Here is a 57,671-nt window from a genome sequence, read left to right on the forward strand (position 1 = left end):
AGAGGTAACTCAAGTTGCTATAATTTCTGGTGGAGACTGGCCACAATTTGAAAAACAAGTTATAAACCAATTACCAAAAGACACCATATTTACAAAACTCTCGATTCTGCCCACTTGCGGAACAAAATATTATCAATACAAAAAGAATTGGGTTAAATTGTATGAGGAAAAATTCACAGATGAAGAAAGAAAGCAAATCCTTTTTAACCTAAACATTGCAATAAAGAATTCAGATATTGAAATTAAAAAAACTTGGGGAAATCAAATTGAAGATCGCGGTAGTCAAATCACCTTTTCTGCTTTGGGACAAGAAGCGCCACTTGAAGAAAAAAAAACATGGGATAATGATTTTGCTAAACGAAAAAAAATTGTTACTCCGCTTCAGAAATCTTTAAAAGAATTTTCGATAGGAATGGGCGGAACAACATCTATAGATATTACTAAACCAGGAATCGATAAAGCATACGGAATTTTAAAACTCAAAGAAATTTTAAAAATTGGCATTGATGAAATGTTATTTATTGGCGATGCACTATTTGAAGGAGGAAACGATTTTCCAGCTAGAAGCACTGGTGCCAAGTGTATTCAAGTGAGAGATCCGGAAGAAACTAAAAGAATAATAGAAACTATTATTGCTTGTGAAACTAACAATATTTAAAAAATAAAAATACAATGATTCCATTTAAACTTAACCGCATTTGTACCATCATGGAACCCGAAGCAGGAAATGAATACGAAGTAGAAGGCGTTTTAAATCCCGCTGTAACTAGAGGACCTGACGGAGAATTATACATTTTTCCTAGATTGGTAGCAAAGGATAATTACTCAAGAATTGGAATTGGAAAGGTTAAATTTAATGCTGACGGAGATCCATTTGAAGTAGAACGTTTAGGAATTGCTTTAGAACCGGAGATGGACTATGAAAAACGTCCTGATGGCGGCGGCGGATGTGAAGATCCAAGGATTTCTTATGTCAAATCTGTAGAAAATTATATAATGACTTATACGGCTTACGGACCAGATGGACCGCGAATTGCAATGGCTAAGTCGAAAGATCTTTTAAGTTGGGAACGCTTGGGATTGGTTTGTTTCTCGTTATACAAACCTCTTGATTTTAACAATGTAGATGATAAAGATGCTAGTTTTTTCCCGACGGATCTTCCTAGTCCACACAATCATACTTCGATTGCTATGCTACACCGACCGTTATTTCCCGAATCTATTCCAGAGAAAACGGTTAAACTTGATGATAATCGCTCAATAGATCAACATAGAGAAAGTATATGGATTTCTTATTTTAATCTAAAAGAAGGTCAGGAAACTTGTCTAGAACACGCTCAATTTACTTCGCATTATCGTTTGGCACAACCCGTTTACCCTTGGGAAAAATTAAAAATTGGTGCAGGTGCGCCACCCATTTTAACCAAACATGGTTGGTTGATGATTTACCACGGTGTTAGAAAACATAATGATTGCACAGAAGATCAGCCACGATATACTTATTCTGCTGGAGTTATGGTTTTGTCTGAGAATTCACCTCAAGAAATAATTTATCGATCTCCTGAGCCTATATTGGTTCCAGAATTAGAAGATGAAACGATTGGAATAGTTGGTAATGTAGTTTTTCCTACAGGAACAGATCGAAGGGACGATATTGGTCAGCCGGAACGAATTGATGTTTATTACGGAATGGCAGACAATCGAATAGGTGTCGCAAAAATGACAATACCAGATGTATTGCCAAAATATTGGAAGAGTTTGTAAGTAGAATATAATTTTACGTTAGCAAACCTTTTTAAAATAAGTAATACCTAAAAGTTCAATCGATTAAAAAATTTAAATAAATGGTGTGATTTTTATTTGTAAATTAGATCTGTTAAAACTTAAAAATCAATTACTTATGAAAAATAAAAGAAAAATATTTTCGCTATTAATGAGTCTAAGTTTTGTGTTCTTAATCACGCTCCTTTATGCTTTTAAATCAAAGACTATAGAAGATAATAGCTACCAGCCACAACCAAAGTGGAAAAATCTTAAAGTCCTTCCTCAAAACATTTCTAAAGATAGCTTAGACTATTTAATGGACGGTTATACCAATGCCTTAAGCGTAAAATGTAACTATTGTCATGCTTCGCAAAAAGACAATTCCAGTAAATTAGATTTTGCAAGTGATGATAAAATTGAAAAAGAGATCGCTCGCGGCATGATTAAAATGACCAATGATTTGAATAAAATTTATTTTCAACCTCATTTTCCGGACCCAAAGCCAGCTCAGGTACAGGTTGTAAATTGCGTTATGTGCCATCGTGGAGCTCCAAATCCGGAGAAATATCTAGCAAAAATGAGCACAATGTACAAAACATACAATCCTGATAGAGATAACAGAAAAGAGAAAATGCTAAAAGAAATGGGAAAACATTGATAAAATAAATATAATTTAAATACTCTGTTTTTTTATCGATAGTATTAAAAAAGGATTTTAAATAACTACTGTTGTAATAATCTAAAATCCTTTTTTCATTGTTATTTGATATAGATTTTGCCTCTTAATCAATCTATTAAATCAATATATTACCTCCACTTTTTATAAGCATTAATTAATCCATTTGTAGAAGCATCGTGCGAATTTATTTCATCCTCATTACTAAGTTCTGGAAGCACTTTTGATGCTAATTGTTTGCCCAGCTCAACTCCCCATTGATCAAAACTTAATATATTCCAGATAATTCCCTGTACAAATATTTTATGTTCGTAAAGTGCTATCAGTTTGCCTAAAGAAAATGGTGTCATTTCTTTAACTAAAAACGAGTTGGTTGGTTTATTTCCTGCAAATACTTTAAACGGAATTAATTCGTCAATTTGAGCTTTACTCATCTTCGAATCTTTTAATTCATTCGCTACTTCCTCAGCTGTTTTTCCATTCATCAGCGCTTCCGTTTGTGCGAAAAAATTAGATAATAAAATAGGATGATGCTTTCCAACGGGATTATGACTTACAGCAGGAGCAATAAAATCACATGGAATTAGGTGTGTACCTTGGTGTATTAATTGATAAAATGCATGTTGCCCATTAGTTCCTGGTTCACCCCAAACTACGGGTCCAGTACTGTAGGTCACTTTTTTTCCATTTCTATCTACGTGCTTACCGTTGCTTTCCATATTTCCTTGTTGAAAATAAGCTGGAAAACGATGCATATATTGATCGTATGGTAAAATAGCTTCTGTTTCTGCACCAAAAAAATTAGTGTACCAAATACCAACTAAGCCCATAATTACGGGAATATTAGTTTTAAAATCTTCATTTTGAAAATGATGATCTGCAGCTTCAGCACCTTTCAATAACTTCTCAAAATTATCATACCCAATTGTAAGTGCAATCGAAAGTCCAATGCTACTCCAAATACTATAACGACCTCCTACCCAATCCCAAAAAACAAACCTATTTTCAAGATCGATTCCGAAATCCTTCACTCCTTTTTCGTTTGTCGAAAGCGCTATAAAATGTTTAGCAACAAACTTTTCATCAAGTGCTGATTTTAAAAACCAATCACGCGCTGTATGAGCATTGGTCATGGTTTCCTGAGTAGTAAACGTTTTTGATGCAATGGTAAAAAGTGTTTCCTCTGGATCTAAATTTTTTAATGTTTCAACAATTTGAGTTCCATCCACATTAGATACAAAATATGCTTGTATGCCTTCAATCCAATACGGTTTTAATGCTTCGGTAACCATTACTGGACCAAGATCACTTCCACCAATACCAATATTAACGATATTTTTAATTTTTTTTCCAGTATATCCTTTCCATTCTCCACTGTGAATTTTTTTACAGAAGGATTTCATTTTTTCACGAGCTTCTCGAACTTCTAGCATTATGTCGTTACCATCTAAAGTAATAGTTTCCGAAGAAAAATTTCGCAAAGCTGTATGCAAAACAGCGCGATTTTCACTTAAATTTATTTTTTCTCCACTAAACATAGCTTCTCTCGCTACTTTCACTTGAGATTCGTCTGCTAATTGAAATAATAGTTCCAATGTCTTTTCGTTAATAATATTTTTTGAATAATCAAAAAGGATATCATCCAATTCAACTGACATTTTATCAAAACGTTTTGGATCATTTTTAAAAAGTTCTTTCATCTGAACCTGATTCATTTCAGATTGATGTTTATATAATTCTTTCCAAGCGGTGGTTTCTGTAGGATTAATTTTTGGTAACATATTCAATTATTTTATTATTTATTTTCTGAAATAGTTTAAAGCAGTAGTACTAACTTTTTTTATGATTATAATTTTGATGCAGACTCACTATCAATATACCAATGCGTTTTATGTTTGTCACTACTAATTAATCGCGCAGGATATTCATTTATTGTCCCTTTTGAATCATTTAAAACATGATAAATTGCAGCCGCTTTGTCTTTCCCATAAACTAAAAAAGCAATATTTCTAGCTTGATTAATAAGTGGAGCAGTCATAGTTATGCGGTACATATTCACTTCATTTACATAAACAGCCTTAATTGTTGCATCAGTTTCTTCTAATACGGTAGTATTAGGAAAAAGTGACGCCGTGTGTGCGTTATCACCGAGGCCTAAAAGAACAAAATCAAATTCGACTGTTTTTTCTTTAAAATGGTATCGTATAGATTTATCATAACGCAATGCTGCTGTTTCAGGACTTTCTGAAGTATCAACATTAAACACATTAGAATTTTTAATTTTTAAAGGTACAAATAAAGCCTTTTTTACCATTAAATAATTTCTTTGTGGATCATTTTCCGGAACAAAACGCTCATCACCAAAGAAAAAATAGGTTTTATCCCAATCGATCTTATTGCTAAACTTTTCAGAAGCAAGTAATTCGTATAATTTCTTTGGAGAATTTCCGCCTGCTAAAACAAAATTAAATTGTCCTCTTTCCCTAATGGCCGCTTGTGCAGTACTACAGATGTTCTCTGCCAAAGCATTTAATAGTTCATTAATATCCGTGTAAACATTTATTGCACTTATCATTCCTACTTATTTTTTTCTGGAAGGTTAAACCAATGATAACCATCTTGTGCAATGAGCGCTTCTGCATTTTCTGGCCCCCAAGAATCAGCTGGATAATTTGGAAAATCAGCTGTTTTACTGTTTTCCCAAAAATTAAGCACAGGCATAATCAATTGCCAAGCTTCCTCTACTTGATCTGCACGCATAAAGAGCGTTTGATCACCAGATATAATATCTAATAGCAAGGTTTCATAAGCTTCTGGAGATTCTGATTTTGGAATACCCGAATAATCAAAAATCATATTCATTGAATTAAGATTCATTTCGAGACCTGGACTTTTGCTTTGCAACTGAAATTGAATGGCCATATCTGGCTGAATACTAATAATTAATCGATTTTTTTTAGGGCTGTTACCTTCATCAGAATGGAAAATATTATGAGGAATTTCTTTGAACTGAATTGTAATTTGAGAAGCCGATTTAAAGAGTCTTTTACCTGTTCTTAAATAAAAAGGTACACCTTGCCAGCGCCAATTATCAACATAAAGTTTAAGTGCGGCAAAAGTTTCTGTGTTTGAATGTGGATCTACATTTTCCTCTTCACGATACCCAATCACTTTTATACCTTCTATCCATCCCGGACCATATTGACCTCTAGCCGACATAGAATCAATTTCGCTAGGTATAATTTTACGCATTGATTTTAGAATATCAACTTTGCGATTGCGAACCTCATCAGCATCAAAACTTATTGGCGGTTCCATTGCAATGATACAAAGGAGTTGTAATAGGTGATTCTGGATCATATCTCTCAAAATCCCCGCTTGCTCGAAATACTTTCCTCGCGTGCCAATACCTATTTGTTCCGTTACCGAAATCTGAACATTTTCGATATGATTTCTGTTCCAAAGTGGCTCCATAATCGAATTGGCAAAGCGGAAAGCCATTATATTTTGAACTACTTCTTTACCTAAATAATGATCAATTCTATATATCTGATTCTCCTGAAATAAAGTTAGCAGTTTTGCATTAAGTGCCTTTGCCGATTCTAGGTCAGTGCCAAATGGTTTTTCGATAACAATTCGAGCTGTTTCAGGGTTGTTATCTAATTTTGCAATTGAAATATTATGAGCAATGGTACAAAAAAAGTGTGGAGCTACCGCGCAATAATATACTATTGAAGGCTTTTGCTCTTCCCAATCTTTTTTGAATTTCTCAATATAATCACCAAAAGGTTTAAACGTTGAGGCATCAGTAATGTCAGCGGCTTGATGAAATATATTGGAGGCAAATTTTGACCACTCTTCTTTTTTTGATTTTCCTTTTCTTGAAAATTCATCTACCGAAGCAAGTAATTCGCCTTTGTATTTTTCATCCGTCATTTTGGTTGACGATGTCCCAATGATAGCAAATTTCTCGGGCAACCAACCGTCTAAAAAAAGATTATAAAGCGCGGGCATAATTTTTCGTTTGGTCAAATCACCAGTACCACCGAATATGATAAAAATAGTAGAATTTGCTTTTTTATTAGCCGTTTTTCCCATAATTTAAATGTATTGAAAACTTATATTTTAAAAGAATAAATCTCTTTATTCTACTTTATTTTCTATTTCCCAGATCGTATGAAAAACACCTTGTTTTCCTATCAACTCATAAGTATGTGCTCCAAAATAATCCCGTTGTGCTTGAATAAGATTTGTTGGCATACTGGCACATCTAAAATTATCAAAGTAACTTAAAGAGGTTGAAAAAGCGGGTATAGCAATTCCATGCAAAACAGCATCGGAAACAATAGTGCGAATTCCGGCAATGCTTTTTGTTAGGTTATTGTGAATAGAATCATCTAAAAATAAATGTTCTAATTTAGCCTCTTTTTGATAAGCTGTAAAAATATCTTCTAGAAAAGCAGATCGTATGATACAACCTCCACGCCATATTTTTGCAATTAAATCTAAATTTAAATCATATTTAAATTCTTCATTGGCTTTAAACAACAAATGCATTCCTTGCGCATAAGCAGAAACCATAGAAAAGTAGAAAGCTTGCTCTAACACATCAACATAGTCCTCCCCTTTAGCATCATAGTGCAAGTTGTTATTTGGATACATCTTTGAAGCTTTAACTCTCAACTCTTTATAATGAGAAAGATCTCGCATAGAAACTGAAATATCTATGGTAGGAATGGGACAATTTAAATCCATTGCAGCTTGAGAAGTCCATTTTCCTGTTCCTTTGGCTTTAGCTTGATCGCTAATATCGTTCACCAAAGCATCAGTTTTTCCTTCTTGTTTATAGGCAAAAATATCACGTGTTATATCTAATAAATAGGATTGTAATCGGCCTTCATTCCATTTTTTGAATACATCATGAATTTCTACATCACTGTATTTCAATCCGTTTTTTAAAATTTCATACGTCTCAGAAATCAATTGCATCAATGCATATTCAATTCCGTTATGAACCATTTTTACAAAATGTCCGGCAGAACGCTCGCCCATGTAAGCAACTGTAGCATCTCCATTTACATGAGCAGCGATTTTCTTAAGAATTGGCACTACTATTTCATAGGCTTTTTTATCACCTCCTGGCATCATACTCGGCCCTTTACGAGCTCCTTCTTCACCTCCAGAAACACCCATTCCGATGAAATGATACCCTTTTTCCTTTAATGATAAATTTCTACGCTCGGTGTCTGTAAAATGAGAGTTTCCACCATCAATTATAATATCGCCTAGGTCTAGAACTTGAAGCAACTCATCTATAACATCATCTACAATATTTCCCGCAGGTACTAACATCATTACTATTCTTGGACTTTTTAAACTCCTTGCGAAAGCTTTTAAATCTGAAAAACCTTGAATTGTATCTCTCTTTAAATTATTTAGACTCTCAACTTTATCGGTGCTATTATCATAACCAGCACAATGGTATCCGTTGTCTGCAATGTTCTGCAATAGATTAGAACCCATTGTACCGAGACCGATCATTCCAAATGCATTTTCGTTATCTAATTTCATATTAGTTTTATGTTTGTATAAAATTTTCAAGAATCTTTTTAGTTGTTTCAAAATCTTGATGAAGAATCGTATTCATTCCAAGTTTTTTAGCCGCATTTACTAGCATTGGTCGGTCATCAAAATAAAGACATTCATTAGGGGCAACTTGAGCAATTTCCATGGCTCTAATAAAAATTCGTGGATCTGGTTTTCTCATTTTTAAGTAACAAGAGGAAAAAAATCCATCAAAAAGTTCCCTTAAATGAAAAGTCTCAATACGAAAATCATTTAGTTCCCTACTTTCATTACTCAGAGCAAATACGGGCAATACCGTGTGTTGTTTCCAAATTTTCAACCATTCTAAAAGCTGCGGCAACTCTTGTGATTGGGCATACATAAATGCTATAAATTCATCTTTTAAGAAATCCCTATCGGTATGAAATAAAACTGTGTCTAAATACTCATCAAGAGAAATACTGCCAATTTCAAAAACATTATAGATAAAATTATGCAGAATTTCCATTTCTTGATAATCAAAATCAAAAACTTGTGCTGCTTTTTGGCGTGATTCATGTCCCCAACCATTAGTTAGTAATACGCCACCAATATCCATAAAGATCACTTTTATTTTCTTGGGATCAAAATCGCTCATAGATTTATTTAATTTTACGTTTTTGATTATCGATACTTTTGATCAATTTTTCATAAGCTTGATTGAATTTCTCAATACCTTCCGCTTCTAGTTTTTCCGTAATTGTATCGATATTGATGCCTTTATTTTTCAACTCTTCCATAATTGCGTCCGCTTCTTCAATATTTTGAATCAAAGTTTCCGCTGCCTTTCCGTGATCTCTAAAAGCATCAATAGTCTCCATAGGAAGCGTGTTTATAGTATCTTTTCCAATCAAATTTTCTACATATAAAACATCGCTAAAAGCAGGATCCTTCGTGCTAGTACTTGCAAAAAGAATGCGTTGACTAGCTGCTCCTTTTGCTTGCAAAGCTTTAAATCGATCACTCGAAATCATATTAAGATATAGTTGATAAGCTTTTTTGGCGGAGGCAATTGCTACTTTTCCTTTCCGTTTTTCTAATCCTTTTTCCTCTAGTAAAGGATCTACCATCACATCAATTCGACTCAAAAAGAAACTCGCAACCGAAGTAATTCCTTCAATCGAATTCCCTTCTTTAAGTCGATCTTCTAATCCGCCCATAAAGGCTTCAGTAATTTCTATATAACGAGGAATACCAAAAAGCAACGTCACATTAATATTAATTCCTTCGCGCAAACATTCCCGTATTGCAGGCAATCCTTGTTTTGTTCCTGGTATTTTTATCATTACATTTTTACGATTAACTTTTTTCCAAAGTTCACGCGCTTGCGCAATCGTACCATCCGTATCTAAAGCCAAATAAGGCGATACTTCTAGACTTACATAACCATCTTTGCCTGCCGTTTTATCATAAACAGGTTTAAAAAGATCTGCTGCCCTTTGAATATCTGCAATTGCCATATCAAAGAATATAACCGAATTGTCATTTTCCCTTTTTGAAATTTCAGTAATATCTTCATCGTAATCCGAACTCCCACTAATAGCTTTTTCAAAAATAGAGGGATTGGAGGTAAGTCCGCGTAAATCGTCAGTGTCAATTAGGCTTTTTAGTTTGCCTGAGTTCATAATTTCACGATCAAGTAAATCCAGCCAGATGCTCTGATCAAGATTTCGTATTTCATTTAATGGATTCATTTTTTTATTTTTTAAATTATATTTTAAAAATAGAATGCAATCTATAGTGGTTCTACTAGCTATTAGAAGCTATTTCCCGCTATCCGCTACAATCTTTAACTACCGTTGCAAAAGCAACTTTAGTGAAAGGATTTTCACTACTATCGGGGCTAAAAAAATAGGATTTCTTCAACATGATTTTGTATCATGGTCCAGCTATTTGGCTAATTATCTTTCTAGTTTGTCAATTTCATGCAGTCGCCTTAAGTGCCGTTCTGCGCCAATAAATTTTGCCTGCAAAAAAGCTAGAATCAATTCTTTTGCAATTTCATATCCAGTAACACGACCACCTAGACAAATCAAATTCATATCGTCATCTTCTACCCCTTGATGCGCTGAAAAATAATCTCCAATTAAGGCAGCTCTTACACCAGAAACTTTGTTCGTAGCAATACATGCACCAACTCCGCTTCCACAAATTGCAATACCTCTAAAAACGGCTCCATTGGCAACAGCTTTTGCAAGCGGAATAACATAATCGGGATAATCATCGGACGTATTTAATTGTTTCGCCCCAAAATCTTTCACTTCAAATTGTTGCTCGTTTAAAAAAGATACAATCTTTTGTTTGAGTTCAAATCCACCATGATCTGATGCTATTCCGATTTTATATTTTTGTGAAGTCATTTTTCTGGGCGCTTTTATTGTCTTTTATTTATTTGAGATCAACTAATTTTAAAAACAATCATCAAATCTCTATTTTGAAGTCATTAAAAATTTATTTTAGTTTTTTTTTTTAAATCATTACGTTTCATTTTTTTTAGGATTTTCTAAAGGCTGAGGATCCATCCGAAGGTTCTCACTTCTTTGTTCTTCATATTCCTGCGGAAAGTTATCATTGCCACTTTCCTTTTCTACTGGTTGATTTTTTTTATCTTTTTTGTCATTAGGATTACTTTCCATGTTCTGATGTTTAAATAATTATACCCTTTATTATTCCTTATATTTAATAAATTATAATAGCAATGCTTTTGCTTGTTTTACTACATTTTCTATTGTAAAACCGTACTCTTTCATTACTTGTTCCCCAGGTGCACTTTCGCCAAATTTGTCAATACCAATTACTGCACCATCATCAGTTGTATATTTCATCCATCCAATAGAGGAACCTGCTTCTACTGCTAATCTTTTTCTAATTTCTTTTGGCAAAACTGTTTCGCGATAAGCAGCCTCTTGTTTATCAAACAGATTCCAACTTGGCATACTTACCACACGAGCTTGAATATTATTTTTCTCTAATTCTTTTTGTGCTGCTATGATCAATTGAACTTCAGATCCACTGGCAATTAAAATTATATCCGGCTTACCCTTACAATCTGACAGTATGTAGGCACCTTTCTCCAAATTTTTGGCACTCGCATATTTTTTCTGATCGATAATTGGAATGCCTTGACGGGTGAGCACAATTGCAATTGGTCCGTCTTTGTGTTCAATCGCCACACGCCATGCTTGCGCAGTTTCATTAGCGTCTGCAGGACGAATTACAGTCATATTCGGAACGGTTCGTAAACCTATCAATTGCTCAACAGGCTGGTGCGTAGTTCCATCTTCTCCCAATGCAATACTGTCGTGGGTAAAAACTAGGATAGATCGAATTTTCATAATGGCTGCTAATCGAAGTGGAGGTCGCATATAATCAGAAAAAATTAAAAAGGTAGCGCCATACGGAATTAGATAATTACTAAGTGCCATTCCGTTGAGAATTGATCCCATAGCATGCTCACGGATTCCAAAATGGAAATTTCGACCATCGCGATGTTCTACTGAAAAGGATTTAAATGAATCAAGATTCGTATCAGTTGAAGGAGAAAGATCGGCAGATCCACCAATTAATTGAGGAAAAAATGCAGCGATAGCATTTAATGTTTTACCAGAAGCTTTTCGTGTAGCCAATTCTTTGCCAGCTTCAAAAACGGGAAGATTTTTCTCCCAACCCTCAGGCAATTTCCCAGAACTAATAGCTTCATATTCCTTAGCTAAATCGGGATGACGTTGTTTATATATTTTATATAATTCATTCCAATCGTCTTCATTCTTAGATGATTTTTTCCCAGCTTTTCGATAAAATTCTAAAATGTCTTCTGGAATTACGAAATTTTTGTCGGGGTCAAAACCGAAGTTTTCTTTTACTAAACGAACTTCATCTTCCCCTAAAGGAGAGCCATGTGCGGCAGCCGTATTTTGTTTATTGGGACTTCCATAACCAATATAACTGCGGATTTTTATTAATGAAGGGCGATTAGTTTCGTTTTGGGCATTTTTAATTGCCTCGGAAACAGCTTTTAAATCATTAATGTCTGGGAGGTTTTGAACATGCCAACCATAGGCTTCAAATCTTTTGGAGACATCCTCATCAAAAGCCAAATCAGTATTTCCTTCTATTGTAATGTGATTGCTATCATAGAAATAAATTACATTTCCCAATCCGAGATGCCCTGCTATAGAAGCTGCTTCTGCAGTAACACCTTCCATTAAATCGCCATCGCTACAAATCGCATAAATTTTGTAATCAAAAATGTTAAAGTCTGGTTGATTGTATCGAACTGCCATATATTTTTCGGCAATCGCCATTCCAATACCATTTGCAAAACCCTGACCTAATGGTCCAGTTGTCACTTCTATTCCTGGAGTCAAACCATATTCTGGATGACCAGCGGTTATACTGTGAAGCTGTCTGAAATTTTTAATATCATTCAACGTTATTTCATATCCTGTTAGATGCAAATAACTGTATTGCAACATACAAGCATGTCCGCATGAAAGCACAAAACGATCTCTATTGACCCAATTCGGATTTTTAGGATTGTATCGCATCACTTCAGACCATAAAATATGACCTAATGGAGAAAGCGCCATTGGAGTTCCTGGATGACCTGAATTTGCTTTTTGTACCGCATCTGCTGCTAAAACTCTTACGGTGTCAATACATTTCTGATTTAAATTATCTGATTCCATATTTTATAATTCTTCTAACTTTTATAATTGAACTATTCTTGGAGCAATTACCCATACTAATTACTTTTTTCTATTTCCGGTTTATAAGTTCCAAGATGTGCTGCGGATGCAATTTTGGCGCGGCGATAGAGTAATTTTTGAGCTTCGGCTACATTATCTTCATTCCCTTTCCAAGCTTCTAATGCTGGTTGTTGAATGGCTCTTGCAAAAGAAAAAGAGATTTTCCAAGGAAGATGATTCTTAAAATTTTTATTAATTGCATTGAGATGCGCAGCGGCTTTTTCAGGAGATTGACCACCAGATAAAAATGCAATGGCTGGAACCGAAGCTGGAACTGCAGAAAGAAAACATTTTACTGTTGCTTGGGCGACTTCATCTACTGTGTTTTGATGCTTGTTCTCTGTTCCAGCTACGATCATATTGGGCTTTAAAATAATACCTTCTAAGTTGACTTTAAAGAGATAAAGATGATGAAAAAGTGATTTTAAAACCTTTTCTGTAACCTCATAACATTTTTGAATAGAATGATTCCCATCCATCAAAACCTCTGGTTCTACAATAGGTACAATTCCTTCTTGCTGGCATATTGCAGCATAGCGTGCTAAATCTTGCACATTAGCATAGATACAAGCATCTGTTGGAATTCCGTCACCTATTGTTATTATGGCGCGCCATTTTGCAAAACGAATACCCATTCCTTTATAGGATATTAAACGTTGTTGTAAACCGTCTAACCCTTCGGTAATTTTTTCATTTTCAAATCCTGCTAAAAGTTTTGTTCCTTGATCTACTTTTACTCCAGCTATAATCCCTGATTTTAATAGTGCCGTTGCCATCGGTTCACCATCATCCGTTTGTTGCTGCAGGGTTTCTTCATACAAAATAGCACCACCAATACTGTCGCTTAGTCCTTCAGTTTTAATAATAAGCTGGCGGTATTTACGTCGCATTTCTGGTGTTTGTGGAATTCCGTTCGCCTCAAAACGTTTGTCGCAGGTTGGTGTGCTTTCGTCCATGGCAAGAATACCTTTGCCATTACTAAAAAGTTCTTCAATTGTATCTTTTAAGAGTTGTATTTCCATATGTTCTCTATTTTAAAAAAGTAATTCGGAAAATGAAATCAGTATTTTGTAAATAATTGATAAGTAAACTAATTGTTGTTTCGAAATAAAAATTCGCTTTGTTGATGAACGCGTGTTGATGACACATAAAAAAATAGTGTCGAGATACTTCCTGATTGAGAAAGTAGCAAAAGTGTATTTAAAGTAGGAACTTCAAATTATTTTTTAAAACAAAGCTTTCATTTTTTCCATTTTTGTTTTTAGATTTTAATATAAATCGTAAAAACAAAAACCCAAATATTAGGTTGTAGTAAGGTACTCATATTCAATGAGGTAAAATTATAAAAATATCATAAAATTATATTTTTATGAGAAAGAACAAATCTAGAAACTAAAAAATTAGTATATTGAATGAACTATTTATTATAAAAAAAAGAGGATTTATAAAGTTATAATCACTTAAAATTTAAATTTATCTATAGTTTATTTGTGATTTTCTGATTTAAAGATACTACTTCAAGCTAATGAGATTTTTGACATTCTGTAGGTTTACACCATACTCAATTTCTATCTGAACTTTAGAACCACATTTGTCAATTATATTACAAACTGCTTCTATTCAATTATAAGTATATTTTCTGAGATTCAAAACCGCGATCTAATAACATGACAATCCCTTGTTCAATTTTCTCAATAATAAATTCGGGCTTATATCAGATTAATCGCTCTTATTATTAAGAAAATAAGATTGAAATTTGAACCAAAAACAAGCTTTTTTTATGTAGATTTCATTCTTTAATTTAAGAAGCAAATATAATAATGCTAAAAAATTGAGTTTATTAAAGTATTTATAAAGAGGTTGCATTAGTGCTAAAATTGTATTTGTTTTGGCACAAATTAGTAGCCTGCGATCTGCCTAAAGTTGTTTATGTTCCCTTTTTGAAAAAATTGAATTATTAAAATAATACCTATTTTATGACTTTATCTCCTTTCCAGTAAAAACAAAGAGTTTAAAAAGGCAAAAAAAATCTATAGCAAAATTAGGATTCACAATTGATTAAGAGATTTAAAGACAGAATGAAAATCTTATAAATTTTATTTATCGCTGAACCGAATTTATTTGATTGAACTTTTTTAATTTCCAATTATATACGAACCACAAACAAGATCAAAAGCAGCGGTTTTGTTATTAATAGCTTTTGAAGTTTTAATATTGAAAGTGAATTCATATTTTAATCAATGCTTCTATAAAACACAATATATCAATATGGTTGAATTCAATAAAATAAAAAAATTACAAAATTTAGTGCTATAAAATTCTAACAATCACAAATTAATCTCTAACAAGAAAAAAAATGAAAAACAGAGCGATTTTAATTTTAATACTATTTATTACCATAATGACAAACGCACAAGAAAAATTAATTCAAGAACCAATACTTACTGGAGAAATGGCATTTAAAATAGTGCAAAAATCTATAACACAAGCAGAAAAAGACGGCCTGTATGTTACGATAACCGTCGTTGATAAATCAGGACAAACTTTAGCCGTTTCAAGACATCAGAATGCTGGAGTGCATACCATACGTGCTAGTTATAAGAAAGCATATACCGCTTGCTCTCAAAAAAGAGAAACGGCTGTAATTTCGAAAGGAATAAAAGACGGAACTATTCCAGAAGATATCCGTTTTCTAGATGAGAATATATTAATTATGGATGGCGGAATTCCTATTTATATTAATGGTAAAGTGGTAGGTGGTATAGGTGTTGGCGGAGCTCATGGTAGCGAAGATGTACGTATTGCAAAAGCAGGTATGTTATAGCCTTAGAAAAAAAATTTAGAGTTTTAAACTTAGTCACTACTTAAGGAAATATTTGCATAATTTGTTACTTTAGTTTTTTCCTACAATATTAAAATAATTTAAATTAAATATTTTGTTTAATATTTTGTTAAAAAGATGAAACAAAATAATTAAAACACTATATTTGAACATCTTAATTTATTATAATTTAAATATAACAACTATGAAATTAGTAAAAACAATTAGTGCATTATTATTAGTAGGAGTAGTAACTACTTCATGTGGCGAGAAAAAAACAGCAGATTCGACTGAAATGGCAGATACAACTGCAGTAGCAATGGATACAACTGTGGTAGCAGAAGTACCTACTATTGTGGGAGTGGCATCAGAAAACCCAGATTTTTCTACACTTGTAACAGCTGTCAAAGCAGCAGGTTTAGCCGAAACATTAAGCGGACAAGGTCCTTTTACTGTATTTGCACCCAATAATGCTGCATTTGCAAAACTTCCTGCTGGGACTGTAGATGGTTTATTAAAACCCGAAAATTTAGAAAAATTAAAATCAATCTTGACGTACCATGTAGTTGCAGGAAAATTTGATGCAGCAACTGTAACTGATGCGATTAACAAAAACAAAGGGAAATACACTGTGACCACAGTTCAAGGTGACAAAATTGTTTTAAGTTTAAAAGATGGAAAAGTAATGTTGGAAGACACAAATGGAGGAATGGCAACAGTTATTTTAGCGGATGTAGCTGCTTCAAACGGAGTAATACACGCAATTGATACGGTGATTATGCCAAAATAAATTTATTTATTTTTATACAAAAAAACCGTTATACATTAATGTATAACGGTTTTTTTATTGCAATTTTAATTCGCTTTTGCTATAAAATTAAATCAAGAATTTAATGATTAAAATCTTTGTAATATCTCTTCGCAGAAATTTTTAGGATACTGCTTCCTCTTCTTCTACAAACTCCATGTGATCTTCAATTTCTGCTACCACTTCTGGTTTTGAAGCTTTCAGCGCATTGAATTTTTCTAATTGCTCTAACTCCCCTTCTTCACCTGAAAAATAGGGAAAAACATCCATAATTGGTGATTCGGAGATTGCTGGAATGCTATAATCGCCCATTGTCCCTTTCATAATACCTGTGGTATTATCAAAAGCTTCTTTTACGTCATTTGCTTGTACTAATAAATACATATTTGTCTTGCGTTCTTTTCCGCTTTCTTCATCATATGCTAATAACGACACTTTAGATTTAAACCATCGGTCTGCATTTTCAAAAGGGTGTATTTCTGCATAATTAGCCATTTTGATATTCGTGATTTTAAACTCTTCACTAATATAAGCAGACATTTCTTCTGTAATTCTACTTTCAGCTTCAGTATAAGATAAAGCATCTACAAGATAGGGTTCCGTTGTGATTTTTTGGTTTCCCGTTTCGTCTGTTTTTCTATATTTTACTTTGCATTCATACCAAATTGTGCTCATCTCTATTTATTTTTAAGGATGTCAAAGATAGATTTTAATGCTGCAAAAAAGTAATTATCTAAAAATAGATATTCACAATTTTAAAAAAATAATTCTAAAATAACTATTTCTAAATCTAAATAGAAAGTAAAAAAAATAGCCTTTTCGTGACAAAAGGCTATTTTTTTATTTTAATTAATTATGAATGGAGTTAGTCAATAAGCGTAACTAAATCTTCTTTGCTTTTTCTAACTTTTTCTAAATTAACCAACCAGTCATTTTCAACATCTCTGTAACCAATAGGGAGAATCACACAACTTCTTAGTCCTTTTGCTCTTAGTCCCAAAATCTCATCTAAGGCATTCTCATCAAAACCTTCTATAGGTGTACTATCTACTTCCTCAAAAGCTGCTGCTACAATAGCTTGCGAAAAAGCAATATAAGCTTGTCTTGCTGCATGCTGAAAATTTAATTCTGGATCTCTTTGAGGATATAGTCCTAGAAGCATTTGTCGGTAATTTTCAAAACCTTCATTTTTGAAACCACGAATTTCATTTGTTAGATCAAAAACCTTATTAATGCGGTCTTCAGTATAATTATCCCAAGCAGCAAAAACTAATAAATGAGAACAATCAGTAATTACTGGCTGATTCCATCCGATAACTCTTATTTTTTCTTTAATTTCTTGATTGGTAATCACCATAATTTCAAAAGGTTGTAAACCACTTGAAGTTGGTGCTAATGAAGCTGCTTCAATGATATTGTCAATTTTTTCTTGAGAGACTTTTTGACCATTCATTGCTTTAGTAGCATAACGCCATTTTAATTTATCTATTAATTCCATTTTTATTTATTTATTCTTGTTTATTTATAATGCGGTAAAATTTTAAAGTTTGATGCTATCCCAAGCTGCTTGAAAAGCATCTTTTAATACAGTATCACCTAGTTGACAAAGCTTTCTATTTTCCATATTCATCAAAAAAGCTAACGGATAAATGGTAAAAGCATACAATAAATAAGGAGAACTATCTTTTATAATTCTATCTTCTTTTGCCTTGGTCCACAAATCAAAAAGTGGGGTAATAAATTTCAATCCTTTTTGTCTGGTTTCTTCATCAATCATTGGTGTATTATCACATTGAGATAAAAATGAAGCTTCTTCTTTCTGATTTAATTTAAAATCTGCCATATTAAACCATATTTTTTCAAAACGTTCTTTTACACTTTTTTCAGGATCATATTCTTTGAATGCAGCTTCGGCAAAAGAAGCTTTTACGTCTAAATATAACTGATTAACCATATCTTGTTTGCTCTCAAAATATAGGTAAATAGTTGCTGGAGAAACATTGGCAAGTTTGGCTACTTTAGACATAGAGGCACCTTGAATACCACCATTATTAACTAAATTTAGTGTAGCTTTCAAAAGTGCCATTCGTTTTTCAATACTTTTTTGGAGTAATGCCATATTAATTTTTATTAAAATAGATATTTTTCAATTTCCATGCTATGCCAATAAACACAAGCTGAATAGGCAAACGAATTAAAGCTGCTTGATGACTTCCAATTGCTGGTGTATCTGAGAAAACATCCCAAATATGAATGGGTAAAAAAACAAGCATCAATACCAATAATGAAAAAGCTCCAACTCCTCTGTATTTTTTAATTAAAAGAAGTAATCCTATACCAATTTCTACAACACCATAAACATAAATTATTACTGTTTTAAAACCAAGAAAACTTGGAACAAAAGGAATATAAAATTCAGGTTTTATAAAATGATTTATACCTCCATAAATGATAAAAATAGCCATGATAATTAGAACTACACTCCATAATTTTTTTGCAACATTTTCCATTAATCTATTTATTTAAGAATACAAAAGTAATATAAAAAAAGAATGAACGTTCATAAATTTATATTTTAATTTATTTTCAATAAAATTATTATTTCAATAAAATCAATAAATGAATAATTCTAAAACAATTTTAGACATCAAATTTTATGTTTTTTTATTCGTTAAAAAACTCATAAACAACAAAATAAAACCTACACTTTCTATCGAATTAATAAAAAATGAATTACGTAAAGCATTAATTTACAAATTAGTACAGGAAAATATGAATTAATTGGTAAGAGATTAGTATTGTTAAAAATATGTTAAAATTAAATTAAACGAACGTTTAATTTAAACAGTTGTTTAATTTTGCTCTCCTAAAAAAATCAGTACTTGGAAACTAATTTTAACGATAAACAAATCAAGATACTCGAAGTAGCAGAAGTGCTGTTTTCGGAAAAAGGTTTTGATGGTACTTCGATACGAGATATATCTAAGGAGGCGAAAATAAATATCGCTATGATTTCTTACTATTTTGGATCTAAAGAAAGGCTACTAGAAGATTTGATTATTTATAGAACATCCGACTTAAAATTGCAATTAGATCACTTGATACTAGAAAATCTAGAGCCCATTGAAAAAGTAAATAAGCTAATTGAACTTTACATTAATCGTGTGAATTGCAATAGAGGAATTTACAGGATTTTACATTTCGAATTTACTTCAAAAAAGAGAAATTTAAATCACGAGGCTTTCTCTGAACTCAAAAAGGGAAATCTCAAGTCCTTAGAAGCCATAATAATAGAAGGACAAACCAAAGGTGTTTTTAAAAAGGATATTGTCATTCCGCTGATCACTCCCACTATTTTAGGTACATTTTTTCATTTTCAAATGAATAAGCCCTTTTTTGAAAACTTATTAAACTTGAATACGGAAGCTTTATATAACAATTACATCAAAACAATTCTCACAAAACACATTCAACAAACAATAAAAGCACTACTGGTATATGAAAGTTAGTCAAATAATGTTCTTAGGAATCTTCTTCATCGGAATTAATTCTATTGAAGCACAAGAGAGAACGAGTTTTTCCCTTGAGGAAGCCATTCATATGGCTTGGACCAAAAGTAATGAGGTCTCTTTGGCAAACACGAAAGTGAATACCAAAAAATATGAATTACAGTCTGTAAAAAACAATCAGTATCCTGATTTTAAGGTTTCTGGACAGTACCAACGATTAGCAAAAGCTTCTGTCGATTTGAAAATCAATAAAAACAGTGGTTCTACTAATTCTGTTCCAGTTGTAAACCAATTGATGATTGCTCAGGCAAATGCCAACTTACCAATTTTTGCAGGATTCAAAATTCAAAACAGTATAAAGGTTTACGATAATCTCTATCAAGCAGAAACAGCCAATTCTTTGCAAACCAAAGAAGACGTTGCCATGAGCGTTGTAAATTATTATGCCAGCTTGTACAAAGCACAAAAAACGGTTGAACTTCTAAAGGAAAACCAAAAGAAAGCACAACAACGTGTAACTGATTTTTTAGAATTAGAGAAAAACGGGATCATTCCTAGAAATGATTTATTAAAATCACAATTACAGGTTTCTAAAGTGCAACTTTCCTTAGATGAAGCCAACAATAATTTGAACATTGTCAATTTTTCTTTAACAACATTATTAAAATTACCTGCTGATACTAAATTAGAAGTAAAAGAAAGTGATTTTGTTGATTTTAGGATGGATAATATTCCAACAAATGAAGAACCTGCTTTACAAAATCGTAAGGACTTAGAAGCAATACATTTTCAGGAAAAAGCAAGTGAAGCAAATATAAAAGTTGCCAGAAGTGCTTACTATCCTTCTCTATCCCTTATTGCTGGATATACGATATTAGATGTTAAGAATGTAGTTACAGTTCAAAACGCAATGAATTTTGGTGTTGGTGTTTCTTATGATTTGAGTTCGATTCTAAAAAATGGAACAATGGTAAAACTAGCGGAAAGCAAAGCATCAGAAGTACAAAATTCAGAAGACATGCTTACTGATTATATTAAAATACAAGTTCAAAAATCAATAGAAGATTATCAATTAGCCCTTAAACAAAGCAATGTTTATGGGGAAGCAGTAGAGCAATCTACTGAGAACTATAGAATTATAAAAGATAAATACGACAACGGATTATCAGACACTAATGATTTGCTAGAGGCAGATGTAGAGCAATTAAACGCTACCATTAATAAAGCCTTAGCCAAAGCTAATGTCGTTCAAAAATATTATGAGTTACTTTCAGTAACAGGACAATTATCAAAAACTTTCAACCTTTCAAAAATATAATAATTACTCACATGGAAAAGAAAAAAACAAATACAAAATTTATTATTATCCTAGTGGTATTGGTCGTATTAGGAGGAGGATATGGAAGTTACAAATACATTCACTCACTAGCACATGAGCAAACAGATGACGCTCAAATTGAGAAAAACATGAACCCGATTATTCCAAGAGTATCAGGCTATGTAAACAAAGTATATATTAAGGATAACGATTTTGTAAAAAAAGGTGATACCTTATTTACAATCGATAAAAAAGATTACCAATTAAAAATTGCTGAAGCTACAGCGGCTCTAGCTGCTGCCGAAGGAAACTTTGAAGTTTCAAGAGCAGACATTAGTAGTGCTCTTGCAAGTGTTTCTGCATCAGATGCCAATGTGCAATCTGCAAGCGGAAATATCGAAAGTGCTAAAATTAGATTGGCACAAATAACAAGTGATTATAATCGTTACAGTAATTTATATAAAAGCCATACGATTACTAAACAACAATACGAACAAGCGTCTACAGCGAAACAAGAAGCAGAAAACCAAGTTCATATTTTGCAACAGCAACAAAAAGCAAGTGCGTATCAAAAATCAGTTATTATAGCAAAATCTAAAGCTTCAGATAAATTAACTGAAGTAGCTGCTGCCAATATCAAAAGAGCACAAGCTTTACTAGATGCTGCAAAATTAAATATTTCCTATACTGTTATTACAGCAGCAATTGATGGGCAAGTATCAAAAATTGATATTCAACCAGGACAATTAGTACAACCAGGACAATCGTTATTTTATATTATCAACAACCAAGAAGCTTGGGTAATTGCTAATTTCAAAGAAACACAATTGAACAAAATGGTAATGGGACAAAAAGTAACCTTAAAAGTAGATGCGTATCCAGATTACAAATTTCAAGGAACAATTACTTCTTTTTCACCTGCTACAGGATCTCGATTCTCTATTTTACCTCCAGATAATGCCACTGGTAACTTTGTAAAAACAATTCAAAGATTACCCGTAAAAATAAGTTTAGATGCTTCAAACGATGCTGAAAAAATAAAATTATTACGACCAGGGATGAATGTTGATGTTGACGTACATGTAAAATAAAATGACAGGAACTGAAGATGATTTAGTAGAATATGGCTTTAGAAGAGTAATCATTACGATAACAGCAGTGCTTTGTGCGCTGTTGGAGATTGTAGATACTACTATTGTCAACGTAGCTTTGACCAACATGAGGGGAAGCCTTGGCGCCACATTAACTGATGTTGCTTGGGTAATTACCGCATACGCCATTGCAAACGTTATTGTTATTCCGATGACGAGCTGGCTTTCACAACAATTTGGAAGACGTAATTATTTTGTGGTTTCCATTATTATTTTTACCACTGCATCTTTTTTATGTGGAAACGCCACTAATATTTGGGAACTTATAGCTTTTCGATTTATACAAGGACTTGGTGGTGGAGCTTTATTAGTTACGGCACAAACCATTATAACCGAAAGTTATCCGATGGCTAAACGTGGAATGGCGCAAGCTATTTACGGAATGGGTGTAATTGTAGGACCTACACTTGGCCCGCCATTAGGAGGTTATTTAGTAGATAATTTTTCTTGGCCTTATATTTTTTATATCAATATACCGCTTGGAATTATAGCTGCTATTTTAGCTTTTACTTTTGTAAGAAGTCCAAAATATGGTGAAAAGCTAAAAGCAAGTCAAGTCGATTGGTGGGGAATTGTACTTTTATCGGCTTTCATTGGTTCTTTACAATTTGTCTTAGAACACGGTCAGCAAGACGATTGGTTTAATAATACTACCATCACTGCGCTTAGTGTGGTATCGGTTTTTGGTTTGGTATTGTTTATCTGGAGAGAATTGACTTATAAATATCCAATTGTTAATCTAAGTGTTTTAAAGGACGGAAACTTAAGAATTGGAACAATCATGTGTTTTATTCTTGGATTCGGACTTTATGGATCAACTTTAATTATCCCGATTTATACACAATCTGTTCTAGGGTGGACTGCTACTGATGCAGGATTGTTACTTATTCCAGGTTCAATAACTACAGCTTTTATGATGCCAATTGTTGGTCGATTGATTCAAAAAGGGGTTCCGCAAGGATATATGGTTGGAGTTGGATTCTTAATTTTCTTTTTCTTTACCTTAATGATGTATAATAATATGACACCAGACACCGGTACTGAACATTTATATTGGCCTTTAATTTTAAGAGGAATTGGATTGGGTTTACTTTTTGTACCGATAACCACTTTATCCCTTTCTACCTTAAAAGGAAAACATATTGGAGAAGGTGCTGCTTTTACAGGTATGATGAGACAACTTGGAGGTTCTTTTGGTATTGCTATCATTACCACTTTTATTACAAGATTCAGTCAGAAGCATCGTGTAGATTTAATCTCTAATCTTGACGGAACTAAACTTGAAGTACAAGAAAAGATTGCCTTATTACAAAAAGGGTTTATGTCTAAGGGTTTTAGTACTAACGAGGCTCTGAAAAAAGCCTATCAAGTAATCGATTATTCGGTATTAAAGCAAAGTACCGTTTTGGCTTACATGGATATTTTTCTCTACTTAGGTATTATGTTCCTTTGTTGTATTCCAATTATCTTTTTTATTAAAAAAGGAAAAAACAAAATCAATCCTGCAGATGCAATGCACTAATTTGATTTTAATAAAAAACGCCGAAATCATTATGATTTCGGCGTTTTTATTTTTATTTTAAATTATTAACGAGTAAAAACAAGCTGATTTTCTTTTGACAAATTAGCATCATATTGATAGCCATCATAATTAAATCCTTTCAAATCCTCAATGGTTTCTGCATTGGTATCAATAATATAACGCACCATCATTCCCCTAGCCTTTTTGGCAAAAAAACTAATTATTTTTAATTTACCATTTTTATAATCTTTGAACTCTGGAGTGATTACTGGAACTTTTAAAGCTTTGACATCAATAGCTGAAAAATATTCATTGCTCGCTAAATTAACAAATAATTCCCCTTCCTGAAGTTCTTTATTTAATGCTTTTGTGATGATTGGTTTCCAAAAATGATATAAATTTTGACTCTGATCAATAGCTAATTTTGTTCCCATTTCTAAACGATACGCTTGCATTAAGTCTAGTGGTTTTAGCAAACCGTATAAACCAGAAAGAATCCTTAAACGATCTTGTAAAGTATCTAATTTATCTAAAGGAATCGAAAAAGCATCTAATCCCGTATAAACATCTCCATCAAAAGTATAAATCGCTGGACGTGCATTTGCTGTAGTAAAAGGTGTTTTCCAGTCTTGATTTCTTTTCCAATTTAAGTCTGCTAATTTATCAGAAATGCTCATTAAACTTGATAATTCAGCAGGTTTTTTATCTTTTAAAATTTTATGAACCTCTCTCGATTCCTTTAAAAAAGACGGTTCTGTATGTTGTGCAGTTGGTAATTCCTTTTCGAAATTTAAAGATTTAGCTGGCGATATAACAATTTTCATATACTCTACTTTTAGTTCTTTTTATTGATTCTATAAAAGTAGTGATAGAAATTAATAAATAGAAACTAATCAAATTGATTTTTATAATAACACCATAGATTTATTAAGTGCAAACTGGCTTTATTTGCTTATTTTTGAGTTTAAATAAATTTTAATTTTCTGCATAAATGAATCCAATTGAAATCCGATTAGCAACAATAATTGATTTAGAAACCCTGCGAAAATTAAGTATTCAAACATTTACAGAAACCTTTGAATCGGTTAACACCGCTGAAAATCTTGCAAACTATATTGAAAAAAGTTTTAACACAAAGCAATTATCAACAGAGATACTTAATGTTAATTCTGCGTTTTATATTGCTTACTCTAACGAGGAACCTATCGGTTATATAAAAATAAATAGTAATGAAGCCCAAACGGAACCTATTGATATTAATGCTTTAGAAATACATAGAATTTATGTAATAAACCCTTTTTATGGTAAAAGCATTGGACAATTATTACTCCAAAAAGCGATCGATATAGCACGAAATAATAACAGCTCAATGATTTGGTTAGGTGTGTGGGAAGAAAACAAAAGAGCACTTCAATTTTATAACAAACATGGTTTTGTAATCTTTGATAAACATATTTTTAGATTAGGAAATGATGAACAGACTGATTTATTAATGAAGATTAAAATTCAATAAAAAAAGCTTTAAAGAGTTCTGGATAATTTAAAATTTTCTTATTTCGGATCGAGATGAACTAGATTTAATGTATTTTTGTGGAAAGATTATCAAAAAACATGAAACAAGATGTAATTATCATTGGAGCAGGATTAGCAGGACTTTCTGCAGCTGTACATTTACACCGTCAAGGACTAAAAGTATTAATTATAGAAGCTACAGAGCGTGCAGGAGGAAGAATAAAAACTGACTCCCATGAAGGTTTTCTTTTAGATCGAGGTTTTCAGGTTCTTTTGACTGCCTATCCAGAGTCAAAATCATTGCTCAATTATAAGGATTTAAATCTAAAAAAAATGTTACCTGGTGCGACTGTACTCTATGATAATGGTCAATTTGAGATTGCAGATCCTTTCCGAAGACCGTCAGCGGCCTTCGCTACTCTTTTTGCTCCTGTTGGTTCATTAAAAGATAAAATAAAGACACTTTGGCTAAAAAATAAATTACAAAAATTAACTATAGAAGAAATTTTTCAACAGCCAGAACAAACGACTCGAAAGCAATTATCAGACTATGGGTTTAGAAACAAAATGATTGATCGTTTTTATGGTCCTTTCCTATCTGGAATTTTCTTAGAAAACAAGTTACAAACCTCGAGTAGAATGTTTGATTTCGTGATGAAAATGTTTTCTGATGGCGATGTAGCAGTTCCCGCTTTAGGAATGGAAGAAATTCCAAAACAATTAGTTGCAATGCTTCCTGAAAATAGTATTCGTTACAACACACAAGTAATTGAAATAAATGAAAATAGTGTCATCACTTCCGATGGAACTGTTTTTGAAGCCAATCAAATTCTTTTGGCTACCAACGCTAATTCATTAAGTCAAAAATTTTTTCCTAAACAAAAAATGACTTCACATCAAGTAACTACTATCTATTTTGAAGCGGATAAAGCACCTACTAATAAAGCCGTAGTCATACTTAATGCCTCAACCAATAAAAAATGGGTAAATAATTTGACTATAATGTCAAATGTTGCTGAAACCTATGCTCCAAAAGGGAAAGTGCTTATTTCTGTTTCTTATAACGGAATTCCACCTCTTGATGATTCTACTCTTGCCGAAAACATGAAACAAGAACTGAAAAGATGGTACGGTGAAAAAGTAGATGCATGGAAAATGCTAAAAGCATATCGAATTGAATATGCATTGCCAAGTCAGGAAAGTGTACGAAATGACATCAAGAGTTCTGAAATTAAAATCTCAGATACGCTATATATTTGTGGAGATAATTTGCTAAACGGTTCTATTAATGCCGCCTTAAAAACTGGAAGATTAGCAGCGGAAGCCATGACACGATAATTTTTTATTTTAAAATTGATATCCAAAAAGTAAAACTTCACCTTTTCTAATGATATAAAAAAGAGGATAAAGAAGGTGAAGTAATATTTTTTAATTAATCCGTTGCCACCTTATAAGTAGGGTCCTCGATAATGTTTACTTCAATCATTTGATCTGCATTTTTTAATAAGATTTTGCAATCTGCACTCAAATGTTGCAAATGCACTTTTTTATTTAGCTTCGCATATTTTTCGGTAATTTTATTAACGGCATCAATCGCGCTCATATCTGTAATTTTACTTTCTTTAAAATCAATTATTACTTCATTTGGGTCATTAGAAACGTCAAATTTTTCTAGAAAAGCAGTTGTAGAAGCAAAAAACAAAGGACCATATATTTCATAATGCTTCACGCCTTTTTCATCGATATATTTCTTAGCACGAATTCTTTTAGCACTTTCCCAAGCAAATACCAATGCAGAAATTATCACTCCAATCAAAACCGCTAGAGCTAAATTGTGAAGTAAAATAGTTATTACGGCAACTGTTATTCCAACAAAAATATCATGTTTGGGCATTTTATTGATGATTCTAAAACTTGCCCATTCAAAAGTGCCAATCGCTACCATAATCATAACGCCAACTAAGGCTGCCATTGGTAATCGCTCAATTACAGGAGCACCAAATAAAATAATTAGCAAAATTGTTAATGCTGCTATAATTCCAGACAAGCGGGCCCGAGATCCTGCCGAAAGATTCACCAACGTTTGGGCAATCATTGGACATCCGCCCATGCCAAAGAAAAATCCATTTAGAATATTAGAACTTCCTTGTGCTATACATTCTCTATTACCATTCCCTTTTGTCTCCGTAATTTCATCTACTAAAGTTAAAGTTAAAAGTCCTTCTGTCAGTCCTACACAAGCCATGATTAAAGCATAGGGAAATATAATTTGTAGCATTTCTAAATCTAAAGGTATATTGGGAATGTGGAACGGCGGAAAACCACCACTTATAGAAGCAATATCTTTGACAGTTTTGGTTTCGATTCCAAAGAAAAATACTAAAGCAAATAAAACTATAATTGCCACTAATGACGGTGGAATTGCTTTAGTTATTTTAGGAAAAAACAAAATGATTGCAATAGTAAGAGCTACTAATGCGGACATGATTAGCAAAGGAGTTCCGGAAAGCCATTCTACTTGACCGTGAACTACTTTCTTGAATTGTTCTAACTGTGACATAAAAATGACAACGGCCAACCCGTTTACAAATCCAAACATTACAGGTTGTGGTACCAAGCGTATAAATTTTCCTAATTTAAAAATACCAACTAAAATTTGCAAAACTCCTGCTAATACCACAGCTGCAAATACATATTCTAATCCGTTTGATTTCATTAAAGCAATTAATACAATTACGGTAGCTCCTGCTCCTCCAGAAATCATTCCAGGTCTTCCTCCAAATACAGCTGTTACTAAACCTGCAATAAAAGCGGCATATAAACCCATTAAAGGTGGGAAACCAGCTAATATTGCAAATGAAAGTGATTCTGGAATCATTGTCATGGCAACTGTTAAGCCTGCTAAAATCTCGATTCTAAAATTGACTTTTTGTGAAAAATCAAATAAATTAAATACTTTTTTCATAAATAGTAAGCGATTCTGGCTATACTGGAACAAACAGAAATGATTTCAAAACAAATAAAATTTCTGAAAAAGAAGCTGTAGAATTTAACTATTGTAAATTAAAGCAGGTTCTGAGTGGAGCGTTTATTTTTGGAAGAGCAAAAATAAAACTTTTAAAACCGTTCTCCAAACACCTAATATAGATATTAAATTTTCCTGTTAAGATTAAATTATACTACTTACCCTAATAGTTTAGCCTATAAATTTTTAAAATCAATCAAAAATATTCATCTTTGACAAATTTTATTTTTTAGACAACTACATCTCTTTACTGAGGAAGTTTTTTGAAAATAGTAACCTAAAGCACTATGAAATCTCTATATACATTGTTATTCATTTTAATAATAAACACTATCTGTGCGCAAGCCACTAGTGATTATTTTGAAAAAATAAGAGATAATGAAGCGGCATTGACCGCTTTTTTTTCACAAATGCCAAAAGGAGGTGATTTACATCATCATTTTTCAGGTTCCATTTATGCTGAGCCCTTATTGGAACATGCAATACAAGATGATTTTTATTTGAATACAGAAACCATGGATGTATCAAAAGAAAAACCAGCAACTGGAAACTGGCAGCAATTCTCCTCTTTAATAAAAAATGGAACGATTGATAGTTACAAGCAAAAAATTATGCAGAAGTGGTCTGTAAAAGACTATAATTTTGTGGATTATCCTTCAGATAAACTATTTTTTGAATCTTTCATGAAGTTTGAACCAGCAATTCAAGGAAATTTTGGTCAAGGATTATTAGAATTAAAAAAAAGAGCACTCTCTGAAAATATAAGTTATATTGAAACTCAATTATCTACAATACCTACACAAATCAACACCAATGATTTAACAAAATTCAATCTGAGATTGCGAAAATTAGCAGTTGTAAAAGACGAAAACACAATTCTAAAATCACTGGACTCTCTCTACAACTCTTTATTGAAAAAAGGAGCAGAAGCGGATGCGAAAAATTTTAATAATAACTTTGTTGCTCCATTACACAAAGATTTAAAAATGGATGACTCGCAATTTACCATGCGTTATCAGAATTTTGTATTGCGTTTTATGGAACCTGTTGATTTGTTTAAAAATTTAGTAATTGCCTTTATTTCTGCAGATACAAGCCCACTTATGGCTGGTGTAAATATAGTTTCCCCTGAAGACGGTGAAACTTCAATGAAGGATTATTGGTTGCATATGGTGATGTTTAAGTACTGTCATTCTAAATATCCAAACGTAAAATATACGATGCATGCTGGTGAACTTACCCTAGGTTTGGTTCAGCCCGAAGAACTTACTTGGCATATTGGAGCGGCAGTTTATACCGCAGGAGCCAATCGAATTGGACACGGTGTTGCGATGGCTTATGAGAAAGACTCCTACAATTTACTGCGTTATATGGCAAAGAAATCAATTCCCATAGAAATTAACTTAGTGAGTAATGAGTTTATTTTAAAAGTTAAAGAAAGTAGACATCCTTTTACATTGTATAAAGAATTTGGGGTTCCTATTGTAATAAGCACTGATGATGCAGGTATTTTACGTACGAATATGACAGAGCAATATGTGTTATTAGCCAAAAGATATAAAGATGTTTCCTATGCCGATATAAAACAGTTTGTTTACAACAGTATTACCTACAGTTTTATAAAAGAGGAAAAAGTAAAAAAAGAATTAAAAGCTGATTTAGACCGTCGTTTTAAAACATTCGAAGCTTATTTCCCATTACAATAATAGGGCTACTTCAATATCTTTTCAAATCAAAAAGAGCTTACTTATAGTTAATACTATTTGTAAGCTCTTTTTGGAAACATTTATATAATTGCAAAATAATTATTTTTGCAATAAAAGTCGTTTTACTCTCACCGATAATTCATTTGGAATAAACGGTTTAGTCACAAAGTCATCCGCTCCTAGCTCAAAAGCTTCTAAAACCGTTTTTTCTAATCCTACTGCTGAGAGCATAATTATCGGAATGTTCAAATTTAGTTCCACTTTAACTTTCTTAACAATATCTAAACCACTAATGTGAGGCATCATAATATCCGAAATAATTAAATCTGGATTTTCAGAAACAATTTTGTCTAAAGCAATTTGACCATTTCCACATAAAATAACACGATAGCCTTCTTTAAGCATTTTAAATTCCATCGCTTTAAGCGTCATTTCATCATCATCAGCAATTAATATTGTTTTCATAGCGCAGTTATTTTTGGTGAATTATAGTAAGGAAATCGATAGTTTTTTTTTATTTTAATCAAATCTAATATTGTTTAAGGCTTTAAAATTCTTCGATTAACTCTAATTGTTTAATTGCCAATCTACAAATTTCATTCAAATTAACAACTTCTTCTTTTCTTAGGTCTCCTAAGGGGTTTGTTAGCATTTCGTTTTCGATAATAGCAACGCTCTCCGAAGCCTTTGTGATACCTAATAAACTTAGAGAAGATTTCAGTTTGTGAATTTCGTCATTTAGCACTTTTATGTCATCATTTTGGTTAGAATCTAAAATTGCATCTAATGTTTGTGGTGTATTATTTAAAAAAAGAGCCACCATATTTTTTATAAAAGCTAAATCTCCCTCCGCTAAATCTTTTAAATATTTAAAATCAAATAGATTTTCCGAAGTGATTTCTGGGTTCTTATAAACTTTTAAAACAGAAGATTGAACCTTAGATGACTTCAAATTTTGATTTAATTTAGATAATAAAACCTCAAAATCATAGGGTTTCGATAGATAATCATTCATACCATTATCAATGCATTTTCGCTCCTCACCTACTGTTGCATGCGCTGTCAGGGCAATTATAGGGGTGTTGGCTTTGACTCCCATGTGCGTTCTAATATAATTTGTAAGTTCAATACCATCCATCTCTGGCATTTGAATATCCATTAAAATAATATCATAATTATTATTAGTAATCTTTTCGATGGCAATTTTTCCGTTAGCAGCTACATCAATTTCTTTATCCCATTTTTTAAATACTTTAATGGCAAGCAATTGGTTCAGTTCATTGTCCTCAACTAAAAGAATTTTGATGTTTTTTAGAAACTCTGGTGATACTTTTTTATGATTTAAATCATTAGTATTACCAATTGTGTCTTGTGCCTTTTTATAGTGTAACGAAAAGGAGAATTCACTTCCTTTTGAAACGTCACTTTCAACTGTAATTTTACCACCTTGCAACTCAACCAGTTTCCGAGTTATGGTAAGTCCAAGTCCTGTTCCTCCGTATTTACGAGTTGTTTCATTAGATGCTTGATTAAAACTCTCAAAAATAGAATCGATTTTATCTTCCGGAATTCCTATTCCAGTATCAATTACAGAAAATTTTAACAAACAGTCTGTTGCAGTTTGCTGAAGTTCAGTAACAATTAATTCTACAAAACCTTTTTCTGTAAATTTTAAAGAGTTACCCACTAAATTCAATAAAATTTGTAAAAGTTTTGTTGGATCTCCAATTAAATTATCATTTATATTTGAATCAATATCGTATAATAACTTTATTTTTTTTTCTTTGGCATTAGAGATTAGTAACTCAATCACAGAAATAACTGTTTTTGATAAAGAAAAATTCACTTCTTCAAAAGTCATTTTATTGGCTTCAATTTTAGAAAAATCAAGAATATCATTAATAATAACCATCAAATTTTGACCTGCTTTTTTAATGGCTTCTACACTTTGCTTTTGGTCATTATCTAATTTAGTGTTTTCTAAAACTTTAGAAAAACCAATGATACCGTTCATAGGAGTTCTAATTTCGTGACTCATATTAGTCAAAAACTGCTCTTTTATGACAACAGCTTCTTCGGCAAGTTCTTTCGCTTTTATCAGCTCCGCTTCAGTTCGTTTTTGTTCGCTAATATCCTGAATAGTTCCTAAAATCTTATAAGGCTTGTCTTTTTCATCATTTAAACATTTGATAAATTGATTGATATATTTTATATTTCCTTTTTTAGTAGTGATGCTATGATGAAATTGTACTTCTTTATTCTTTCTCTTAACTATATTAAGATTTTTTTCAAAAAGGGCTAAATCTTTCGGATTCGTAAAACAGGAATTAATAAATTCTATCGTAGGAGAATTATCTTTTTCAACTTCAAAAATGGTAAAGAATTCTTCAGAAAAAAACAATTCATTGTTGCTTAAGTTCACTTCCCAAGTTCCAATTTTAGCTAATTTTTGTGCTTCTAAAAGTCGGTTTGAATTTACTTTAAGTTCTAGTTCGGTAATTTTTCTAAGCTTTAAACTCTCATGTAATTTAATTGCATTTCTAATGCTTTGTGATACTCCATCTGGAGTCAATAAAGTTTTCGGAATATAATCTGATGCTCCGCTTAAAATGGCTTGACTGGCCACTTTTTCGTCTCCTTGAGAAGTTACGAAAATTACAGGTGTTTCAATTTCCAGATCTCTAATTTTTTTCAAAAAGGAAATTCCGTCTGTATCTGGCATCATATAATCTAAAAAAATAAGATCATATTGTAAAGACAGGATAAGTACCAATCCTTCTTTTGCAGAAAAAACGGTATCAACGTCAGCTATAATTCCAGATTGCGCTATGGAACGGCTGATGGTTATGGAATCGATTTTATCATCGTCCATTATTAATATTTTTAAAACAACTGCCATAGTGGTGAATTATTTAACTTAGAATTCAATCATATTCCAATAGTCATTTAGTACTGAAAAGCAGTAATATAATTCCTGACTTTGAAACGAAGTGGGAATATAACCTGCAATATTCAATTTCAAAACTGCTGCTTTATTTGTTTCTTGAGCAGCATCTGTGATTACAAAAACTAAAATTGATTTTAAATCGGGATGGTTCCGAATGGTATTTAATAAAAGTATGCCTTCCTCTTTTGTTCTATTTACATCAATGAGAAGAATTTTAGGAATTGGATTTAATTTAGAAAAACCTTCTAGCATAGACCATGCATCAATGGTATTGGTGGCAGAATATAAAGTAGGTCTTGTTTCATTTTCTGAAAAAAAACCTTTTATATTTTCTATAATAGTTACTCTATCTTCGACCAATAAGATACTGAAATTCCCCATAAAAAATGAATTAGAACTTTTACATTTCACATAACTGCCAAAAGTTTTTAAGAGTTGCTACTGAAGTCAGAAATTTCTCAAAAGATAATGGTTTAAGAATGTATCCTGCAACATTCAAATTGTATGCGTTAATTTTGTCGGTATCTTCGTTTGAAGTAGTCATAACAAAAACGGATATGTTTTTAAGTTTTTCTTTTTCTCTCATAATTTTAAGAAATTCAATTCCATTCATTTTTGGCATATTGATGTCTAAAATTATGATTTTTGGAAGCGGAATTATTTGATTTTCTAGCATTTCTAAAGCTTCAATACCGTTTCCAGCAACAAAAAGAGGGTTCATTATATTGTTCTTAGAGAATGCTCTTTTTACATTCATCACATCTACTTCATCGTCTTCGACTAGCAAGATATTCACCAATTTTTGGTTCATAAATTTAATTTTTTAAGATTATATTCTTGGGCCAATTTAACGTAAAAATTGAACCATTACTGATTCCCGCAGTGTATTTCAATTTACCTCCAACTAATTTTAAAATTTTACAACTAATTGCTAATCCCGCTCCTGTTGTATTGAAAACATCTTTAGAATTTACAGTGTAAAAAATAGAAAATATTTTAGGAACTACTTCTTCGGGAATTCCTGGTCCGTTGTCGGTAATTTCTATAGTAAATTCGTCATCACTTTCTAAAATAGTTACCCTGATTTTTATCTGCTCTTTGTCATTAAATCGTACTGCATTGTCTAATAAACCAAGTATGACTTTTTGGAACTTTGCACCTAAGGTAATGAAGTTTTCAGTAACAATTGTAGTGTCTAAAGTAAATTCTACATGGTTATTACGGTACAAATCAAAACAACTAGACATCACTTTAGGGATATTAACGCAATAAAATTCTAATTCTGCTCGTTCTACACGAGAGAGTTCTAACAACCCATTCATCATATTTTCTAATCGATTTACTCTATTTTTAAGTAATTCAAAATTAGTAGTTACATCTTGTGTGAGCCCATTGGATAAATCTTCTTCTATCCAAGTGGCAATATTAGCTATTGCTCTCATGGGCGATTTTATATCGTGAGAAACGATATATACAAAATCATCAAATTCTTTTTTTAAAGCAGCCAATTCCTCTTGGCAATCTTGTTGCGATTTCTCCATTTTTATTTATTTAGGAACTGTAAAAATAAAACTACATCCCTCATTCTCTTTAGATTCAATACGTATGGATCCGCCTTTTTCTTCAATAATTTTCTTTACGATAGATAATCCTACTCCAGTACTTTCTTTTACATCGCGGGCTACAATAGTTTGAAAAACTTTAAAAACTTTATTGTGGTAATCCTCTGCAATACCTGGCCCATTGTCTTTTACCGTAAATTGATGAAAATCTGGTAATGATTCATAGTAACATTCAATTATTCCTATGGGTTTATTATTGTATTTTACAGCATTACTAATTAAATTACTAAAAACTTGTTCCAACAGTATTCGCTCAGACAGTATGGTAGGGAAATTTTGGCCAATTATAACTTCAAAATCGAGCTTTGGAACCATAATATCAATAATCTGATCGAGCATCAAGGTCATATCTATTGTTTCTTTTTCAATTGCAACGCGGCCAATACGCGAATATTCTAACACACCGTTAATTAAATTTTCCATTCGCAAGACTCTTCCACGTAGTAAATCAAAATTAGAACTTACTTCTTCCGGCATTGATGGCATGTCTTCAACAATCCATTCGGCAAGATTATTAATAGCTCTTAAAGGTGCTTTCAGGTCATGAGAAACTACGTAAGCAAACTCATCAAGTTCTCTATTCTTTTTTTCTAGATCTGCTAATGCGTTGTTTAAACTTTCTTCGGCTATTTTTTGATCGGTAATATCAGTACTAATCGAAACGTATTGGTAGGGTTTATTGTTTTCACCTAAAAAAGGAACAATTGTCATTTTCTCCCAATAGGATAAACCATCTTTTGATGAGTTTTTAATTTCACCTTTCCAAACCTTCCCTTTTATTATAGTGTTTAAGATGTCCTTGTCTAAAGAACCGGTTATAGTACTTTGATCTTTTCCTATCAATTCTTCTTTTGTATATTGAGAAATTGAACAAAAATTATCATTTACATACGTAAGCATTCCTTTTTTATCTGATATAGAAACAATCGCAGATTCGTCTAAAGCTGCTCTAATATCGTTGATTTCTTTCGACTTTAATATGATTTTTTGTTCGGCAATTGTTATTTCTGTTATATCTTGAACGATCCCTTTTATCTCAATTACTTCATCGTTATCATTTGTAAAAGGTTGACCAATTTCTAGAATATGCTTAATACTTTGATCAGGAAGTACAATTCTATATTTTATTTTAAAGTTCTTTCCCGTTTTTAAAGCGATTTCTGAAGTCTTGTTTAATAATTCTAAATCATCTTTATGAATTCTGCTTCTATAACTTTCAAAAAGTTGTCCTGAAGGCTGTCTTTCTAACTCAAATATTCGATAATGACCATCTGACCAAATAAGGTCATTAGTAATTAAATCAAATTTCCAACTTCCAATTTTAGCAATGTTCTGAGATTCATCTAATAAATTATTACTATCAATTAATTTTTGCTCAACTGCTTTTTCTTTAGTCATGTTTCGAGCAATACAGTAAAGGTTTCCAGTAGCTGGATCGGGAGACGTATTCCAACTTAGAGTAACATATTGTCCGTTTTTGCAACGAAAACGATTTTCAAAACTGATTGTCAACTCCCCTTTTGACAGTTTTTCTACTTGGTTTAGTGTAGAAGGCAAATCTTCTACATGTACAAAATTGGTAAAAGGAACGCCTTCTAATTCCTCTTTAGAAAAGCCTAAAACAGTTGTAAAAGCAGGATTTACTTTGTAAAACAATCCGTTTACATTTGCAATACAGACCAAATCTTTAGATAAATCTATAAAATTCTGAAGCTCTTTTTGAGACTCAAGAAAATCAAAATGTTTGATTCGAGAGTCTAACAAAGTGACCACTTGATTGGATAATAATTGCAAAGCCTTTTTTTGCTGTTCCGTAAGCACTCTTGCTTTAGTATCAATGACACACAAGGATCCCATATTAAGACCATTTTTGGTTCGTAACGGTGATCCGGCGTAAAAACGAATATTAGGGTTTCCTGTAACTAAAGGATTTTTTGCAAACAAATCATTTTCTAAAGCATTTGGAACTTCAAAAATGTCATCACCCATAATTGTATATTGACAAAAAGAGATATTCCTGGAGGTTTCGCTAACGTCAATACCGACACTTGATTTAAACCATTGTCTTTCTTCATCTATTAAACTAACTAAAGCAATAGGTGTATCACAAATATATGAGGCTAATTGAGTAATTGAATCGTATTCTACTTCTGATAAAGTATCCAAAATTGAATACTTTTTGAGTTCTTTTAATCTTTCAACTTCATTGGCTGGTATAGGATTTATTTTCATTCAATAGTAATTTATATCTTAATATGGGAGAAAGGAATAAGAACAGCACTAGATTCCGTAAAGTAACGTAAAGTCAAATTGGTGAAGTCAATTTTATAGTTAAAATGCTTTCTACAAAAATAAAATTATTTTTGAATTGAGATGCTTTTAATACCATTATATTAAGTGTTTATAAAAATTATAAATTAGAAATACTGAATTTTTAATTTGTAAAAAGCTAAAAATAAAGACCGGAAATGATAGAAACTCGATACTCTTTTTTCTAGAATAAAAAGATATTTACCTGATTTCTAATCCTCATTGTGCAGATTAAATTTATGTTTTTAGTTTATTAAATTCAATTTTAAGTACTACACAATTCCAAGAGTAAAACCTAAAAGCTCTATCTCAAAACTTTAATACGGAAATTTGTTTGAACTACTTTACGCACTAAAAAGAAGTACAATAAAATAAATTCGCCTGTTTTTACATCAAAAAAATGATTAAATTTGGTTTTGTACTTCTACTACTCCTTTTTTTGTACGACAACAAAATCAACTAAACAAAAACAAAATGGCATTCATTGACTATTATAAGGTACTTGAAGTGGATAAAAAGGCAACTGAAAGCGAAATAAAAAAGGCTTATCGTAAACTTGCTCGAAAATACCATCCTGATTTAAACCCTAACGACAAAGAAGCCGAAAGGAAGTTTAAAGAATTAAATGAAGCAAATGAAGTATTAAGCCATCCCGAAAATCGTAAAAAATATGATTCGTATGGTGAAAACTGGCAAAACGGGGAACAGTTTGAAAAATCAAGACAACAACAGCAATACCAAGGCAATAGCCAACAAGGAGGATTTTCTGAGGGTGGTGATTTTTCTGATTTTTTCGAATCAATGTTTGGCGGAAGATCTGCTGGTGGCGGTCGCCGAAATACACCCTATAAAGGACAAGATTTTAGTACTGAACTTCGACTTGATCTAAAAGATGTTTACACCACAAACAAAAGAACTTTAACGATAAATGGAAAAAACATCCGAATTACAATTCCAGCAGGAGTCGAAAACGGACAGCAAATAAAAATAAGTGGCTTAGGTGGCGAAGGCTCCAACAATGGTCCAAAAGGTGACTTATTTATCACTTTTTCTATAGAAAACCATACTGATTTTAAAAGAGATAAAAATAATCTTTATGCCAATATTGCTTTAGACTTATACACTGCCGTATTAGGAGGAGAAATTACTGCAGCTACTTTTGAAGGAAAAGTAAAACTGACGGTAAAACCCGGAACTCAAAATGGGACTCAAGTAAAATTGAAAGGAAAAGGATTTCCTGTATATAAAAAAGAGGGAGAGTTTGGTGACTTGTATCTTACTTATCAAATAAAAATTCCTAAAAAACTCTCAGAAAAAGAAAAGGAATTATTTACAGAACTAGCTAAAATGCAAACCTTATGAATTTAGAAAAACTAATTCCGATAACAGAATTGTGCTCTCATTATAAAGTAGAAATATCCTTTTTTACAAATCTTAACGAAATGGGATTAGTCTCAATAAAAACAATCGAAACTACTTCATATATAGAATCGGATGCTATATATGAAATAGAAAAGATGATACGAATGCATCAAGAATTAGCTGTAAATACAGAAGGAATTGATGTTGTTTTTAATCTTTTACAAAAAATAGACAACCTGCAAAAGGAGCTAGTTTCCGTTAAAAACAGATTGCGTCTTTACGAAAGTTAATACTTGATTTGGCAACTCTTTTTTAAATCTTTTGCAAGGCATCCATAAGACTATCAATATCTTCTTTGGTATTGAAATGACTAAAAGAAATACGCAAACTTGGTTTCTTTAAATCTTCTTCAGAAAGGATTTCTACTAAAACATGAGAGGGTTTGATACTTCCTGATTGACAAGCGCTGCCTCTAGAGACTGCAATTCCTTTCATGTCTAAATGAAATAAAATCATCGCTGTTTTGTCTTCAGAAAAAGGCAATAGAACATTTAAAATCGTATAAAAACCGTTTGTTCCACCATTAATTTTACACGTAGGAAATGCAGTTTTTAGTTTTGAAATCAGCTCTGTTTTTAATTCTAAAATATGAATTTTATCCTCTTCTAGATTGCTATAGGAAAGTTCTAATGCTTTTGCCATTCCAGCAATTTGATGTAAAGCTTCCGTTCCTGCACGCAATCCTTTTTCTTGCTCACCACCAAAAAATAGCGGTTGTAAACCTGAGTTTTTACGAACAAATGCGAAACCAACACCTTTAGGTCCATGAAATTTATGAGCACTTGCTACAATAAAATCAACTGTTGTTTTTTGTAAATCGATAATAGTTTTCCCTACAGATTGAACCGTATCAGAATGAAATAATGCATCATGTTCCTTACAAATGATTGCAACTCTTTCTAAATCTAAAACAGTTCCTGTCTCATTATTTACATGCATTAAGCTAACTAATGTTTTCTTTTCTTGTGAAAGTAACTCTACTAAATGTGTCAAATCAATTTCACCATTTGGTTTTATAGCAACATAATCAATTTGAATTCCAAATTCTTTTTCTAAAACTAGCGCGGTATATAAAACGGCATGATGCTCCATTTTACTAGTAATAATACGCGTTACTTTTAAATCTTTAACCGCAGAACGAAGAATCCAATTATTAGCTTCTGTACCGCAAGAAGTAAAAATAATTTCTTGTGCAGTGGCATTCAAATTTTGAGCAATAGACTTTCTAGAAAGCTCTAAAATACTTTTAGAAGTACGACCAAAACTATGAGTAGAAGAAGGATTTCCATAATCCTCAGTCAAAACATGAGTCATTTCCTGAATTACTTCGGGACGCAATGCTGTAGTAGAAGCGTTATCGAGATATATTTTTTTCATTTTTCTGAAGTATAAATTATTTTGAACATTACATTTTTGATGATAAAGCATTCTTTCTTTTAGAAAACAAAGCTCTTTCATTAAAAACAACAATTGAAACTAAAATTAAAGAATAAGCAAACAACTGAAGCGAAGTTACTTGTTCATCATAATAGAAAATGGCTACTAAAAACGTTATTATTGGATTAATATAAAGCATAATCCCAACTGCTGAAGAGTTTATCCCTTTGAGTGCATACAAGTTTAGAAACAACGGAATAATCGTAAAAAACACAACTACAAAAAACATACAACCATAAAACAAAGGTTCTGTGGGAACCGTTCCACTATATTTTGGATAAAATGGCAATAAAACAACTGCAGTAAAAACAAGCTGAATAGTTAGAACAAGAAACTTATCCATCTCACTATTTTTCCTTTGACTAACCAAATAAGAGGCGTATGTTGCTGCTACAATAAGACTATAAAAAATATCTCTAAAATAATTAAAGGAAAGCAATATGCAACTTGTAAAGCTAATCATTACAGCAACCCATTGCCATTTAGTAAGTTGTTCTTTTAAAATAAAATAAGCAAAAACAGTTGTTAATATAGGGCAAACTAGATACGCTAAAGAAGCAGCCTTAACGCTAATGTGATTAACCACATAGATAAAAACAAACCAATTTAGAATAAGAAAAATTGCGCCTCCAAGGGTCAAGGAAACAATACTTCTTTTTTGTTTAGAAGAGCTATTTTTAAAATGGTTCCAATCTTTGCGAATCACATTTTTTCTAAAAATAAGGTTAATCAAAACCATTGTAATAACGCTAAAAAACACACGGTAAAATAGTATATCTAAAGACGGATAATTGTGTAAAGGTTTTAAAGCAAAACTAAAAAAACCCCAGATAAAAAAAGCTAAAAAAGCAGCTGAGTAATATTTATTAAGTCTCATAGACGATATTAAATTCGCGCAAATATACGATTTTCATTCTGCTTTAGAATAGCATAATTCAATTTGAAATCTTAAATGTACCTAGTATTTTTAGTAATAATCTATAATTAATCAAGGCATAACTTAGATCATATAGGCTATTTTTAAACAGGAATGTATTTCGAACAAATTAAAATTCTATTTTTGTTACAAATATTATAAAAATGAAAAAAATCCTAAGTTTATTGGTTTTCACATTGGTCTTAAACAGCTGTGATGATGGAGATTTAACACAAGAAAACATCAGTTTTGATGCTGTTGAAGTTCAAAAATGTACTACAAATCAGTTACTTTATAAATTAAAAGATAACGAATCCTTAATTTTTGAGGCTACTAAAATTGTTTTTCCTACTGAAACAAGTTCTCAAACAGTTTTAATTAGTGATACCAATCGTCTTATTTATCGGTTGTATAATGATAAATTAACGTCTTCAACGATTTGCGAATTGATTCCTCCGGCTACACCAATTGTAACAGATCAATGGACTGCTACTGGTGGACAAATAGTGATTAATAGCACTGCAAAAAAAACAGTAAACACAACGGATAACAGTTCGAAAATCACAGGATACAATCACAATATAACTTTTAGAAATGTTACTTTTAGCAAAGCAAACGGCGAACAAGTATATGAAACTTTCTCTTTTGGAGACTATGTTATAACCGCTACAGCTTTACCATTGGCCTTCACTAAAGTGCTTAAACAATGCTCTAGTTCGAAACAAGTTTATGATGAAAAAGGTAACGAAGCGCTAATTTTTGACATAGATCCTAGCTTAATTGTGAATGCAGCTACACCACTAAACACCCCAAGAACTGGTTTGATAAGTGATACAAAAAACAAACTTACCTACCGATTATTCTCTGGATTATTGACCGATGATTATTTTTGCAACACTGCTTTTCCAGCAAACCCACCTGTTCTTGAAGAGTGGATTGCAGTCGCTGGAGTTGCAAATACTAGCGGAATTATCGAAGTAACAACTGCGGTTTTTGGCAACGGTTTTAAGCATACTTTGGTTATCAAAAAAGCAAAATTAAAGAAAGGGAATAGTGATTTTCTATTAGGCGATAATTTCATTTATGGAGAATTATTGACTACTAATTAATGCTATTAAATTGACTAAAAATAGGCTAATAAAAAGCACTATTTTAACATTAAAAAAAGGTTCAATTTTAAGAGAATTTTCAATTTGAAATTCCCTTAAAATCGAACCTTTTTTATTTGGCTTCCGAATCAGAAAAACATTTTACATTGCACTCTGTTTTATAAAAACCTCCGTAGCTCCTTGTCCATATTTTTGATAATTACCTTCTGCAAAAGCAATATTATCATATCGTCCTAACAAGAAATCCAGCTCTGCTTTTAGAATACCTTCGCCAACACCATGTATAAAAACAATCTTCGGAATTCTATTTCTAATCGCAAATTCGATGTGGCGTTTAGCTGTTTCTGTTTGTAAAGTTAGGATATCATAATTTGACATTCCGCGTTTGTTTGGCACTAGTTTTTCGATGTGCAAATCAAACTCTGGAGCAGGAATTTCGTGTCTAGATTTTTTCTCTTTGACAAAACTTCGTGCTTTTGGGATTTCTTTTTCCTTTGAAATCTCACTTACATTTATTCTTCTAATAGAATCTAGTAAGTTACTGGAATCGTTTATTTTAATTAATTCATTGACAAAAAATGTCATCACGAATCCGTCCTCTGTTTCTATCGTAACTTGGTTCTCCTTGACTGACAACACTACTCCATCCATGGCTTCATCAAGCACAGAAACTTTATCTCCTTTACTAAACATTTTCGTCTTCTTTATCTTGATTTTTACTAGGTGTTTTGGCACTTAACTTCATCATACCAATCATAAAAACTACAATTGCAACAACCATAATGTACACGTTTTTTTCGGCACTCGCCTGTTGGTACAAGGCAACAATTATTGCAACAATCATTATGGGGATTATAAACTTTTTCATCTTTTAAATTATCAGATTCCAAAAGTAATGAATTTAAAATTGCCTATTTATTATTTGAGCCGTTAGTTATTTTTTTGTAAAATTGTAAAAAACAAAACCATTGAATTTAGAAAAATATATGTTCCCTTGTTTAAGTAAAACACTCTTTGGAATAGAGTGTTTGGGCTGTGGTTTTCAACGTAGTTTTTTACTGCTTTTAGAAGGTGATTTTATAGGATCTTTTAAGATGTATCCTGCTCTGCTAACCACCCTTTTTTTTCTAGCAATTTTAGGTTTAAATTTTATTGACACCAACAGAAACTATAAAAAATTAATCGTAGTTTCTGCTGTTCTAAATGGTGCTTTTATGGTTGGCGGTTATTTTTTTAAACACTATTAAAAGGGTTTCCTTTTTACTTTTTTTTGAACTGAAAAAAATTATTTTATTCTAGATAAAATATCATTCATCATTTCGATTTGTACTTTTTGAATCTCAATTAATTCTTCTTGTTGATGCATAATCAAATGATCTAATTTTTCATGAAGCATTCTGATTTCAAGTTCCGATTTTAAATTAATCATATAATCTTTCTTTGCTCTTTCCCTGTCTTTTTCTTCCTGACGATTTTGACTCATCATAATTACTGGAGCTTGTAATGCAGCCAAACATGACAAGATTAAATTCAGCAAAATAAATGGATAGGGATCAAATCCTTTATCTACCAAAAGATAAATATTTGCCATTATCCACAACAAGATAAAAACACCAAACATGATGATAAATTTCCAACTTCCTCCAAACGCAGCTACACTATCTGCGACCTTCTGTCCAAAAGTTCGATCACCTACTTCGTCTTCTACACTACTTACTAATGAAACATCTTTTTTTAGGGATCCAATAACTTTATTTTCTAAATTAGAAAGTTCTCCAATTTCTACGGCTAAATAATTAGAGATGTATTTCTCACGATACATATTGAGTTCTGAAACCGATAGAAATTTATTTTCATCAAATTCTGGAAAGTCAGTCTGAATTAATGCAAAAATTGGATCTCGTACCGCTTTGCCAGAAATCTTATCATCAATTGGAAATTCCTTCTTTGAGACATCACTTATAAAAGTCAAATTATTTTTCATGAAATTGTATTTAATTGCTAATTTAGAAAAAGATCGATTAAATATACTTTTTCATATTGTAAAGTTTTTGAGGTTTCTAAAAATATCTTTTGATGAAAAATTTTTACTTTTTATAAAAACTTCAAAATCTCTAAATAACCGCATTACGATATATCGACAAAGTTCAATATCTTTGATTTTCTTTATAAAATTTATACAATGCCATTCAATTCTAAATGCATCCCTTTATATCTTGGTTGTTGCTGTTTATAACAGTTTTACTTTACAAATATTATTCATAAAAAAATTAGCACTATCCTCTTCACTATTTGGTGGTGATCTTAAAAAAACTTACCCATACTATACAGAATGAAATCACATAAAATACTAGACCTTATAGGAAATACGCCGTTGGTAGAATCTACGAACTTGGTACAAAACAAAAATGTAAAACTTTTACTCAAATTAGAAGGAAATAATCCTGGAGGTAGCGTTAAGGATCGTGCTGCTTATAACATGATTAAATCCGCCTTAGAAAGAGGTGAAATCAAGAAAGGAGATAAACTTATTGAAGCCACTAGTGGGAACACCGGAATTGCATTGGCAATGATTGCACAACTGTTTAATTTAGAAATAGAATTAATACTTCCTGAGGATTCTACAAAAGAGCGTACCCAAACTATGCGAGCGTATGGCGCTACAGTCATTTTAACGCCCGCTAGCACGGGAATAATTGGTTCTAGAGATTACGCTGATAAAAAAGTCGCTGAAGGCGGCTATATCATGCTCAATCAGTTTGCCAACGATGACAACTGGAAAGCACATTATAAAACAACAGGTCCAGAAATATGGAATGATACCGAAGGTACAGTAACTCATTTTGTATCTGCTATGGGAACCACTGGAACAATCATCGGAACGTCTGCCTATTTGAAAGAAAAGAATAGTAATATCCAAATCGTAGGAGCACAACCTAGCGATGGCTCACAAATTCCAGGAATTAGAAAATGGCCTCAAGAATACTTGCCTAAGATTTTTGACGCTTCGAAAGTAGATACAATCATTGAAGTTTCTGAAAAAGAAGCTCGTGAAATGACCAAACGTCTGGCACTTGAAGAAGGTGTTTTTGCAGGAATGAGTAGTGGTGGCTCTGTTGCTGCGGCAATAAAAATAGCGAACACTTTAGAATCAGGAGTAATTGTAGCCATTATTTGCGATCGTGGTGATCGTTACCTATCTTCTGATTTATTTGAATAGATCTTCTTAATACAATACAAAAAAGGCTTGATTGTACTATAAATCAAGCCTTTTTTATATAAAAGAAAATCAGTTTTTAACCTAAAGTAGCAGTTGTAGAAATAGCTGCATTTAAAACCTTAGAAACAGGACAATTTTTCTCTGCTTTCGTAACATATTGTTGAAAAACGTCTTCAGCAATATCTTTTATTTTTGCGTGTATCGTTATGTGAGAAGTAACAATTGTTCCTTCTTGTAAATCAATATCACATTTTGATTCAATACTTTCTACTTTAAAACCATCTTCGCTTAAATAAGCAGTCAATTGCATTGTATAACAACCTGCATGTGCTGCAGCAATCAATTCTTCAGGATTGGTACCTACTCCTTCTTCAAAACGAGATTTAAATGAATATTGAGTGTCTTTTAGCGTTGTAGTTTGTGTTGTTAATTTTCCGGCTCCTTCTTTTAGTGAACCATTCCATACTGCGGTTGCATTTCTTTTCATAATACCTGTATTTTTAAATAAATTTTAATAAATATGTTTTTAATTTAAATTTAGATTTTAAAATATTGAGAGTCTAGTTTTTTTTTCAATCAAAAAAATCCTGTCTCATTAAAAATCTACATTCTCTCAAATTTAGCTCATTTAATCCTATTTTTCTTTTAAAAATACTCTTTTTAACGAAATTTTAAAGCATTAAACGTCGATTAAAAGCTAGTAAAAAGCACAGAAAATGTAGATCCTTTATTAACACCTTGACTTTCTAAAATCAAGTTTCCCTGATACTTCTCAACTATTTTTTTACACAAGTACAATCCTATTCCTGTTGAAGGTTCGTTTGATGTTCCTACCCTACTTCGAGTTGTAAATCTTTTATATAGTTCCTCTTTGTCATTTAGGTTAAATCCAATTCCGGAATCAGAAACTACAAGAGCAATCTTATTGTCAATTTTACTTGCGGTAAATTGAATCTCGCTTTCTGGAAATGAAAACTTAATAGCGTTATCAATTAAATTGACCAATACTCTAACCAACAAATCCTCCTCAATTGTCAAAAGCACTTCGTCAATTTGGAAAAAAGAATTTAATATAATTTTTTTAGAAATTAATTTTGGAGCGACTTGTATGCGTACTATTTTAAGAACAGATTGCAAACTAATTGTATTTACTTTCAGAGGACGATTTAAAAGCTCTTCTTGATCTTTCATTAGTTTTATAAATATTTCTATAAAAACAAATTGTTGAATAGTACTTTTTTTAATTAATTGAGCATATTCTTGCACTATTTCTGAAGGACTTTCGTCTAAAATAAGTTCTGCTAAACCTTGAGAGTTTCCAGTGAAGTTTTTAAAATCATGTGAAAGCAAATAAATTAAATCTTGATTATCACTTAAAGAACGCTCATTCTCTAAAATTGATTTTTGTATGTTTCGCATTAGCAAACCTGCTTCGTCTGAAAAATCTGTTGGCAAAGAGGGTACTTTTCGTTCATTTCTATAATTATCTAAAGCTTTAGAGGCTATTTCAATTGGTTTAATTAAATGCTTTAAAAAATATAATGTAATAGCACTCGCTATTAATGTCATGACTAGTGCAACGAATAATATAGTATTTGCAGCTATATTTTTACTGCCATAAAGAACATAAAATAAAATTCCTATAAGCGGAATATGGATGCCAATAAAAGCAACAAATAGAAATTTAAAAGCATAGCTCTTTTTTAAAAAATTAATCTTTGAAAGTTTTTGATACAATCTCATTATCGTTTTTTTTCATAAATTTAAAGATAAACAAATTGTATAATCAAGTTTAAATCTCAATTTTAAAACAATTTTAGTAAATTAACATTCGTTTATTAGAGAGTCTATAATCGAATAATCATTTTGCGTTTAACTATTCTATTAGTACTGATGCAATTAATAAAAGATAAAAGCTCTTAAATTTAAATTCTGGCAGATAAAGGGTAAATTTGTACAAATTGTTTTTAGAAATTGCATTCTACCTTGCTATTTCTTAAATTGAAATCACAGTAATTACAAATTTTCGTCAATAACGATGGCAACAAAAAAACAAGCTCAAGACTGGCCTAATTTAAGTAAATACCAACAAGAAAACAGTTTGTTGCCAATTCCTGTATTAGAAGAAAAAAGAGTAGTTTTTATAGGAGATTCCATTACTGAGTTCTGGAAAATGATTGATCCGGACTATTTTGTGAATAAATCTTATATCAATCGAGGTATTAGTGGACAAACTACCCCTCAAATGCTTGTTCGTTTTAGAGCCGATGTGATTGCCTTACAACCAACTGTAGTTATTATACTTGCCGGAATTAATGACATCGCTGGAAATACTGGTCCATCTAGTCTTGAAATGATTCGAGATAATATTTTTTCGATGGTAGAATTAGCTACAGCCAATCAGATTGAAGTAATCCTTTGTTCGGTTCTGCCCGCTATTGATTTTTCTTGGAAACCCAATCAACAACCTATTGAGAAAATAAAAGCATTGAACGAAATAATTAAAAATTATACTCAAAGTAATGACATTGTTTATATCGATTATTATTCCGTTATGGTTGATGCGCATGAAGGTTTAAAAAAAGAATACTCAAATGATGGCGTACATCCCAATAAAATGGGTTATCAAGTAATGAGACCTCTTGCTGAGAAAGCTATAGCATTTGTTTTAAAATCCGATAAATAACACTTCTTTGGAAAGCCATTTCTAAGATGCAGTAAATTATTCTAATTTTTTTTGAAATTTTACCAATTGACACTTAAAATTTTATTCGACTGTTTTTACATTTCCAGTTCTTGTTAAAACTCCCCAGCCTTGACTTTCTCCTTTGATTGCTTTTCCTAAAGCCTTGAATAAAATAAAATACATTATTTGTCGGTACACAAAACGTTGTGGAATGAGCCAGATTAATTTTCCGAATTTTTCTTTTTCGAATCCAAAAGCAATAACGCTCACTAGTATATCTACAGCCATAAAGACAAGATAATATATTCCTATTTTACTCATGCTTTCTAAACTATTATAATTCCATAATAAACTAAAAATAAGAATCAAGTCTGCTAAAGGAGCAATCATTGGAAGAATAATTTGAAATAAGAGGATGTTAGGGAGTGAAACCATTCCTAATCCTTTGTATTTCTTATTAAAACAAGCATCTCTATTTTTCCAAAAGGCTTGCATAATACCATAAGTCCAACGAAAGCGTTGTTTCATAAATTCCTTTATTGTTTCTGGAGCTTCAGTGACTGCAATTGCCTCTACACAATTGATAATACGATAACCGCTTCTTAAAATTCGAATAGTTAAATCACAATCTTCTGCGAGCGTATCAGTGGTAAAACCACCCACATTTAAAATAGCTTCTTTTCTAAAAGCGCCAATTGCACCAGGAACAACGGCTATGCCATTTATTAAATCAAAGGCACGACGGTCAAAATTTTGTGAAGTTGTATATTCAATACTTTGCCATTTAGCCAGCATTGTGTTTTCGTTACCTACTTTCACATTTCCAGCAACAGCACCTACTATTTCATTATTTTTTAAAGGAATGTAAAACCTTTTCATCAATTCTAAAACGGCATCTCCTTTCAGTTGTGTGTCTGCATCAATGCAAACTACAAAGTCATTTTTTGTTTTGCCAATTCCAAAATTCAAAGCCGAAGCTTTACCTCCATTTGATTTAGAAAAAACTTTAACCTGATGATTTGTACCAAATGCTTCAAATGCTCTTTTATAAGTTAAATCTTTAGAACCATCATCTACCACAATAATGTCAAAACTAGGATAATCTTGACGTAATAAATTTTGTATTGTTTTTACAATGTTCACTTCCTCATTGTAAGCAGGTACAATTATACTAACGCAGGGAACATTCACTAATGGTAAATTAAAAAAATCTTTAGTTTTTGCACTTCTTCTTTTTTGAATAAATGCCATTATTGCCATCGCTATAATTCGTAATAATCCCAAAATAATAGCAAACCAAAAAGCAGCTGAAAGAAAATTACCAAACCAATATCCAAAACTAAATATAGTATTATCTAATGCTATCAAATTACTATTTACTTTTGGCATCACCTCATTTCTAGTTTTTCCTATTAAATGTGCAACAGTTGTAAACTGCACTCCTTTATTTTTAAAATAATGAATAATACGAGGTAATGCATCTACCGTGGCTTGTCGATCACCTCCAGCATCATGAAATAATATTATTCCTCGTTCAGGATTCAACTCATAGCTACGAACTACACGATTATAAATACTATCTGCAATAACTCCTTTTTGCCAATCATTGGGATCAATACTTTCTCCAATTGTATAATAATTTTGTTTTTTACTAAGCGCAATAGGTTTTAGTTCCGCTTCAGTAGTAGGTTCTGCATCTGCATTATAAGGCGCTCTAAAAAGAATCGTGCTTCTACCAGTAACAGCTTCTATAAGCAATCGAGTAGTTTCCATTTCAGCTTGAGCTCTTTCAGAACTGACTAAGGCGATATTAGGATGCGTAAAAGTGTGATTTCCTATTTCATGTCCTTCTTGGTATACTCGATTTAAAAGTGGCAAATTACTTTCTGCTTGTAAACCCACTACAAAAAAAGTAGCAGGTACTTTCTCTTTCTTTAATATATCTAAAATCTGAGGCGTGAAATCTGGATCTGGTCCATCATCAAAAGTCAGAATCACTTGGTTTTTTACATTCCCAAATTTTTTGATTACATATTTGGTAGGCAACTCTACATATTTTTGTTCGGTAATGATCCCTTCCGCTTTATTAACCTCTAAATAAATTCTGCCAGGAGACGGCTCCGTTACCACATCTAAAACTTCACCTTCCCCAATATAATCTGGTGTTGCCTTTGGTGTTTTAACTATTTTTAATTTATTAAAATCAAAAGGATTTTTAAGCAAACTTTTGTTCGTTAAACTGCGATTATAAAAACTCCACAGCCTATCGTCTTCACTACCCAAACGCCATAAAGCTGTTCCTGCAGTTCCGTACTCATCTGCAAACCGAATGGTGTTGTAATTAGTAGCCGCATCAGTAAAATAAACATCGTGTTTTACAGTACCATCTGTATACTTGTAAAAATTATTATAGGTATCATTATTGAAATCTATAACCGAATTAAATTGTTTGGCATTTGACAGCGCTTGCTGGTAAGTGACATTTTTAGCTTCCATATTGGCGGACCAATCGTATCCGTAACCTGCAAAACACAAGATTATCTTACTAGGAGAAATACCTTTTGCGGTTTCATCTAATACTTTTTCGATCCAACGCTGACTACTTATTGAACCTGGAACACTACTCCCAAAATGTTCATCATACGCCATCAAAAAAAGGTAATCATTATACTTTGACAACTCCTTTATATTAAAATCCTCATTATAAGGCATTATATCCTGAGAAACGATGTAATTTAAAGGATGTAATTTTTCATAAAGTTCTTTCTGGAAAGCAATCATTGGCTCATTCGTTTTTTCGATAAACTCTTCAAAGTCGATATTGACTCCTTGTAAATCATATTTTTTTAAGGCAGCTACAATATCATCGATAAGTAACTTTTTTTTAATAGGATTTGTAAGAATACGATGAATGATTTCTCCATCAAATTCACCAGCTCCTTTTTCTCTATTGACATTATTGATAAGAGGTATTATCTTGATATTATGCTTTTTCATTAATTTTAAAACAGTCTTATCGATATCCATTTTTAAACGGTCTGTTTTAGAGTCAATAAAAAACCACTCAGGAACTACCATATTCAGCTTTCCGATATTTTTTTGCAAGGAATAATAACTCTGCGGATCCCAATCTACATAAAAAGCAGCTCGAATTTGTTCTGTATTACGAATATCTTTACCCGTTTTGAATCCATTAATTTTTTCACGTGATTTTATATATGCTTCAAAGCCCTTGTATTTCTCTAATTCTTTTTTATCCATGATGGCAGGAATAATAGGTGAATTAAGATGATGCAATATTTCTATTTCATTAGTTAATAGAGGCAAAATTGGCTTTATTCCTCTGGCTAAAGTTAGGATTAGTATAGGAATCATTAACAGAACAAAAAAAAGAAAAAACCTTCCCGTCCATTTAAATGTTAACCATCTTTTTTGGGTATTGGTATGAAAAACTTGTTTATTATCGCTCATTTTGCTGTACTTATAAAAAGGAAGAATATTTAATTTCTATAGATTATAGTCTAAATGTTAAAATCATTTTTTTATGAAATTGATTTAATGGGAGTAAAACGAAACAAAATTTGATTGCAACTCTAAAAAAAATATTATTGAATAAAATTGAGTGTTATCAATAAGATTATAATCAAGATTCCTATTAAAGCGACAATAAAAAACAAATCAGCAATTTTTTCTAATTTAACTTTTCGAGGAGTAAATTTTGATCGAATCGAAAAAAAGGAAAACAAACAAGAGAGCACTAAAAAAACTGCAATCACAGAGGTAAATTCATCTATTTTACTCCCTATAATACTTCCATTCATTCGCAAAGAAGTGATTACAAAAAGACAAAAACCTAATAGATTAGCCGAAGTATTCACAATATGAGGAGCAGTTTTCTTAGCCATATTCAAAGACAATGTTAAATACATAGTAAATTTATAAAGTTGTTACTTAAGAAAATTATAAATAATAGAACTTTAACTTTTTATTTACTTTCTATTCATTAATTCATAATGTTTTCATCTTTTAAGAAAACCCATGCTAAATAAAAACATCTGATCTTTAAAAAACTAACACTCTTAATATTACCATTCCTGCAACATAATTATTAAAAGAATTTCTTAAAGAATTCTCCTCTACTTATATTTTTTATCAGCACTCAAAATGCATTTCATAACATTTTATAGCTTCTTGTCAGAATAAATTAGATAGTTTTTGAAAATATTTTGAAATTTGAATTTATAAAACCAATCAAAGGCTTATTTTTGCGCTATGGCTAAGAAAAATACAGACAAAGTTGTCTTTCATCAAATAAAAGTCCTTGATGCTGGTGCAAAAGGCGTTTCGGTAGCAAAGGCTCCCGATGGTAAAGTAGTTTTTATTCCTAATGTCGTTCCTGGCGATGTAGTAGATGTGCAAACATTCAAAAAACGCAAAGCCTATTACGAAGGAAAAGCAGTTCATTTTCATGAATTCTCAGAACATCGTGTAACTCCTATTTGTGAACATTTTGGAGTTTGTGGTGGTTGTAAATGGCAAAATATGAAATACAGCCAACAACTGTATTACAAGCAAAATGAAGTATTAAATCACTTACAGCGCATAGGAAAAGTAGAACTTCCTGAATTCGAACCGATTTTAGGTTCAGAAAAACAGTTCTTTTACAGAAACAAAATGGAATTTTCCTTTTCAAACAGCCGTTGGTTAACTGAAAAAGAAATCGAAAGCACCGAAGATTTAGGAAATAGAAATGCACTTGGTTTTCATATTCCAAAAATGTGGGACAAAATTCTAGACATTAACAAATGTCATTTACAAGAAGATCCATCGAATGCCATTCGCAATGAAGTTCGCGCTTTTGCCAATGAACATGGATTAACTTTCTTTAATCCTAGAGCACATGAAGGTTTGTTACGTACTTTGATGTTGCGTACTGCCTCTACTGGTGAAATCATGGTTTTAATTCAGTTTTTTGAAAACGACAAAGCCAAAAGAGAATTACTTCTTGATCATCTTTACGACAAATTCCCTCAAATTACATCTTTACAATATGTTATAAACAGTAAAGCAAATGATACTTTGTACGATACGGACATCAAATTATATAAAGGTAGAGATTATATTCTGGAAGAAATGGAAGGTTTAAAATTTAGTATTAATGCTAAATCCTTTTACCAAACCAATTCAGATCAAGCATACGAATTATACAAAATAACAAGAGATTTTGCTGGATTAACAGGTAATGAAATTGTTTACGATTTATATACCGGAACCGGTACAATTGCACAATTTGTTTCTAAAAAGGCTAAGAAAGTAATTGGTGTAGAAAGTGTTCCAGAAGCCATTAAAGATGCCAAGTTAAATGCTGAACGCAATGAAATTACCAATTGTGAGTTCTTTGTAGGTGATATGAAAGTGGTATTTAATGATGATTTTATCGCTCAACACGGTCATCCAGACGTAATTATTACTGATCCCCCAAGAGATGGTATGCATAAGGATGTTATTGAACAAATTATGAAAATTGCTCCTGAAAAAGTGGTTTATGTAAGTTGTAACTCTGCTACACAAGCGCGCGATTTAGCATTAATGGACGAGAAATATAAGGTAACAAGAGTGCGTCCCGTAGATATGTTTCCGCAAACGCATCACGTAGAAAACGTAGTGTTGCTAGAAAGAAGGTAATATTAAGTAAACGTTAGAAGATGTTGCTCTGAAGTATTAATTTTAAAAGTACGATTGTCTTTTATGATTATCTTTTGCTGGTAATTTTTGAATTTAAGGATTTATGAAAAAAATAATTTTATTGGTATTGGTTTTCGCTTTCACTTTATCCTCTTGCGAAAAAGATGATATTTGTGATGCAAATACACCTACAACACCTCGTCTAGTGATTAGTTTTTATGATTTTTTGAATCCTTCGGTTTTAAAAAATGTAAATAATTTAAAAGTAGTAGGTGAAGGAATGCCAAATGGTATTCTTTTTGGCGGATTAGAAACAACAAGTGCCAACACCATTTCTATTCCTCTAAAAACTGTAGGTACCAATACAACCTATAGGTTTACATTAAATTTTGCAGATTCAAATCCAGCAAATGTGGATGAAGACATTATACGATTTGATTACAGTACTAAAGAAATCTTTGTTTCTAGAGCGTGTGGTTATAAAACTAATTTCACATTAGATCCTACAAATCCTTATACACATACCGATCCAGTAGATCCTAGTAAAAGATGGATGAAATTTATATCGGTTGAAAAAAATAATATAGAAAACGAAAATGAAACACACATTAAGATCTTTTTTTAGTTTTTTTCTCGTTTTAGCGTTGACTGTAGTTCAGGCACAAGAAACTAGCCCAAAACCCAAAACACCAAAACAAAGCCTACCAGAGAAAAATATTCCTGCCACTGAAAAAACAGAACAGGAAATCCCTAGTACGCCTTTGCCATTGGTAGAAATAGAACCTGTAGTAAAAAAAGAATTAACAACGACACAGAAAACAGATCGGTATGGTTTGCGAGTTGGTCTAGACTTATTTAAACTCACTAGAGCCTTATATGATAAAAACTATAAAGGAATTGAACTCGTAGGCGATTACCGATTAACAAAAAAATACTTTTTGGCTGCCGAATTAGGGAACGAAAATAAAACGACAGATGATGATCGTGTAAATTTCACTACAAAAGGTTCCTACATAAAAGCTGGTTTTGATTACAACGCTTATGAAAACTGGCTAGATATGGAAAACATTATCTCTATTGGATTGCGATATGGTTTTAGTACTTTTAATCAGCAATTAAATAATTATAGAATTTACAATTCTAATCCGTATTTTGGAGAAACTCCTATAATTTCTTCAGGGAAAAGTTTTGATGGATTGTCTGCAAGTTGGATTGAAGTGGTTGCCGGGGTGAAAGCAAAAGTATTTAACAATGTTTTTATGGGGTTTACCCTTAGACTAAACCGACTAATTACTAATAAAGAACCTGAAAACTTCTCTAATTTGTACATACCCGGTTTTAATAGAACTTACGATGGTAGTTTTGGAGTAGGATTTAATTACACCGTAACTTATTTTGTACCAATCTATAAAAAGAAAATAAAAATACCTGTCAAAGAGAAAAAATAACTTGGAGATGATTTCATAAAAAAGGAGATAAATTCATAATGAAAGTATCTCCTTTTTTTTATTTTCTGACAAAAAATCTATCCTATTTCTTTAATTCCTTTCATAAAAATCCACTTCATGTAGAATTTTTCACCATCCTTTGTTCTTATCGCTTGAAATTTTGGTGATAATAATGTTCCAATTGCAAATGCTGTTAATGGAATCCAAAATCCAGTTAAATTAGTGTACTGTGCCACCAAATATCTTGCAGAAATAAATAATATTGCAAAGCATCCCAGTTGATAAATAAATGCTCGTATTTGTAATTTAGTCATCCGATTTCTAATTTTGAGTTATATTAATTTAAAAACAATTTGAAATTATAAACTAGCATCTGGTGTGGTAGAATTATCTTCCGGAACCACCTGAAACTTTGTTCTCTTACTTCCTTCGTACATTTCGTACTTTACCAAACGGGCTTCTAATCCTGCATTAAAAAGTTTAATTTTTCTAGAAGGCTTTAATCCCACATATTTTAATGCTTCTAAATTAGCTGTAATCATCCAAGCATTGGTACCTGGATAATTTTTCTTCAAGGTGTCACCAATACTTTTATAAAATTCCTCCATGTGAATATCCAATCGTTCATCATAAGGCGGATTGAACACTAAGTGCAATTTCCCTTCTGTTGTTTTTTCAGTATCAAAAAAGTTATTTTCCTCGATAGTTATATAGTCATCAAGATTCGCATTTTTTATATTGTCTTTTGCTTTCTGAACGGCACTTGGTGCTTTATCATATCCTTTAATCGTATGATGAAACTCACGAACGCGTTTCAATAAACTATCAGATATAGCGTCAAACAAATTATTATCCCAATCATTCCATTTTTCGAAAGCAAATTCTTTACGATTAATGTTTGCTGGAATATTACAAGCAATCATCGCCGCTTCGGCAAGAAAAGTTCCAGATCCACACATTGGATCTAAGAAATCAGTTTGTCCGTCCCAACCCGAAAGCAATAAAATTCCTGCAGCCAAAACCTCATTTATGGGAGCAATATTGGTAGCGGTTCTATAACCACGTTGGTTCAAAGCATTACCAGAAGTATCAAGCGCGACAGAAACTTGATCTTTATCAATATGAATATTAATTCGCAAATCAGGATGCACTTTATCAATACTTGGTCTTTGACCTGTTCTTTCGCGAAATTGATCCACAATGGCATCTTTACACTTTTGTGAAACAAACTCAGAATGATTAAAATATTCAGAATGTACTGTTGTATCAATCACAAAAGTTTGATTGGCACCAATTAACTTAGACCAATTCACTCCAGAAATACCTTTGTATAAAGCTTGTTCATTATTGGCTTTGAAAAAATAAATCGGTTTTAATATTTTCAAAGCAGTACGCAAAGCTAAATTTGCTTTGTACATAAATCCTTTGTCTCCCTTAAAACTTACCATTCTCACGCCTTGCTCTACATTTTGCGCGCCTAACATTTGCAATTCTTTTGCTAATATCTCCTCAAAACCAAAAAAGGTTTTGGCAACCATTTTAAAATTATCTTCCATTTTTCTATAAATTCCAACAAGTAAATCCTAACTGTATCAGCAACAAAAAAACATTTTTGAGAGGTACTTTAGTAACACTACTTTTTATCGGAGTAAGTATTAAAAAAATATATGCTTTTGTTCTGTTTGTATCGCAGGGAAATAGTTCTTTTTCTGCAAAAATACACTAAATTTGCATCAATCGAATTAATTGAAAAAGAATAAATGTCTGAAGCTCAAAAACTGTCAACAGAAAATCAAGTAAAACCAGCAGAAAAGTGGTACTCTTCCTGGTTTGACACACCATATTATCACATTCTTTATAAAGAACGCAACTATAGAGAAGCGCAAGTTTTCATGGATAATTTAACACATTATCTAAACCTTCCTGAAAAAGCAAAAGTATTGGACTTAGCCTGCGGAAAAGGTCGTCACTCTATTTATTTGAATCAACTGGGTTTTGATGTACTTGGTGCAGATCTATCCGAAAATAGTATAGCCGAGGCGAACAAAAATGCAAACGAAACCTTACACTTTAAAGTGCACGATATGCGAGTGCCTTTTGAGGAAAAATACGATGCAATTTTCAATTTATTTACCAGTTTTGGATATTTTGAAAATGAAGAAGACAATTTAACAACTTTAAAAGCCATCAAAGAAAGTCTATCTGAATATGGATTTGCAGCAATCGATTTTATGAATGTGCACCAAGTTGTTAACACTTTGGTTCCAGAAGAAACCAAAACTGTTGATGAAATTGATTTTCACATCAAACGTTATTTGAAAGACGGTCACATATACAAAGAAATTGATTTTGTAGATAAAGGGCAACAGTTTCATTTTACCGAAAAAGTAAAAGCATTAACGCTTCAAGATTTTGAACAATTGATGGAGGAAGCCGGAATCTACTTATTGGATATTTTTGGTGACTATAAATTAAAAAAATTTCACAAAACAGAAAGCGAGCGATTAATCATGATTTTTAAATAAATGAATTATCTTTTACCCTTACTTTCGGTCCTTTTAGGATATTGTATTGCTTTGGTTTTAAGACCAAAAAACAAAACCAATCTAAAGCTACTATTGGCTTTTAGTGGTTCCTTCTTGCTTTCCTTAACTGTAATGCATTTACTACCAGAAGTGTACGCAGTACATAATCATGACGTTGGT

Annotated in this window: 57 protein-coding genes (2 of these 57 only partly in view); 24 read left to right on the forward strand and 33 right to left on the reverse strand. The window is 31.9% G+C overall.

Annotation, left to right across the window (positions count from 1 at the left end; all coding sequences use genetic code 11):
- The 3 genes from MW871_RS03970 to MW871_RS03980 form a co-directional block, all read left to right on the forward strand.
- Window positions 1-658, forward strand: the 3' portion of a protein-coding gene (locus tag MW871_RS03970) for an HAD-IIB family hydrolase (RefSeq protein WP_248427639.1). It extends 95 nt beyond the left edge of the window; the window shows 658 of its 753 coding nt (coding positions 96-753); its start codon lies beyond the left edge, outside the window; it ends in the stop codon at window positions 656-658.
- 14 nt (window positions 659-672) lie between these two features.
- Window positions 673-1,764: a glycoside hydrolase family 130 protein gene (locus MW871_RS03975; protein WP_210646757.1), complete on the forward strand. Its 1,092-nt coding sequence runs from the start codon at window positions 673-675 to the stop codon at window positions 1,762-1,764.
- A gap of 136 nt (window positions 1,765-1,900) precedes the next feature.
- On the forward strand, window positions 1,901-2,422 hold the full coding sequence (locus MW871_RS03980; protein WP_188051479.1) for a c-type cytochrome: 522 nt from the start codon (window positions 1,901-1,903) through the stop codon (window positions 2,420-2,422).
- A gap of 149 nt (window positions 2,423-2,571) precedes the next feature.
- Here the strand turns inward: MW871_RS03980 and pgi are convergent, their stop codons facing one another.
- The 10 genes from pgi to MW871_RS04030 form a co-directional block, all read right to left on the reverse strand.
- Entirely contained in the window at window positions 2,572-4,221 is a 1,650-nt protein-coding gene (pgi, locus tag MW871_RS03985) for a glucose-6-phosphate isomerase (RefSeq protein ID WP_188051480.1), read from the reverse strand.
- A gap of 65 nt (window positions 4,222-4,286) precedes the next feature.
- Window positions 4,287-5,015: a 6-phosphogluconolactonase gene (pgl, locus tag MW871_RS03990; RefSeq protein ID WP_188051481.1), complete on the reverse strand. Its 729-nt coding sequence runs from the start codon at window positions 5,013-5,015 to the stop codon at window positions 4,287-4,289.
- A gap of 2 nt (window positions 5,016-5,017) precedes the next feature.
- Window positions 5,018-6,538 carry a glucose-6-phosphate dehydrogenase gene (zwf, locus tag MW871_RS03995; RefSeq protein WP_210646761.1) on the reverse strand — a complete coding sequence of 507 codons (1,521 nt, stop codon included), beginning with the start codon at window positions 6,536-6,538 and terminating at the stop codon, window positions 5,018-5,020.
- A gap of 45 nt (window positions 6,539-6,583) precedes the next feature.
- Complete coding sequence (gndA, locus tag MW871_RS04000) at window positions 6,584-8,011, reverse strand: NADP-dependent phosphogluconate dehydrogenase (protein WP_248427640.1); 1,428 nt, start codon at window positions 8,009-8,011, stop codon at window positions 6,584-6,586.
- A 7-nt stretch (window positions 8,012-8,018) separates the two neighbouring features.
- Window positions 8,019-8,642, reverse strand: a complete 624-nt coding sequence (locus MW871_RS04005) for an HAD family hydrolase (RefSeq protein WP_248427641.1) — start codon at window positions 8,640-8,642, stop codon at window positions 8,019-8,021.
- Between the two features lie 4 nt (window positions 8,643-8,646).
- A complete protein-coding gene (gene tal, locus MW871_RS04010) occupies window positions 8,647-9,738 on the reverse strand; it encodes a transaldolase (protein ID WP_248427642.1) in 1,092 nt (363 codons plus the stop codon).
- A 207-nt stretch (window positions 9,739-9,945) separates the two neighbouring features.
- Window positions 9,946-10,404 carry an RpiB/LacA/LacB family sugar-phosphate isomerase gene (locus tag MW871_RS04015; RefSeq protein ID WP_248427643.1) on the reverse strand — a complete coding sequence of 153 codons (459 nt, stop codon included), beginning with the start codon at window positions 10,402-10,404 and terminating at the stop codon, window positions 9,946-9,948.
- A gap of 117 nt (window positions 10,405-10,521) precedes the next feature.
- A complete protein-coding gene (locus MW871_RS04020; RefSeq protein ID WP_188051487.1) occupies window positions 10,522-10,680 on the reverse strand; it encodes a hypothetical protein in 159 nt (52 codons plus the stop codon).
- Between the two features lie 51 nt (window positions 10,681-10,731).
- Window positions 10,732-12,732, reverse strand: coding sequence for a transketolase (gene tkt, locus MW871_RS04025; protein WP_248427644.1), 2,001 nt, complete (start codon window positions 12,730-12,732; stop codon window positions 10,732-10,734).
- A gap of 56 nt (window positions 12,733-12,788) precedes the next feature.
- A complete protein-coding gene (locus MW871_RS04030) occupies window positions 12,789-13,814 on the reverse strand; it encodes a class I fructose-bisphosphate aldolase (RefSeq protein ID WP_248427645.1) in 1,026 nt (341 codons plus the stop codon).
- Between the two features lie 1,334 nt (window positions 13,815-15,148).
- On the opposite strand from MW871_RS04030, the gene MW871_RS04035 reads away from it, so the two are divergent.
- Together MW871_RS04035 and MW871_RS04040 are read left to right on the forward strand one after the other, a co-directional pair.
- Window positions 15,149-15,616, forward strand: a complete 468-nt coding sequence (locus MW871_RS04035) for a GlcG/HbpS family heme-binding protein (RefSeq protein WP_248427646.1) — start codon at window positions 15,149-15,151, stop codon at window positions 15,614-15,616.
- 202 nt (window positions 15,617-15,818) lie between these two features.
- Window positions 15,819-16,403, forward strand: a complete 585-nt coding sequence (locus MW871_RS04040; RefSeq protein WP_188051491.1) for a fasciclin domain-containing protein — start codon at window positions 15,819-15,821, stop codon at window positions 16,401-16,403.
- 141 nt (window positions 16,404-16,544) lie between these two features.
- Here the strand turns inward: MW871_RS04040 and MW871_RS04045 are convergent, their stop codons facing one another.
- The 4 genes from MW871_RS04045 to MW871_RS04060 all read right to left on the reverse strand — a co-directional run bounded on the left by MW871_RS04045 (window position 16,545) and on the right by MW871_RS04060 (window position 18,931).
- Window positions 16,545-17,096, reverse strand: coding sequence for a DUF4494 domain-containing protein (locus MW871_RS04045; protein WP_188051492.1), 552 nt, complete (start codon window positions 17,094-17,096; stop codon window positions 16,545-16,547).
- Window positions 17,097-17,286: 190 nt separating this feature from the next.
- The gene (locus tag MW871_RS04050) at window positions 17,287-17,919 is read right to left on the reverse strand and encodes an NAD(P)H-dependent oxidoreductase (RefSeq protein WP_248427647.1); all 633 of its coding nucleotides are present in this window, start codon (window positions 17,917-17,919) and stop codon (window positions 17,287-17,289) included.
- A gap of 42 nt (window positions 17,920-17,961) precedes the next feature.
- A complete protein-coding gene (locus MW871_RS04055; protein WP_248427648.1) occupies window positions 17,962-18,540 on the reverse strand; it encodes a TetR/AcrR family transcriptional regulator in 579 nt (192 codons plus the stop codon).
- Window position 18,541: 1 nt separating this feature from the next.
- Entirely contained in the window at window positions 18,542-18,931 is a 390-nt protein-coding gene (locus MW871_RS04060; protein WP_248427649.1) for a DoxX family protein, read from the reverse strand.
- Window positions 18,932-19,040: 109 nt separating this feature from the next.
- On the opposite strand from MW871_RS04060, the gene MW871_RS04065 reads away from it, so the two are divergent.
- From MW871_RS04065 to MW871_RS04085, 5 genes are all read left to right on the forward strand, one after another.
- Window positions 19,041-19,202 carry a hypothetical protein gene (locus MW871_RS04065; protein ID WP_248427650.1) on the forward strand — a complete coding sequence of 54 codons (162 nt, stop codon included), beginning with the start codon at window positions 19,041-19,043 and terminating at the stop codon, window positions 19,200-19,202.
- Between the two features lie 101 nt (window positions 19,203-19,303).
- Window positions 19,304-19,930, forward strand: a complete 627-nt coding sequence (locus MW871_RS04070) for a TetR/AcrR family transcriptional regulator (RefSeq protein WP_188051496.1) — start codon at window positions 19,304-19,306, stop codon at window positions 19,928-19,930.
- Window positions 19,920-21,248 (forward strand): TolC family protein, encoded by a 1,329-nt coding sequence (locus MW871_RS04075; protein ID WP_210646773.1) that lies wholly within the window; start codon window positions 19,920-19,922, stop codon window positions 21,246-21,248. The genes MW871_RS04070 and MW871_RS04075 overlap by 11 nt, the downstream gene beginning before the upstream one ends.
- 11 nt (window positions 21,249-21,259) lie before the next feature.
- A complete protein-coding gene (locus MW871_RS04080; protein WP_210646774.1) occupies window positions 21,260-22,339 on the forward strand; it encodes an HlyD family secretion protein in 1,080 nt (359 codons plus the stop codon).
- Between the two features lies 1 nt (window position 22,340).
- On the forward strand, window positions 22,341-23,921 hold the full coding sequence (locus tag MW871_RS04085) for an MDR family MFS transporter (RefSeq protein ID WP_188051499.1): 1,581 nt from the start codon (window positions 22,341-22,343) through the stop codon (window positions 23,919-23,921).
- Between the two features lie 65 nt (window positions 23,922-23,986).
- Here MW871_RS04085 and yaaA read toward each other — a convergent pair whose 3' ends face one another.
- Window positions 23,987-24,745: a peroxide stress protein YaaA gene (yaaA, locus tag MW871_RS04090; RefSeq protein ID WP_188051500.1), complete on the reverse strand. Its 759-nt coding sequence runs from the start codon at window positions 24,743-24,745 to the stop codon at window positions 23,987-23,989.
- Between the two features lie 167 nt (window positions 24,746-24,912).
- On the opposite strand from yaaA, the gene MW871_RS04095 reads away from it, so the two are divergent.
- Together MW871_RS04095 and MW871_RS04100 are read left to right on the forward strand one after the other, a co-directional pair.
- Window positions 24,913-25,434, forward strand: coding sequence for a GNAT family N-acetyltransferase (locus tag MW871_RS04095; protein ID WP_248427651.1), 522 nt, complete (start codon window positions 24,913-24,915; stop codon window positions 25,432-25,434).
- Window positions 25,435-25,511: 77 nt separating this feature from the next.
- On the forward strand, window positions 25,512-26,771 hold the full coding sequence (locus tag MW871_RS04100; protein WP_345799445.1) for an NAD(P)/FAD-dependent oxidoreductase: 1,260 nt from the start codon (window positions 25,512-25,514) through the stop codon (window positions 26,769-26,771).
- Between the two features lie 94 nt (window positions 26,772-26,865).
- Here the strand turns inward: MW871_RS04100 and MW871_RS04105 are convergent, their stop codons facing one another.
- Window positions 26,866-28,398, reverse strand: a complete 1,533-nt coding sequence (locus tag MW871_RS04105; protein ID WP_248427653.1) for a SulP family inorganic anion transporter — start codon at window positions 28,396-28,398, stop codon at window positions 26,866-26,868.
- 347 nt (window positions 28,399-28,745) lie between these two features.
- Here MW871_RS04105 and MW871_RS04110 point away from each other — a divergent pair, with 347 nt between their 5' ends.
- A complete protein-coding gene (locus tag MW871_RS04110) occupies window positions 28,746-30,164 on the forward strand; it encodes an amidohydrolase family protein (protein WP_248427654.1) in 1,419 nt (472 codons plus the stop codon).
- 99 nt (window positions 30,165-30,263) lie between these two features.
- Here the strand turns inward: MW871_RS04110 and MW871_RS04115 are convergent, their stop codons facing one another.
- From MW871_RS04115 to MW871_RS04140, 6 genes are all read right to left on the reverse strand, one after another.
- Window positions 30,264-30,629 (reverse strand): response regulator transcription factor, encoded by a 366-nt coding sequence (locus MW871_RS04115; protein ID WP_188051505.1) that lies wholly within the window; start codon window positions 30,627-30,629, stop codon window positions 30,264-30,266.
- Between the two features lie 82 nt (window positions 30,630-30,711).
- Window positions 30,712-33,036, reverse strand: a complete 2,325-nt coding sequence (locus MW871_RS04120) for a hybrid sensor histidine kinase/response regulator (protein WP_248427655.1) — start codon at window positions 33,034-33,036, stop codon at window positions 30,712-30,714.
- Between the two features lie 45 nt (window positions 33,037-33,081).
- A complete protein-coding gene (locus tag MW871_RS04125; protein ID WP_188051507.1) occupies window positions 33,082-33,492 on the reverse strand; it encodes a response regulator in 411 nt (136 codons plus the stop codon).
- A 19-nt stretch (window positions 33,493-33,511) separates the two neighbouring features.
- On the reverse strand, window positions 33,512-33,922 hold the full coding sequence (locus MW871_RS04130; protein WP_188051508.1) for a response regulator: 411 nt from the start codon (window positions 33,920-33,922) through the stop codon (window positions 33,512-33,514).
- A gap of 4 nt (window positions 33,923-33,926) precedes the next feature.
- A complete protein-coding gene (locus tag MW871_RS04135) occupies window positions 33,927-34,652 on the reverse strand; it encodes a sensor histidine kinase (RefSeq protein ID WP_248427656.1) in 726 nt (241 codons plus the stop codon).
- A 6-nt stretch (window positions 34,653-34,658) separates the two neighbouring features.
- On the reverse strand, window positions 34,659-36,965 hold the full coding sequence (locus tag MW871_RS04140; RefSeq protein ID WP_248427657.1) for a PAS domain-containing protein: 2,307 nt from the start codon (window positions 36,963-36,965) through the stop codon (window positions 34,659-34,661).
- Window positions 36,966-37,517: 552 nt separating this feature from the next.
- Here MW871_RS04140 and MW871_RS04145 point away from each other — a divergent pair.
- Window positions 37,518-38,405, forward strand: a complete 888-nt coding sequence (locus MW871_RS04145; protein WP_248427658.1) for a DnaJ C-terminal domain-containing protein — start codon at window positions 37,518-37,520, stop codon at window positions 38,403-38,405.
- Complete coding sequence (locus tag MW871_RS04150) at window positions 38,402-38,695, forward strand: chaperone modulator CbpM (RefSeq protein ID WP_188051512.1); 294 nt, start codon at window positions 38,402-38,404, stop codon at window positions 38,693-38,695. Before MW871_RS04145 ends, MW871_RS04150 begins: the two co-directional genes overlap by 4 nt.
- A 22-nt stretch (window positions 38,696-38,717) precedes the next feature.
- Here MW871_RS04150 and MW871_RS04155 read toward each other — a convergent pair whose 3' ends face one another.
- Both MW871_RS04155 and MW871_RS04160 read right to left on the reverse strand, forming a co-directional pair.
- The gene (locus MW871_RS04155; RefSeq protein ID WP_248427659.1) at window positions 38,718-39,842 is read right to left on the reverse strand and encodes a cysteine desulfurase family protein; all 1,125 of its coding nucleotides are present in this window, start codon (window positions 39,840-39,842) and stop codon (window positions 38,718-38,720) included.
- Window positions 39,843-39,870: 28 nt separating this feature from the next.
- Window positions 39,871-40,779 carry an EamA family transporter gene (locus MW871_RS04160; protein WP_248427660.1) on the reverse strand — a complete coding sequence of 303 codons (909 nt, stop codon included), beginning with the start codon at window positions 40,777-40,779 and terminating at the stop codon, window positions 39,871-39,873.
- Window positions 40,780-40,982: 203 nt separating this feature from the next.
- Here MW871_RS04160 and MW871_RS04165 point away from each other — a divergent pair, with 203 nt between their 5' ends.
- The gene (locus MW871_RS04165) at window positions 40,983-41,927 is read left to right on the forward strand and encodes a hypothetical protein (RefSeq protein ID WP_248427661.1); all 945 of its coding nucleotides are present in this window, start codon (window positions 40,983-40,985) and stop codon (window positions 41,925-41,927) included.
- A 141-nt stretch (window positions 41,928-42,068) separates the two neighbouring features.
- Here MW871_RS04165 and MW871_RS04170 read toward each other — a convergent pair whose 3' ends face one another.
- Window positions 42,069-42,620: a Smr/MutS family protein gene (locus MW871_RS04170; RefSeq protein ID WP_248427662.1), complete on the reverse strand. Its 552-nt coding sequence runs from the start codon at window positions 42,618-42,620 to the stop codon at window positions 42,069-42,071.
- Window positions 42,613-42,795 carry a hypothetical protein gene (locus MW871_RS04175; RefSeq protein ID WP_188051517.1) on the reverse strand — a complete coding sequence of 61 codons (183 nt, stop codon included), beginning with the start codon at window positions 42,793-42,795 and terminating at the stop codon, window positions 42,613-42,615. Before MW871_RS04175 ends, MW871_RS04170 begins: the two co-directional genes overlap by 8 nt.
- Window positions 42,796-42,895: 100 nt before the next feature.
- Between MW871_RS04175 and MW871_RS04180 the strand changes: the two genes are divergently transcribed.
- Complete coding sequence (locus tag MW871_RS04180; protein ID WP_248427663.1) at window positions 42,896-43,174, forward strand: DUF2752 domain-containing protein; 279 nt, start codon at window positions 42,896-42,898, stop codon at window positions 43,172-43,174.
- 38 nt (window positions 43,175-43,212) lie between these two features.
- Here the strand turns inward: MW871_RS04180 and MW871_RS04185 are convergent, their stop codons facing one another.
- On the reverse strand, window positions 43,213-43,911 hold the full coding sequence (locus MW871_RS04185; protein ID WP_188051519.1) for a DUF1003 domain-containing protein: 699 nt from the start codon (window positions 43,909-43,911) through the stop codon (window positions 43,213-43,215).
- A 348-nt stretch (window positions 43,912-44,259) separates the two neighbouring features.
- Between MW871_RS04185 and cysM the strand changes: the two genes are divergently transcribed.
- Window positions 44,260-45,147 (forward strand): cysteine synthase CysM, encoded by an 888-nt coding sequence (gene cysM / locus MW871_RS04190; protein WP_210646791.1) that lies wholly within the window; start codon window positions 44,260-44,262, stop codon window positions 45,145-45,147.
- A gap of 76 nt (window positions 45,148-45,223) precedes the next feature.
- On the opposite strand, the gene MW871_RS04195 is transcribed toward cysM, so the two are convergent.
- Together MW871_RS04195 and MW871_RS04200 are read right to left on the reverse strand one after the other, a co-directional pair.
- Window positions 45,224-45,634, reverse strand: a complete 411-nt coding sequence (locus MW871_RS04195; RefSeq protein ID WP_248427664.1) for an OsmC family peroxiredoxin — start codon at window positions 45,632-45,634, stop codon at window positions 45,224-45,226.
- 203 nt (window positions 45,635-45,837) lie between these two features.
- Entirely contained in the window at window positions 45,838-46,890 is a 1,053-nt protein-coding gene (locus tag MW871_RS04200; RefSeq protein ID WP_248427665.1) for a sensor histidine kinase, read from the reverse strand.
- Between the two features lie 295 nt (window positions 46,891-47,185).
- On the opposite strand from MW871_RS04200, the gene MW871_RS04205 reads away from it, so the two are divergent.
- Window positions 47,186-47,833 carry an SGNH/GDSL hydrolase family protein gene (locus tag MW871_RS04205; RefSeq protein ID WP_210646794.1) on the forward strand — a complete coding sequence of 216 codons (648 nt, stop codon included), beginning with the start codon at window positions 47,186-47,188 and terminating at the stop codon, window positions 47,831-47,833.
- An 81-nt stretch (window positions 47,834-47,914) separates the two neighbouring features.
- On the opposite strand, the gene MW871_RS04210 is transcribed toward MW871_RS04205, so the two are convergent.
- A complete protein-coding gene (locus tag MW871_RS04210; RefSeq protein WP_248427666.1) occupies window positions 47,915-51,304 on the reverse strand; it encodes a trifunctional glycoside hydrolase family 18/polysaccharide deacetylase/glycosyltransferase family 2 protein in 3,390 nt (1,129 codons plus the stop codon).
- Window positions 51,305-51,438: 134 nt separating this feature from the next.
- Entirely contained in the window at window positions 51,439-51,738 is a 300-nt protein-coding gene (locus MW871_RS04215; protein ID WP_188051563.1) for a hypothetical protein, read from the reverse strand.
- 367 nt (window positions 51,739-52,105) lie between these two features.
- Here MW871_RS04215 and rlmD point away from each other — a divergent pair, with 367 nt between their 5' ends.
- The 3 genes from rlmD to MW871_RS04230 all read left to right on the forward strand — a co-directional run bounded on the left by rlmD (window position 52,106) and on the right by MW871_RS04230 (window position 54,966).
- A complete protein-coding gene (gene rlmD, locus MW871_RS04220) occupies window positions 52,106-53,518 on the forward strand; it encodes a 23S rRNA (uracil(1939)-C(5))-methyltransferase RlmD (protein ID WP_248427667.1) in 1,413 nt (470 codons plus the stop codon).
- Window positions 53,519-53,621: 103 nt separating this feature from the next.
- Window positions 53,622-54,143 (forward strand): DUF6452 family protein, encoded by a 522-nt coding sequence (locus tag MW871_RS04225; protein WP_248427668.1) that lies wholly within the window; start codon window positions 53,622-53,624, stop codon window positions 54,141-54,143.
- Window positions 54,115-54,966 carry a DUF6048 family protein gene (locus MW871_RS04230; protein ID WP_248427669.1) on the forward strand — a complete coding sequence of 284 codons (852 nt, stop codon included), beginning with the start codon at window positions 54,115-54,117 and terminating at the stop codon, window positions 54,964-54,966. Before MW871_RS04225 ends, MW871_RS04230 begins: the two co-directional genes overlap by 29 nt.
- A gap of 77 nt (window positions 54,967-55,043) precedes the next feature.
- On the opposite strand, the gene MW871_RS04235 is transcribed toward MW871_RS04230, so the two are convergent.
- Both MW871_RS04235 and MW871_RS04240 read right to left on the reverse strand, forming a co-directional pair.
- Entirely contained in the window at window positions 55,044-55,280 is a 237-nt protein-coding gene (locus tag MW871_RS04235; protein ID WP_188051527.1) for a hypothetical protein, read from the reverse strand.
- Between the two features lie 45 nt (window positions 55,281-55,325).
- Window positions 55,326-56,522, reverse strand: coding sequence for a THUMP domain-containing class I SAM-dependent RNA methyltransferase (locus MW871_RS04240; RefSeq protein WP_188051528.1), 1,197 nt, complete (start codon window positions 56,520-56,522; stop codon window positions 55,326-55,328).
- Window positions 56,523-56,726: 204 nt separating this feature from the next.
- Between MW871_RS04240 and MW871_RS04245 the strand changes: the two genes are divergently transcribed.
- Window positions 56,727-57,491 (forward strand): class I SAM-dependent methyltransferase, encoded by a 765-nt coding sequence (locus MW871_RS04245; RefSeq protein ID WP_248427670.1) that lies wholly within the window; start codon window positions 56,727-56,729, stop codon window positions 57,489-57,491.
- Window positions 57,492-57,671, forward strand: partial view of a ZIP family metal transporter gene (locus MW871_RS04250; protein ID WP_188051530.1) — the 5' end (the start) only. The gene runs 516 nt beyond the window's last position; the window shows 180 of its 696 coding nt (coding positions 1-180); the start codon lies at window positions 57,492-57,494; its stop codon lies beyond the right edge, outside the window.

The organism is Flavobacterium pygoscelis, assembly GCF_023162025.1.
Taxonomy (GTDB): domain Bacteria; phylum Bacteroidota; class Bacteroidia; order Flavobacteriales; family Flavobacteriaceae; genus Flavobacterium; species Flavobacterium pygoscelis.

What these genes read in the sequence shown, in the direction of transcription:
- MW871_RS03975 (WP_210646757.1), top strand. Translation starts at nt 673, where the DNA reads ATGATTCCATTTAAACTTAACCGCATTTGTACCATCATGGAACCCGAA.
- MW871_RS03980 (WP_188051479.1), top strand. Translation starts at nt 1,901, where the DNA reads ATGAAAAATAAAAGAAAAATATTTTCGCTATTAATGAGTCTAAGTTTT.
- pgi (WP_188051480.1), bottom strand. Translation starts at nt 4,221, where the DNA reads ATGTTACCAAAAATTAATCCTACAGAAACCACCGCTTGGAAAGAATTA.
- pgl (WP_188051481.1), bottom strand. Translation starts at nt 5,015, where the DNA reads ATGATAAGTGCAATAAATGTTTACACGGATATTAATGAACTATTAAAT.
- zwf (WP_210646761.1), bottom strand. Translation starts at nt 6,538, where the DNA reads ATGGGAAAAACGGCTAATAAAAAAGCAAATTCTACTATTTTTATCATA.
- gndA (WP_248427640.1), bottom strand. Translation starts at nt 8,011, where the DNA reads ATGAAATTAGATAACGAAAATGCATTTGGAATGATCGGTCTCGGTACA.
- MW871_RS04005 (WP_248427641.1), bottom strand. Translation starts at nt 8,642, where the DNA reads ATGAGCGATTTTGATCCCAAGAAAATAAAAGTGATCTTTATGGATATT.
- tal (WP_248427642.1), bottom strand. Translation starts at nt 9,738, where the DNA reads ATGAATCCATTAAATGAAATACGAAATCTTGATCAGAGCATCTGGCTG.
- MW871_RS04015 (WP_248427643.1), bottom strand. Translation starts at nt 10,404, where the DNA reads ATGACTTCACAAAAATATAAAATCGGAATAGCATCAGATCATGGTGGA.
- MW871_RS04020 (WP_188051487.1), bottom strand. Translation starts at nt 10,680, where the DNA reads ATGGAAAGTAATCCTAATGACAAAAAAGATAAAAAAAATCAACCAGTA.
- tkt (WP_248427644.1), bottom strand. Translation starts at nt 12,732, where the DNA reads ATGGAATCAGATAATTTAAATCAGAAATGTATTGACACCGTAAGAGTT.
- MW871_RS04030 (WP_248427645.1), bottom strand. Translation starts at nt 13,814, where the DNA reads ATGGAAATACAACTCTTAAAAGATACAATTGAAGAACTTTTTAGTAAT.
- MW871_RS04035 (WP_248427646.1), top strand. Translation starts at nt 15,149, where the DNA reads ATGAAAAACAGAGCGATTTTAATTTTAATACTATTTATTACCATAATG.
- MW871_RS04040 (WP_188051491.1), top strand. Translation starts at nt 15,819, where the DNA reads ATGAAATTAGTAAAAACAATTAGTGCATTATTATTAGTAGGAGTAGTA.
- MW871_RS04045 (WP_188051492.1), bottom strand. Translation starts at nt 17,096, where the DNA reads ATGAGCACAATTTGGTATGAATGCAAAGTAAAATATAGAAAAACAGAC.
- MW871_RS04050 (WP_248427647.1), bottom strand. Translation starts at nt 17,919, where the DNA reads ATGGAATTAATAGATAAATTAAAATGGCGTTATGCTACTAAAGCAATG.
- MW871_RS04055 (WP_248427648.1), bottom strand. Translation starts at nt 18,540, where the DNA reads ATGGCATTACTCCAAAAAAGTATTGAAAAACGAATGGCACTTTTGAAA.
- MW871_RS04060 (WP_248427649.1), bottom strand. Translation starts at nt 18,931, where the DNA reads ATGGAAAATGTTGCAAAAAAATTATGGAGTGTAGTTCTAATTATCATG.
- MW871_RS04065 (WP_248427650.1), top strand. Translation starts at nt 19,041, where the DNA reads ATGAATAATTCTAAAACAATTTTAGACATCAAATTTTATGTTTTTTTA.
- MW871_RS04075 (WP_210646773.1), top strand. Translation starts at nt 19,920, where the DNA reads ATGAAAGTTAGTCAAATAATGTTCTTAGGAATCTTCTTCATCGGAATT.
- MW871_RS04080 (WP_210646774.1), top strand. Translation starts at nt 21,260, where the DNA reads ATGGAAAAGAAAAAAACAAATACAAAATTTATTATTATCCTAGTGGTA.
- MW871_RS04085 (WP_188051499.1), top strand. Translation starts at nt 22,341, where the DNA reads ATGACAGGAACTGAAGATGATTTAGTAGAATATGGCTTTAGAAGAGTA.
- yaaA (WP_188051500.1), bottom strand. Translation starts at nt 24,745, where the DNA reads ATGAAAATTGTTATATCGCCAGCTAAATCTTTAAATTTCGAAAAGGAA.
- MW871_RS04095 (WP_248427651.1), top strand. Translation starts at nt 24,913, where the DNA reads ATGAATCCAATTGAAATCCGATTAGCAACAATAATTGATTTAGAAACC.
- MW871_RS04105 (WP_248427653.1), bottom strand. Translation starts at nt 28,398, where the DNA reads ATGAAAAAAGTATTTAATTTATTTGATTTTTCACAAAAAGTCAATTTT.
- MW871_RS04110 (WP_248427654.1), top strand. Translation starts at nt 28,746, where the DNA reads ATGAAATCTCTATATACATTGTTATTCATTTTAATAATAAACACTATC.
- MW871_RS04115 (WP_188051505.1), bottom strand. Translation starts at nt 30,629, where the DNA reads ATGAAAACAATATTAATTGCTGATGATGATGAAATGACGCTTAAAGCG.
- MW871_RS04120 (WP_248427655.1), bottom strand. Translation starts at nt 33,036, where the DNA reads ATGGACGATGATAAAATCGATTCCATAACCATCAGCCGTTCCATAGCG.
- MW871_RS04125 (WP_188051507.1), bottom strand. Translation starts at nt 33,492, where the DNA reads ATGGGGAATTTCAGTATCTTATTGGTCGAAGATAGAGTAACTATTATA.
- MW871_RS04130 (WP_188051508.1), bottom strand. Translation starts at nt 33,922, where the DNA reads ATGAACCAAAAATTGGTGAATATCTTGCTAGTCGAAGACGATGAAGTA.
- MW871_RS04135 (WP_248427656.1), bottom strand. Translation starts at nt 34,652, where the DNA reads ATGGAGAAATCGCAACAAGATTGCCAAGAGGAATTGGCTGCTTTAAAA.
- MW871_RS04140 (WP_248427657.1), bottom strand. Translation starts at nt 36,965, where the DNA reads ATGAAAATAAATCCTATACCAGCCAATGAAGTTGAAAGATTAAAAGAA.
- MW871_RS04145 (WP_248427658.1), top strand. Translation starts at nt 37,518, where the DNA reads ATGGCATTCATTGACTATTATAAGGTACTTGAAGTGGATAAAAAGGCA.
- MW871_RS04150 (WP_188051512.1), top strand. Translation starts at nt 38,402, where the DNA reads ATGAATTTAGAAAAACTAATTCCGATAACAGAATTGTGCTCTCATTAT.
- MW871_RS04155 (WP_248427659.1), bottom strand. Translation starts at nt 39,842, where the DNA reads ATGAAAAAAATATATCTCGATAACGCTTCTACTACAGCATTGCGTCCC.
- MW871_RS04160 (WP_248427660.1), bottom strand. Translation starts at nt 40,779, where the DNA reads ATGAGACTTAATAAATATTACTCAGCTGCTTTTTTAGCTTTTTTTATC.
- MW871_RS04165 (WP_248427661.1), top strand. Translation starts at nt 40,983, where the DNA reads ATGAAAAAAATCCTAAGTTTATTGGTTTTCACATTGGTCTTAAACAGC.
- MW871_RS04170 (WP_248427662.1), bottom strand. Translation starts at nt 42,620, where the DNA reads ATGTTTAGTAAAGGAGATAAAGTTTCTGTGCTTGATGAAGCCATGGAT.
- MW871_RS04175 (WP_188051517.1), bottom strand. Translation starts at nt 42,795, where the DNA reads ATGAAAAAGTTTATAATCCCCATAATGATTGTTGCAATAATTGTTGCC.
- MW871_RS04185 (WP_188051519.1), bottom strand. Translation starts at nt 43,911, where the DNA reads ATGAAAAATAATTTGACTTTTATAAGTGATGTCTCAAAGAAGGAATTT.
- cysM (WP_210646791.1), top strand. Translation starts at nt 44,260, where the DNA reads ATGAAATCACATAAAATACTAGACCTTATAGGAAATACGCCGTTGGTA.
- MW871_RS04195 (WP_248427664.1), bottom strand. Translation starts at nt 45,634, where the DNA reads ATGAAAAGAAATGCAACCGCAGTATGGAATGGTTCACTAAAAGAAGGA.
- MW871_RS04200 (WP_248427665.1), bottom strand. Translation starts at nt 46,890, where the DNA reads ATGAGATTGTATCAAAAACTTTCAAAGATTAATTTTTTAAAAAAGAGC.
- MW871_RS04205 (WP_210646794.1), top strand. Translation starts at nt 47,186, where the DNA reads ATGGCAACAAAAAAACAAGCTCAAGACTGGCCTAATTTAAGTAAATAC.
- MW871_RS04210 (WP_248427666.1), bottom strand. Translation starts at nt 51,304, where the DNA reads ATGAGCGATAATAAACAAGTTTTTCATACCAATACCCAAAAAAGATGG.
- MW871_RS04215 (WP_188051563.1), bottom strand. Translation starts at nt 51,738, where the DNA reads ATGGCTAAGAAAACTGCTCCTCATATTGTGAATACTTCGGCTAATCTA.
- rlmD (WP_248427667.1), top strand. Translation starts at nt 52,106, where the DNA reads ATGGCTAAGAAAAATACAGACAAAGTTGTCTTTCATCAAATAAAAGTC.
- MW871_RS04225 (WP_248427668.1), top strand. Translation starts at nt 53,622, where the DNA reads ATGAAAAAAATAATTTTATTGGTATTGGTTTTCGCTTTCACTTTATCC.
- MW871_RS04230 (WP_248427669.1), top strand. Translation starts at nt 54,115, where the DNA reads ATGAAACACACATTAAGATCTTTTTTTAGTTTTTTTCTCGTTTTAGCG.
- MW871_RS04235 (WP_188051527.1), bottom strand. Translation starts at nt 55,280, where the DNA reads ATGACTAAATTACAAATACGAGCATTTATTTATCAACTGGGATGCTTT.
- MW871_RS04240 (WP_188051528.1), bottom strand. Translation starts at nt 56,522, where the DNA reads ATGGAAGATAATTTTAAAATGGTTGCCAAAACCTTTTTTGGTTTTGAG.
- MW871_RS04245 (WP_248427670.1), top strand. Translation starts at nt 56,727, where the DNA reads ATGTCTGAAGCTCAAAAACTGTCAACAGAAAATCAAGTAAAACCAGCA.